Here is a 57671-nt window from a genome sequence, read left to right as displayed (position 1 = left end):
ATATCGCTATCACGAAGCGTTAATACACCCCGCCATGCAGGGTCAGCCCAACGCACACAGAGTGTTAGTGCTCGGCGGTGGCGACGGACTGGCAGTAAGGGAGCTGTTGAAGTACCCTCAGCTCACATCAATAAAGTTGGTAGACCTGGACCCCGGCATGACCAATATCTTTAAGAAGAATGAAATGCTGTTGCAACTCAATAAGCGATCGCTGCTATCGCCAAGAGTAAATGTCATTAATACAGACGCATACAATTACGTGCGCAATGATAGTGGCAGTTACAATGTCATCATCATCGATTTCCCCGATCCTTCAAACTATTCCGTTGGTAAGCTATATACCAATGCGTTCTACAAAGAGATATACAGGTTGCTGGCAGATAACGGAGTAGTGGTGGTACAATCTACATCGCCCTACATAGGCCGCCGTTCTTTCTGGTGTATAGATCATACTGTTGCATCAGTCGGCTTTCATACTATACCCTATCATGTATATGTGCCATCGTTTGGTGAGTGGGGTTATATACTGGCTACAAAGAACTATAGCTGGAAAAATGAAGGACAATTGCCTGCCGGATTGCGCTACATCAACACCGCTACCATTAATGATATGATGTTCTTCCCACCCGATATGCAGGAAGAAGAAACAGAGATCAACAAGCTGAATAACCAGGTATTGGTGCACTACTTTGAAAAAGACTGGGGGCCATATGCACACTAACGAAGGCAACAGCAGGCGCACATTTTTTAAACAGGTAATAACAGGTTCTTCTGTATTACTTGCGGGAATGTATGCAGCATGCCGCCCTCGTCCGCCATTGGCACATATAAAGGGCGCCATTGTGGGTGCTAATTTTTCGACCGGCCACTTACTGCATAATATAGAGGCGCTACCTGCGCCTGTAAGGGTGGTAGAGACAGATGTACTGATCATAGGCGGTGGCATATCCGGATTGTCAGCAAAACGATGGCTGCAGCAACAAGGGCATACCAATGTTATGCTCATTGAGATGGACGACCATTTCGGAGGTAATTCCACTCACGGTAAAAATGCTACATCGGCCTACCCATGGGCTGCACATTACCTGCCAATACCGGATGTGCGTAACAAAGAGATACTGGATTTCTTACAGGAGATAGGCACCATCACAGGGTATGACGATAAAGGCCTGCCTGTTTATAACGACTATCACTTACTGCATGATCCTGAAGAGCGGTTGCTGATAAACGGTTACTGGCAGGAGGGCCTGGTGCCAGAGATGGGCGTGCCCGTGGTAGAGAAAGAACAGATAAGGAGATTTTTCAAAACGGTCAATGATTATAAGTTGGCAGTTGGCAGTGATGGTAAAGATGCATTTGCCATACCCGTAGATACTTCGTCGGCCGATGCACAATACAGGCAATTGGACCAACTATCATTCCACGATTATCTGCAACGGGAAGGCTACACATCCAAATACCTGCTGTGGTACCTGGAGTATGGCTGCAAAGATGATTACGGAAGCATACTGAAAACCACCTCAGCATGGGCGGGGCTGCACTACTTTGCATCACGCAAGGGTGGGGCATCAAATACAAACTCATCGGGCGTATTGACCTGGCCGGAAGGCAATGGCTTTTTGATGGAGCAGATACGCAAACAGGTAGCTGACACTGGTATGTATAAGGGACAGCTGGCGTGTAAGGTTGACGAGGCAGGAGAACGAACTAACGTCATGGTCTATGATGTAGCGAAGAAAGAGAGCTATACCATAAGTGCCAAAAAGGTAATAATGGCGACACCGCAATTTATCAATCTTCGGTTGCTAAAGAAGGTTGAAAGAATATTAGATGATTTTAACCCGAGGATCGAGTTTAAATATGCACCCTGGGTAGTGGCTAATATCACAGTTAACAATATGCCCGATGGTAAAGGCACACCGTTATGCTGGGATAATGTAGTGTATGGTGCTGCGTCAGTTGGTTATGTAAATGCCAATCACCAGAACCTGGGTATTAAAAATAAGATCGTGCTTTCGCACTATTTGCCTCTTTCCTACGAATCGGCCGATTCGGCAAGAAAAAGTGCCCGTAACAAAACTTACGAGCAGTGGCTTAAAGTATTTATAGACGAATTGGAATATGCACATCCCGGCGTCACAGATCGCATAGAGGCTGCAGACATATGGGTGTGGGGCCATGGCATGATAGCACCTTCACCAGGCTTTATTTGGGGCAGGGCACGCACCTTAGCTGCACAGCCAATTAGTAACAAGATCTTCTTTGCTCATTCCGACCTCAGCGGTATCTCCATATTTGAAGAGGCATTCTACCAGGGTATCAAAGCCGCCAAACAAGTAATAGCCAATGTATGAGTAAGACAAGCTATACGCAGCCATGGATAAACAAGCCACTATATGATGTGGCATTTATTTTGCTGCCTCCTTTTCTTGCACTGTTGGTTGTAGCATTACTTCCTGCACATTTTAAAAACAGCGGCGATATGCCGGTAATGGTATGGGTAATGCTGGTTTTATTTGTAGACGTAGCACATGTATATAGCACACTATACAATACCTATCTCGATAAAGACCGCCTTCGGCGGCACAGCCGGTTGTTTATTTTCATACCAATAGTATGTTATATAGCAGGTGTTGCACTGCATATATGGAGCGGGTCGTTGTTTTGGAGTGTATTGGCTTATCTGGCGGTTTTCCATTTCATCAGGCAGCAATATGGATTTATGCGGTTGTATGCACGCAGAGATGATCAGCCAGATTGGGAAAAAATTATAGATGGCCTGGCCATTTATAGCGCTACCATTTACCCGCTTATATACTGGCATTGCACCCCCGGCCGCAATTTTAATTGGTTTATAGATGGCGATTTTATTATCGGCAACTCATCTCTTATTAAGGAGTTCAGCGGGGTGATATATTTAATGATAGCGTGTGCATATATTGTTAAGGAGGGAATATTATTATTAAGAGACGAAAAAATAAACATACCAAAGAATGGTGTCATCATCGGGACGTACCTGTCATGGTATTTCGGCATCATATATTTTAATGGTGATATGGCCTTTACATTGCTCAATGTAGTTGCGCATGGCATTCCCTATATGGCCTTGATCTGGTCCGAAATGAATAGAACGGAAAAGAAAAAAACACCGGCTGCGCAGGGCATTAAGGTAAAAGGGTATGGTCTGGCAGTTTTTGTGGGGTCATTGATATTACTCGCATACCTTGAAGAAGGCCTGTGGGATGGCTTTATCTGGCAGGACCACAAATCGGTTTTCGGTTTGTTCCGATTTCTGCCCCACATCAGCAGCGATTTTGTTCTGGCACTTCTCGTGCCCCTGCTGTCTCTACCCCAATCCACACATTATGTTTTAGATGGTTTTATCTGGCGGAAGAAGTATGCGTGAGGGGGGCAGTCTGACTTCCCTGTCACATAAATTCAGCACACCTTTGCGCTCTCTGCGTGAACCCCCAAAACCCAAAACAGAGCAAAAATTATGCATCTATAAATATTTGTCGTATTTTTCTCCGCTGTAAGCTATAGGACCATCATTTTTTTCGATCTTTGGCTATACGGTTATTCCCTTTAATAGATTGTTTATGACACGCATAAGTGTAAAAAATATTCCATCGATCGCCAGGCGTTTCGCTCTGCTACCCGTGGCATTACTGTTCGTTTCTGTTGCCGCTAAAGCACAGATGCCCGACACGGCCAAAATGACCCGGGTAATGGCTAAGTACAAAAATGAGAACGCGGTATTTACCAACTACAGCGAAAGGCTGGAGATAAAATATGAAGGCGGCGAACTTACAGCTACCAGCAAAATAAAGAATGAGCGTTTGCTTACCGGCGACCTCTCTGCGACCAACGACCATTACGATCACGTAGCGGAAAACTATTTCGATCAACTGACAGGTCTTGACGCCGTTGCTTATGTGCCTCAAAAGGGTGGTAACTACCGTCAGCAGACCAAGCACTTTACCTTCGGGCAGGGTGCCGGCGGCGGTGAGATCACTGATGCATCCTACTACATCACTTCATTTACAGGGTTGACCAAAGGGTCGGTTATCCGCCTTACCGCAACTCAGGACCATCCGGATATCACCGCCTTGCCATTGTTTTTGATGGCAGACAACTATCCCATCCTCCATGCAGAGTTTGAGGTTGTCGTTCCTAACTATGTCAATATGAAATTTGTATTGAAAGGTGAGAACACCGGTATCATTAAGCAGACAACAGAAGAGAAGAACGGCAATACCATCTACAGGTTCACTGCCGATAACATTCCGGGTTACAAATCTTTCGAGAATGTACCATCTGTATTATACTACATACCACATGTAGTACCGTATATCTCGTCTTTCCGCCTTCCGGGTCTCACCAAAGATTCTACTATTCTTGAGACTCCGGCAGATCTTTACCGCAGCCAGTTCAAATACGTTGGTTACATGAACGTAAAGCAGGACACAACTCTGAAGAATCTGGTGAACAAGATCACCATGGGTGATATTACTGATCGCCAGAAAGCGCAGCACCTTTATGAGTGGGTACAAAAAAACATGCACTACATAGCTTTCGAAATAGGCCTTGGTGGCTGGATCCCGCGTGAAGCAGATACTGTTTGTAAGAAAATGTATGGCGACTGTAAAGACATGAGTAGCCTGTTGGTACAGATGGGTCGTATGGCGGGCTTGAAGACCTACTTTACATGGATCGGTACAAGAGCAAAGCCATATACTTTTGAAGAAACACCAATACCGAATGTAAGCAACCACATGATCTGCGCGCTGAACCTGGATGGAGAGTGGATGTTCATGGACGGCACGCATGCCAACCTGCCATTCGGTGCCAATCGTAATGACATACAGGGTAAGGAAGCAATGATAGCTATAGACAGAGATCAGTTTAAGATCATCACCATTCCGACCGTAGATGCCGATAAAAATGTAACTACCGATAGTTCTTTCATCCGCATTTCCGCGATCAATGAAAACGACCTTGCAGGCCAGTTCAAAATGAAAATGGAAGGCTATGCTGCATGGAATCTTGGGTACTCATTATTATCTTATACCAAAGACAAAGAAGAAAGAGAAAAGATCGTAAGATCAATAGCAGCAAGAGGTTCAGATAAATTTCTGCTGGAGGATTATAAGCTGAAGACAAAAGAAGCCGGCAATAAGGACATTACCATGTCGGGCAATTTTACAGTTGGCAACTACATACACCACCTGAAGAAAGATGTGATTGTAAACATGAACATCCTGCGCACTTTCGAAGATGATTACATTGATACCGCCGATCGTAAGGCCGCCTGGTACCACGACTATAAAGAGATCCAGAAGGAAGTGGTGATATTGGAGATCCCTAAAAACTACAAAGTTAGCTACCTGCCTAAAAATGCATCGGGCAAGCTGGACGATAAATGGAGTTATAGCATCACTTATAAGAACGACGGAAAGAACGTAATACTTACCAAGGAATACAAGCTCAATACAATGATGGTCTCACCAAAAATGTTTGTGGAGAACAACAAAGCTATTGTAGCCCTCGAAAATCAATACAAGGAGTCTGTAGTGCTTACTGCCAAAAAATAAGATCGAAAATGAAAAAACTGTCCATATTTATATTTTCCCTGATGGTAGCTTCTTTTGCAGCTACAGCGCAGGAGCAGCCACCTAAGTTTGCAGACTGGGACCCAAAACCTAAGATGCACCCTATACCGGTAGAGTACTTTAAAGAACACGCGGTAGTAATACTGGAAAGCGAAAAGAGAGACTATATATTTGAAGGTAAGGGTACTACCATGTACAGTACCATTCACCGTATAGTAAAAGTGCTGGACAGAAAGGGTATTGAACAGTTCAATACCATTACCGTTCCTTACGAGCGCAATCAGTCTCGCATAGATTCTATCAAAGCACGTGTGATCTTGCCCGATGGTACTACCCGCGATGTGCGGTACAACATGCTTTATGCAGGTTCGGGTGGCATATTCTTTGCCTTCGATGGTATGGAGAAAAATGCGGAGATAGAGCTGGTGGTAAAGTATAAGGCGCTGTCGTCTAATTTCGGGAGCATCTACTTCCAGTACACAATTCCTGTGTTGAATACGTTCTTCGAACTGAACTATCCTAAAGAAATGACCTTCAACACCAAGGGATACCACGGTTTCCCATCGGGTCATGAAGAAATGGTAGGCAATCACAAACAGATAAAGATCTACCAGGCAGATATACCGGCATTGGAAAGGCAGCCGTACAGTTTTTATGATCTGTACACCATGCGTCTGGAATATGGTATAGACCATTATGTAAGCCGTGGTGGTTACCAGCGTGGAGAACAGTATACTTACGATAAGCTGGCGCAGAACCTCTACACCCGCTTTTATGACAAGAACATGGTAGACAGGATGCTCCCTAACAGGAAGAACATCCGCATGGACCAGGTGGGTCTTAAAGAATCTGAAAGACTGGCGGTAAACAGGTTCCTTACTAATACAGTAGGGATCAGAGGAACTGAAAGTGATGAGAAGAAGATAAAGATGATCGAAGACGGCATCAAGACCAATATCATGCAATATTGGGAGCTGTCTCCAAGAGAAGGCGATAACCTCGATACCGTTCTTGCTAAGAAATCAGCCACAGATGCGGGTATTGTAAGGTTATTCGCAATGTGCTTCAGGGTATCCGGTATCAATCATGAACTGGGTAAGGTATCTGATCGTAGAGAACACCTGATGGATAAGCAGTTCATTAACTGGGCGCCGCTTGATGATTATATTTTTTACTTCCCCGATTTTGATGCTTACCTGGCACCAACCGAGCAATACTACAGGTATCCTGAATTGCCTTATACCATGATCAACAATAAAGGTATATTCACAAAGACCAACCCCGAACAGGGATATGTAGTTGGTGGTGATGTGGCCGCTGCAGATGCGATACAAAGAACTATAGCACCGCGCGAAACGCATGCTACTACTTTTAAAATGACTACGGAGATCAGCATTAACCCTGATATGAATACCAGTGCCGATGTCACTTGCGTTTATACCGGTTACAATGCCGCTGATCTGCGCCTGGAGCTGGCTAAAACACCGAAGGAAAAAATAAAGGAGCTGATAAAAGATGAGGTTAAAATAGCAGAACGCCAGGAAGACCTTATCAGGTATTCAACATCCAATGAATCTTTCAGTACTGTTTATGAGAACAAGCCGCTGATCATAAACGCAATAGTAAGAGTGCCGGATATGATAGAAAAGGCCGGTAACAGGTATATCATTAATGCCGGTAATGCCATAGGCAGCCAGCCACACCTGTATGACGAAAAAGACAGAGTACTACCTGTTGACCTTGAATATGCGTTTTCCAATTCCTACACCATCAATGTAAACATTCCTGAAGGATACAAGGTAGTAGACGTAGAAAACATGACCCTTAACGTAGAGCAGACCGATAGAGACAATGGCAACACCATTGCCTACTTCCGCTCTAACTGGACCCTGAAAGGCAATAAAATGGTAATAAGCATAGATGAGTCTTATCCTAAAACCCACTACTCTGTAAGAGACTATGGTGAGTTCAGGAAGATAATGAACGCAGGTGCCGACTTCAATAGGGGGATTATAGTATTGGAAAAACTGCCTGTAAAAAGGAAGCCGATGAAGGCAAAGAAACCTGCAACAGCAACCACTACAGTAACAGTAGCCAACACAACCACCAAGACTACAACCAAACCTACTGTAACTAAGACGGTAACAAAAACAACAACTGTAACAACAACCAAGCCTGCGGCCGCAAAGCCTGCAACCGTAGTAACCAAGCCGGAACCGCCAAAGCCTGCTGCAAAACCAACAACACCACCACAGAATGGTGGCCAGATATTGCACAGAGAAGGCGAAGAGCAGCAAAACAGGCCGGTAAGCCTGCCACCTGCAAAAGCCACCAAACCAACCCCAACAAAAAGAACCAACAAAGCATAACTAACAACAACCCAATATTTCCCCACCCGCAGCCAAAAACTGCGGGTGTTTTTATTTGCTATTATATGCAAAAAAGACTGCTGGGCGTTAGTCTCTGACTACGCCCTTGGCGGTTGCAGGTCTCCCGATCGGCTCTTCGGGCCGGTTCTCTTGAGATGCGATAAGCAAACACCACCTCTGCCGCTGTTGTGTCTCCTGACCAACAGCCATCGGGGCTGTTCTGCTTTAGATGTGCAATTCAGAACAACCAACACGGTCATATACCAACCAAACCTTTCGTATATTTATTGAGACAACTCAAAGCAATGATGATCCGTTACGTTCTTCTGATTCTTCTGATTTCTTTACCGTGTAGAGCATTGGGTCAGGATTGGAACAAATATGAATATAGGAGACGGCTGACACCAGTGCCGTCATCTTACACAAAGGAGATTGTCAAAGAGTATTTAGACGCGCAATCAAAACTTGTAACGATTACTTTAGATGTTAAAGGCGATTCTTTATCGGTGTCAAGCATAATAAAGAAAAAGAAGTCAATGCGCAAAGTGCTCTTAAATTTCGACGGCATTGACTCCGCTATATTTCCGGCAGGACGTTATAAAATATCATTTCACTCGTCTTTTACTCCAGTGAGACCAAACAGGGTACGCTTAAAACCAAACACCAAAACGATTTTTAAAATGACTCTTGGCCAGTCACACAGCTTGAGTATCATTCATATCAAGAGCAAGCGAAAATTAAAAAGAAGAGAAATAAAACAAATAGTAGAAGACTGTAGTAATAGCAGGAAAGAGGAAAACAAACTAATTAAAGATAAAGTCTGTTTGATCTTGTATGAGATTTAATGAAATAAAATACTAAGTCTATATATTAAACCGTTTACGTAAAAGCCCATTCTCCTTATTCTAAAATTCTGGCCATTCTGATTCAGACAAAAAATAACATACACAAATAAAGCCAGCGGTAGAAACCGCCGGCTACACCTATGAAAAACTAAATTTACTTGGCTGCCTCGAAAGATAACGCAAAGCCATTCATACAATACCTTAGGCCGGTAGGCTTAGGGCCATCATCAAATACATGGCCCAAATGCCCGCCGCACCTTTCACACACCACTTCAGTTCTCACAACACCGAGGCTCTCGTCTCTATTCTCGATCACACTATTTTTATTCAATACCTGATAAAAACTTGGCCAGCCGGTACCGCTATCAAATTTGGTAGCCGAGCTGAATAACGCATGCCCGCATGCCGCACAATGATAGGTTCCCTTTTTAGGATTATGCACAAAAGGACCTGTATTGGGTGCCTCTGTGCCTGCCTCTCTCAATATATGATATACATTGCCTGGTAGTATCTTTTTCCACTCCGCATCTGCCACCCTCAGTTTACCATTGTCGGCATGCGAGTAATATGGATTTTTGGTTTGCTGTGAATAGCTTGGACCTACTCCGAAGACCAGTATAAGAAAGCTTAATAATACGCCTGCATTTTTCATAAAGAGATCGTTTGCCTTTATATAAACGAACAGACGACCATTATGGTTTTGATTGAAAAACCTTTGGCATTTCCTTCACAATGGTCGAACACCCTTCACTCTTGTAGAGACGCATAATTGCGTCTCCACCCAACATGGGCCTCGCAACACGGGCACAAAAACAAAAAAGTGAAACAGCTTTCGCCATTTCACTTTCAAATATCTGGTTACAATGTTGTCTAGAAATTGTCGGTAATCGGACGTTCGCCCTTCTTTGGCGCAACACCTGCACCTATGAGCGAGAAGATAACACCCATGACCAAAGTGCCGAACAACGCACCTGATATGATGATAGTAGTATACCCCTTGCGGAATATATTGATGCCCATATCCATAGCCTCATCGGTCATGTTCGGTTTTTTAGCCATTTCCGCGCGAGCCATTTCTATAGCCTTTTCCTTCATTTCGGGGAAGGCGTAAATATAAATAACCGACCATACGATCATCAGTAGGGTAACGATCATAGAAGCCTTAAATCCGCTGCCAAACACATTCTTGAATGTAACAAACCCATCATTAGCTTTTGAAAATGCCATGGCATTAAGTATAATGCCCACTACAAAAGGCAAATAGGCCAGCCACCCAAGAAAGCTCTTTTGGTCAAGGCCGCCAAGTTGTAACGCAATGGTTATACCGACCATCAATACGCCTGATATCAGGCCCCATTTAACGTGTGTATTCTTTTGTTCCATGTTCTATTTGTTTAAGTGGAGTTTATTATTGTTAAAGATACCTAATATTCTGCCGGATAATTGCTTGTCCAAAAACGGACTATTCATAGCCACAGATTTCTTGTTTGCTGTGGTAGTTGTATAACTATCTGTGGTGCTGAACAAAGTAAGTGATGCATTGCCACCCTTTTCTATTGGGTTATGCTCTATGCCAAATATATTGCGGGGTTGCACCGCCAGTGCGTCTACAAGGCGTTCTGTGCTTATGTATTCTTTCAGCGTATCCCAGATAATGTTGAAACTGCTTTCCTGCACCGCCATACCATCTGCGGCATATTCAAATTCTTTTGTTTTGGCATCCCATTCGTGCGGACGGTGATGAGAAGCAATGCAATCTATTGTGCCATCAGCCATTGCTGCTACAAGCGCCAGCCTGTCGGCTTCAGTACGTAATGGCGGCGATACTTTATAAGCGCTGTCATAAGAAGTCAGCATATCATCTGTAAGCGCCAGGTGATATGGCGTTACCGAGCAGGTCACCGCTATACCATCGGCCTTTGCCTTGCGGATCATGGCTACACTTTCTGCCGACGATACGCCAGTAATGTGCAGTTTAGATCCTGTATATCTTACCAGTTCTATATCTCTGTATATGGCCAGTGTTTCGGCCAGCAGCGGAATACCCGGCATACCCAAAGCGGTAGAATTAATGCCCTCGTGCATCAACCCGCCACTCGCCAGAGCAGCATCTATAGGCATCTGCACAATAGTTCCCTCTAGCGCCTTCACATATTCCAGTGCTTTCAGCATCAGGTTGGCATTTTGTATAGGCTTCCAGCCATCTGTAAATGCTACGGCGCCATTGGCACTCATATCCATCATTTCAGCAAGCTCCTTACCTTCAGCGTTTTGTGTAGCTGCACCCATTGGGTGCAAAGTCACAGCGTGGCCCGAAGCTTTTTGTAGTATAAACTGAATAACAGATTTCGAACTGATGGCAGGTTGCGTGTTAGGCGCTACCAGCACATGCGCAAAACCACCGGCTGCTGCTGCATTCAAACCACTTTCAATAGTTTCCTTATGTTCCAGGCCCGGCTCGCGGTAGTCTGCAAATACATCTACCCAGCCGTTAGAGATCATTATTTCTGCACCTGCTGTACCCTTCCAGCTTTCAACACCATCTACGGTAATGGAAGGGAAAGATCTTGCTGCAGGTTTTTTAATGGCTTTTATTTCGGTGATGATACCGTTTTCTATAGAAAGATCAACAAGCTGATCATGAAACGCAGACCGCGTATCTATTACTCTTGCTTTGTTTATTTTCACTTGCATCTTGAGTGGTTGCGGCTATTTATTTGCTGGCTCAAAATTACACAAACTTTCAACACTAATCCTATGTACCCGGCAGACGTGAAAATCACCCCATGTTTTTACCGGGAAATTGAGTCTCTGCGGCGGCAGCACTTGAAATAATCCGACTTGTAGCAGCAGTGTATTCTGCGTTATGCTCACAATACACAGCAGGGATAACAGTGATAATATTAATCTGTACGAATAAATCTAAAAATGAGGTTATTTTTGTCGGCGAAGGCCAATACAACCATATAATGCAGCACAACAAAGAGCGATTGCTCTTACTGACTCTGGTACACCCCGATTTTTTGCCCCCGGTGTATGCTACAGCACAGTCTTTAAGAGATCTGAATTATGATATTACTATCGTTACGTTCGATTCTTTTGTGCCAGCACCGGTAGAATTGGGTGAAAATATTTCAGTGGAGACCCTGGGGAAACATCACAATGTACCACTGAAGCAGCGAATGGCTTTACGTAGCAAATTCAAGAAACATGCACAGCAAAAGCTGGCTGAAGGCGGATTTAAGGCCATCATAGCATTCTGCCCGTTTTCTTTTAATACCGGGGTGCAGATCAAAGGCGGTATTCCGCTTATGTATTACGCTATGGAGACCGCCAATTTTACTATTGCAGATCTAAAGCGGTCTCCGCTTACTGCTATTTCTGCCTATAAAACGCTGCATTCACTTACGGAGGCAAGTTTTGTAGCTACACCTTCTTTTCAGCGGTCGGCATGGCTGGCTGGCAGATGCGGTCTCAATTTTATGCCCGAAACAATATTGAACACAGCTTACATAACCAACCATGTAAAGAAAGCGGATGATCGGGAAGTACTAAAAGCGATTCTTCCCGACTGGGTTTTCGACAAAAAAATGGTGTTGTATACCGGTGCGGTAAACGACCGGCTTTGCGTGAAAGAACTGGTAGAAGCCTACGACCAGCTAAATGACACGACAAGCATATTGATAGTTACAGGCTTTAAGGATAATGCTTACTGCAAAAGCATAAAAGACTACGTGGCCGGCAGTAAAAACAAAGAAAGCATATTCCTTCTTCCATATGTTACAAGGGAGGAAATGCTGGCCCTGCAGGGTGTAGCGGATATTGGTGCCTGCCTGATGAAGGAAATACCCGGTATGATAGCCTCGCAAATGCTGGCGCCAAATAAGACGGGAGAGTATTTGAGCAAGGGTTTGTATGTGCTGGGAGTAAAAAATTTCTATATGAATATGTTCGAAGCCGCAGGTGTTGGTTCGCTGGCGGCTACCGCGTCTGTTCCTGACATTTCCGCGGCACTTCGCGAGGCTATGAAAGCAATAGGTCGTGCAGGTTACAAAGATCGCATCAGCAATTACGTGCAAGAATATTTTTGCATGCAAAAGCAAGCGGCCCCTATGGCGGATGCCCTGAAAAAAATGCCATAGTTGCAAGCAAAAAAGCTTGCTGCTATAGCCACTAACTAAAGAATTGTTGGTAAAATGTTGAAAAGTTTTTGCGTTGAAAAACAATACGGTGTCAAATATGATAAAATAAATACACGGTATTGTTAAGAAAATTACAAAGAATGCTTTGTTAATTCGTAATCTTGTAATAAATTCACCCCCTAATCGTAACCTTACTTTGCCCTAAATGGCAAAATGGGGTGGTTAGACGTTGATTAACACACACATAAAGGGCCATTTTTTAAAGAAAAACAAACAGTATGAAAAGACCTTTGTTACTATTTGTACTACTGATCTCGGTTTGCATGAGCGCTTTCGCTCAAACGCATAACGTAACAGGTAAAGTATTGGACGAGACCGGCCAGGGTTATCCGGGCGCCGGTATATTGGTAAAGGGTACCGCAGTGGGAACCGTTACTGATGTTGATGGTAATTTTAACCTGGATATTCCGGATGGTAAGAAGAATAAGCTTATCGTTCAGGCGTTGGGTTATGTTGCAATAACTGTGTCCGATACCGGTCAGTCTGAATTCATCATCCGCCTTACGCGCACATCAACTACACTGGAAGGTGCGGTTGTAACAGCATTGGGTATTAAGAGGGAAAAAAGAGAAGTAGGTTACAACTCTACTACCGTAGGTGCCGACGATTTGACTGCGGGTAATAATACCAGCGCATTGTCCAGCCTTCAGGGTAAAGTAGCCGGTGCTAATATCACCAGCTCTACCGGTGGTCCTGGTGGTTCTACCCGTGTTATCCTTCGTGGTGAAAAATCTATCCTTAAGAATAACAACGCATTGATCGTAATAGATGGTGTGATCACTAATAACTACGACCGTACTACAAGCAATGTATTGACACAGACGGATTTTGGTAATAGTGCCAACGATCTTGATCCGGACGAAATAGAATCAATTTCTGTTTTGCCGGGTGCTGCTGCTGCCGCTCTTTATGGTAGCGCGGGTTCTAACGGTGCATTGATGATCACTACCAAAAAAGGTAAGAGACATGCAGGTGAAAGCGGCAACTCAAAAGTTGACATCACTTACAAGGCTACTTACACGCAGTCTGATATCCTGAAGTATGCGGAACAGCAACATCAGTTTGGTCAGGGTAACCTATATGGTGGTATCTATGACGACCGTCGTGAGAATTTTAGCTGGGGTGCTCAGTTCGACAACAAGCTTCGTCCTTGGGGTCAGATCATAGATGGCAAGCAGTTGGTTAAGCCTTATTCTGATCAGCCAAATAACATTAAGGATTTCTTTAACCGTGGTCAGGCGTTGAACAACTTTGTTTCTTTGTCAGGCGGGAGCGATAAGACTACTTATTACCTTTCTCTGAATGCTTTGAACAGTAATGGTGTTACTCCAAACACTTTCTACAACAAATACAGTGTTCGTTTCAATGCAAGCACTCAGTTGAGCAACAATTTCTATTCTACTATCAACGTTAACTACCTCAACTCTTATTCAAGAGCAGAAAGTGGTGGACAGGCTGCAGGTTCAGTTTTGGACAATTTGTACCAGAGCGCACGCGACATTCCGATTTCAGAATTGAAAGACCTGAGCAACAAGTACTATTCTCAGCAATATATTGATACTGCAGGTATCGAGCGTTATGGTTATTATGGTGCTTATGCAAAAAATCCATATTGGGTTGCGCAGAACTACGATAACCGTAACAAAACTGACAGGATCATTGGTGATTTCGTGGTAGGTTTCAAAAAGGGAGAATTCAATGTATCTAATCGCTTAGGTATAGATGGTTCTAACGACAGATCTTTCTACAAAGTTCCAAACCTGAACGCTAAGCCTGCTGATGAGTCTGGTCTGTACGATCCGATCTCTAACAGCTACTTGTCAAGCGGTGGTTACTCTCAGTCTAACAACACTTACTTTACATTGAACAATGACCTGATGGTTAACTTCACTCACGATTTCGATAAGGATTTCGGTGTGAATGCATTGGCAGGCGATAATATTTCAATGGTACAGTCTGAAGGTCTTTCAGGTGTTATCGATCCGGGTACAAACGGATTGGTTATCCCTAACTTCTACAACTTTACTAACAACAATGGCCCGGTAACTACAAGCAATTTCATTAACAGAAGAAGAGAGCATAGCCTTTATGCTGATGTTAAGTTCAACTTCCAGAGAGAATTGTTCCTTGAAGTTACTGCACGTAATACATGGTCTTCAACTTTGGTATTCAGCAACAACTCTTATTTCTACCCTGGTGCTAACTTGTCATGGGTATTCACTGAAAGGTTGAATGGTACTAAGTTCAAGAAAAATGTAATGAACTACGGTAAGTTCCGCTTCGGTGCTGCAGGTGTTGGTGCTGGTGGTATACCTTACTCTAACAATCCGGCAGGTTACACGCAGAGTGCTATCTCTTCAGCGTTTGGTTCTGTTATTCCTCCATTCAATAGCCAGCCTGCTTACCAGGTTCAGTCTACTTTCGGTACTTCTGATCTGAAGCCTGAGCGCACTCGTGAGTATGAAATAGGTGTTGACCTTTCATTCCTTAACGATCGCATAAGCGGTAGCTTTACTTACTACAATAGTCTTACACTTGATCTGATCACTCAGGCGCCTTTGGCTGCTTCAACAGGCTTCTTGTCTTACTATACTAACGTAGGTGATATCAGCAACAAGGGTATTGAAGCTACACTTCGTGGTACACCTATCCAGACCAAGTGGGGTTTGAAGTGGGAACTGTTCGGTACTTACACTCGTAACAAGAATAACGTAGAAAGCCTGAACAAGGGTCTTGAGAATGTAACACTGGGTGGTTATAGCGGTTTGGCTATAGTTGCCGCAGTGGGTCATCCGCTGGGAACGTTCTATGGTAATGATATCCAGTATTGGAATGGTCATGCAGTTGTAAACGATAAGGGTTTACCTGTTGCAACTACAAAGCCGGTTTACAAGGGTTCATACCAGCCTAAATGGGTTGCCTCATGGGGAACTGACCTTAGCTGGAAAGGCCTTAAGTTGCACGTAGTATTCGTTACTAAGCAGGGTGGTTTGGTATACAATCGTACAAAATCTATCATGGACTTCACAGGTGTGTCTCAGGAAACTACTGTTAATGGCCGTAACCCTTATGTTTGGAACAATTCAGTTTATCAGGTGGGTACTACTAACAACTACCTTAAGAACACTACTAAGTTCTCTCCATACGATTACTATACTAACGTAGAAAATAACGTGCCTATGCAGAACCTGGTTAACGCTAGTTTTGTAAGATTACAGGAAGCTGCTATAACCTACAGAATACCTACTAAATACTACGCAAAACGCACTCCGTTTGGTGGTCTTGAAGCTGGTTTGTTTGGTACTAACCTGTTGTTATGGACTGCTAAGAGCAACCAGTACAACGATCCTGAAGAAACTTCAGCTGGTGCTACAAGCAATGGACAGGGCTTTAACTACAGTGCTCGTCCTTCTTTGAGGAACTACGGTATCTACATTAAAGCAACTTTCTAAACCTTAACTGTTAAAATACACATTATGTCTATTAATAAAAAGATCATTATAACTGTAGCAGCAGGTTTGGTATTAAGCGTATCATCATGCAGGAAATTCCTGGATGTGAATACCAATCCGAACATTGCTCAAACTGCAACAGTTCAAACTTTACTACCTGCGGGTCAGTTATATATAACGTCATCATTGGGTGTAGACCTGCAGATCACCGGTTCTATGTGGGCAGGTTTCTGGACACAGAGCCCTAACTCAAGCCAGTACCGCGCTATTGAGCAGTACGCTCCGGGTCAGGATCAGTTTGTTAACGGATGGGAGAACCTCTATGCGGCAAACACGAATTTCTACCAGATGTACAAATTGGCCGATTCACAGAAGAAAAAGCACTACAAGGGGCTTTCTCTGATGTTGCAGGCATATACATTCCAGTTGCTTACTGATGGATGGGGAGATGTTCCATTTAAACAGGCGTTAAAGGGTCTGCCTTCAGATGGTGGTTTCCTTAACCCAAAGTATGATTCACAAGCAGTAGTATACTCGGGTATCATGGCTTACATCGATTCTGCTGAAGCATTGTTTGCACAGACAGATGCTGCGGGTCCAGGTTCAGACGACTTGATCTACGGTGGTGACATTACGAAATGGCAGAAATTTGGTTATACCCTTAAGTTGCGTATGTTATTGCGCTTAAGCGAAAGGGCGCCATTGGTTGCACAGGCAGGAATTGCTGCTTTGTATGCTACACCTGGTGTTCAGTTCCTGGGTATAGGCGACGATGCCAAGATCATTTTCGGCTACTCTTCTACAAATAAAAATCCTTTGTACGCCGAAATGACTTCAACTCAGTTGGCAAGCACACAGAATATCGTAGCTTCTTCTACTGCCGTTGATAGTTTTAACAGCAATTTGGATGACAGAGCTTACATCTTCTACACTTACCTGTCTAATGGTTCTGTAGTAGGTATTCCACAGGGCGCTTACAATTTGAATGTTGCTGGCGGCACCTATTCTATTCCTAGTGAATACACCGGTGGTAATGCACAGGCTGCAAACTCTTCAAAAGCTCCGGTTAATTTGCTTACAAGTTCTGAAAGCTATTTCCTTCAGGCTGAAGTTGAAGCGCGCGGTTGGGCAGTAACGGGTAGCTCTGATGCTGCCTGGTTCTACGCAGGTATCAATGCCAGCTTCAACCAATACAACGATGCGATGTTGGCTATAAACGGCTACACTGCAGATAGCTCTTACAATCGTTACATCGATGCTGCCGGTACTGGTACAGGCGGTGGTTACTGGACACTTTATCCTGCAGGTGGTACACAGGCAGATAAGCTGCGTTACATCATCACTCAGAAGTGGTTTGCAATGTGTGGTAACCAGGGTTTTGAAGCTTGGAATGAATTACGTCGTACAGGTTACCCTGATTTCTTTGTACGTTCTTCAAATAGCCAGATCGGCGCTCAGGATCCGGTTCGTCTGCTTTATCCAACATCTGAAAGCACAAGAAATTCTGCTTTCCCGGGTGTACAGACTGTAACTACCAAGATGTGGTGGGATTTATTCTAAACTTTGAACAAAACGAATTGATATGAAAAAATTATTAGTTATACCTTTTTTGGCAGTTTTGATGTTAGGTGCTTGCAAGAAGAATGATAATTCAGTTTCTACGCTTGTAACTTACTCCACTCCTACCATTACCCTTACCGGCCAAAGCTATTACAGTATCAATGTTGGTGGTTCATTGCCTTCAATATCTGCTACTGCATATGATTCTTTCTACAAAGAGTCTTACCCTGTAGTTATCGACCAGAGTACACTCGATAACACAGTACCCGGCCTGAACATCGTTTATGTAAAATCTGCCAACAAGTATGGTATGATCGCTACACAGGGTGTGTACGTTGCGGTTACCGACATAAGCCCACTGATTGACATTTCTGGTAACTACAAGCGTGTTTCCAATAATGCACCTGTTGTGGTTACTAAGTTGGCAAACGGCTTGTACCTTACAGATAACGTAAGTGGTGCACTTTCAGGTGGTACTTCTGGCGTGTTTGTTCAGACAGATGATACAACAATAGTTCTGCCGATGCAGACCACAGGTTTCGGTGATACCTATGGTACTAATGCTAAGATCCATATGCTGGTTGGCGATACTGCTTACCAGTATGTATTGAATCCTTCTTCTACTTTCGCGCCGTCGGTGCGTGTATTCCAGAAGCAGTAGTCAGCACTTATATTATTTTAAAAGCCTCCTGAAATTTTCAGGAGGCTTTTGTGTTTAGGGGACGAATTACAGGTCGTGACGCCAGACGTATCAGATGTCTAATTATGCAAATATTTACATTGATACGAAAGTAGTACCAGCTATGGTAAGATAAACTGGTCCGCATCATTCAAAAACGGAAAGCTGGTACGTGCGCTTTCCAGAACGACTTTATCCAGCGTTACGGTATAGGTTGCAGCTTCACCGGTTTGCTGCCAGATTGTTTCGCCAAGTGGTCCAAACACGCTGCTATCTCCGCTGTAGTTATTTCCCTTGGGATCACTGCCTACTCTGTTCACACCCACTACATAACTCATGTTCTCTATTGCTCGCGCCTGCAGTAGTGTTTTCCACGCCAAACTCCGCTGTTGTGGCCAGTTGGCTACGTACAACAGCACATCATACTCGGCGCCCTTGTTTCTAGCCCATACAGGAAACCGTAGATCATAACACACCTGTAGATTTATCCGCCAGCCGTTTACCGAAACTATCTGGCGTGTATCTCCGGCTGTATAATGTTTATCCTCCGATCCGTAGGCAAACAGATGTCGCTTATCATAAAAACCAATTCTTCCATCTGGTTGCACCCATAACATGCGATTACGGTATTTCCCATCATCTTCTACCATAATGCTGCCGGTAAGTATGCAACGGTATTTCACTGCTATGTCTGCCATCCAGCGCACTGTTGGTCCGTCCATAGGCTCTGCCAGGCGTTCGGGTGCCATACTAAAGCCTGTGCTGAACATCTCTGGCAGCACTACCACATGCTTAGATTCCTTTATGCCGGCGATCACTTTGTCATAATGTGCCAGGTTAGCTTCTTTGTCTTCCCATACTATATCCGATTGGATTAGCGTTATATTCAGGTATTGCGAGGCCATTGGGTTAATAATTTATGGTAGGAGGGTAGCATTGTGAAGAGCCGGTACAAATTTCACAGAAATTTCGACATTAGCCACCACCTGATTCCCTATTACTTTTGTAATTTTAAAATTCATGAGAAAGGTACTTATTTTATTGATATTGTTGTTGCCCGCACTGGTGCAGGCAAAGGATAAAAAGAAGCCGCCACCCAAGCATTTTTTGCCGGGCAAGTGGGTGGAAGTAAAACGGACGACGCTCGATTCTGTACAGTTTGCTTTTACAGATACCTTGTTCATGACTTTTCAGATAAGAGATACATTTACCTACCGCGAAAGAAATGGTTTTGTTTATCGGGGTAAATACACCGTTGATGATGATGGCCATCTCGACTTTGGCACAGTGTCTTATGATATTGCTTTACGCAGACCTAAGAGTATTATCCTTACCAATCCCAAAGGTATATATTACTACGAGCCCGATACGTCTGCCGATCTGGGGCAGGTGACATTAGAAAAAGAAGAGAAGATACTGCCCGTTACCAATATAGACCAGATGATAGGCCACTGGACCGTTTATAAAAAGCTGGCGGACAAAGATGGTAACTTCCCCGATTTTAGTGTGCAGATAAAAGCTGCATATATCACCGGCCCATCCAGCGGAACAGATGTGGGTACGCTATACTGCGGTAACGATATGGACGATAACCCGGGTTGGGTCATCAAAGCCCTCGGTGCCGATCAGTCTTTAGAATGCAACGGCAAAACTCAGCGCTTCCTCAAAGTAGTAAAATGCCAGAAAGGCGAAATGGTATTGGAAGAGGCTGGAATGACCTATTATTTTAAGCAGTTTAGATAGCGGGTGTTACCTTACAATTCCTTCAGCATCACCTTATTCTCATACTTATTTACTTCCATCTGGAACGATGCGTCGCCTATACATCTGTAGCCTTCTTTTTCATAAAAAGCTATGGCGCGTGTATTAGATTCCAGTACCCATAGCCACATTTGCTGTTCGCCCTTAGCTACTACTGCTTTTTCGGCCAGCTGCATCAATGCATGGCCTATACCCATGCCGCAAAACCATTCCAGTATGTATAGTTTATTGAGCTCCGGTGCCACAATATTGCCCACCGGGCATTGCTTCGCATATTCTATTTCCGCTACCCCTACAAGGTTATTATTGTATGTGGCTACAATGATATGGCCAGGATGTTCCAGTATGGTTTGCGTTAGCTTTTCTACTGCAAATTTTTTGACTATAAAGTTGGCAAACTCATCAGATACACCATCTACACCGTAGGTTTGGATGTACACCTGTTTATACAAAATAGACAGCTTTATAGCATCTGCTGCGATGGCATCTCTATACTGTATTTCTTTCTTCATAACAGGATACAAGTTAGCAAATTTTACTTTTTTCCGAATTACCCTAAGCTCCCAGTTTTACTGCTGTCAACTGTATACCTATCACCAGTGGGTGCATTGACGTGCCACTCATCCCCGACATGTTATTAATGCCATAGCTGATGAACGGGCCAATGAAATTTTTCACCTTCTGCCCGGCAAACATCCCACGTCTTATATCTGAATCAAAGGCTATGCCAATACCTGCAAAAGGTGCGATGTTAATAGTGCTGAAATCGCTCTTTATAGATGTGCGGCTGCTTTCCTTTTTTTGCATCGAAAAGGTAGCTGATGTTAACCCCTGCCCGCCAGTAAAAGCCTATATTGTTATTGCTGTTATAAAGGCTGTTGAACGATATCGGGATACCAATGTGTTGTATGATGTAGCGCTCGTCTTTATCGGCTCCGGCTACATCTTTGTAGCGCTCCTTGATATCAAATTGGTGGTACCCGAGCGAAATTAACAGGAAGGTATTATCCTTACTGCGGTTACCTATTCTTATAGGCACGGCTGCTCCCATATCAATAAACCAACCAAAGCCTTTACCATTCATAGACACGCTGCCGGCCGTCTTTTGCGTCATGTCATATTCCCCGCCGAAGTTGGTCACAAAACACACATGATCTACATCTGTTGCTGCGCCCTGGTAGTATGATGGAAGGGTATAGTTGGTGAGTGTTACATCTTTGGCTGTGGCACATACGCCTGTCAGCATCAATAGTGATAGTAGTGAACAACGGATCATAGTATTGGTTTTGCAGCCAAATATAATGCCAATTGTTTGTAAATGTGCACGTTACCGATGGTTGTTATTGGAAATTACTTGTTAACCTCGATGCAAAAGATTGCACCGCCGCGCTACTGGCTGTCTGGTCATTTTCAATATACCAATGATATGCTACGCCACCAGATACAGTGCGTACATCCATATAACCTGCATCAGGCAATTGCGTGCCAATGTGCTGATTATTCCTGCTCAATAATTCTGCAGGTATGGAAGTCTGCAGGTCTGCAACGGCCGCATAATTTGCAGCGGGCATTAAAACCGTAAATCTGAACTGGCCAATGTCGGTAGGTGGGGCCTGGTTCAACTGAGTTGAGTCTTTCCTCAGTTCACCACCACTCACAATGTAGTAATTGGTCTTTGCTCCTGCTATGGTAAACGACATGGCACGCCCTGCTATCAGATAATCTCCGGTTATAGTATAAGAAGTCGTTTTGTCTTTTTTACAAGAACCTAAACTAATGATCAGCAGTGCTGTAAATAGAAAATGAAGACAGGTTTTCATTGTCGGAAATTTTTAGGAATGAATATAGTTAATTGCAAATATCATGCCGAATATACTTTGTTGATGCGATGGTTTAAGCTCCGTTAATACAATAAGAAAGCACCACATTTGCTTACCTTAGTTAAAAATCAGTGGTATGCGCAGAGCAGCGCTTCTTATTCTTCTTATCATGCCAATGGTCACCTACGCACAAAACGTAAAACTCATCAATTCATCGAGCACCGATTGGAGCGGTGGAGTAGCGGGTCATGCCGGCACCCGGTATACTTTCACAATAGAATGTTCCGGAATCGATAAAACAGCCTTTTCATTAGATACCATCTGGATAGGTAATGACCCCACCAGGTTATTGGTAAAGATTGATGACAAAACAGCCTTCAATACAGTTTGTAAAGCAGGAAAGAAGAGTATAGTATACACCATAAACGTAGCAGTAGATCGGTCTTTTCACTCCTCAGTAGAAGACCCCTATAGCAGTGGCAACAAGACCATAAAGACCGCAAAGCCGCCCGTAAAATATAAAGGGGTTGCCTTATTGGTCTATCATTACAAAGGCCAGCCATGTTATTATGCAATAGACAAGATCACAACAAAATATCCATCCATCAGCTATCCCTAATAGGCCTGAAAATCGGGATATTAGCCCTTACCCGAATCCTTAGTATCTTCGCGCAAAATTTCAACTGTATAATGAACCGTACCATACAATCTGCGCTGATATCTGTTTTTTATAAAGACGGACTGGAACCAGTAGTAAGAAAGCTGCATGAACTGGGAGTAACAATGTACTCTACAAGCGGCACGCAAACTTTTATTGAGCAGCTGGGCCTGCCATGCACTTCGGTAGAAAGTGTTACGGGCTATCCATCAATTCTTGGTGGACGCGTAAAGACCCTGCACCCAAAGGTGTTTGGTGGTATCCTGGCCCGCCGCGATTTTGAGGGCGACCGCAACCACATAGCAGAGTACGAGATCCCATTGCTTGATCTTGTTATTGTTGATCTTTATCCTTTCGAAGAAACAGTAAAGTCTACAACCGACGATAAGGCAATAACTGAAAAGGTAGATATAGGTGGTGTGTCACTGATACGCGCTGCAGGTAAGAACCATGCCGATGTTTGTATAATATCTTCGCGCACACAATATGAAGGTCTGGTAAGCCTGTTGAACGAGCAGGTTGGCGTTACCTCTCTTGCTGACAGAAAGCGTTATGCTGCGGCTGCCTTTGCGGAGTGTGCGCATTATGATGTAGCTATTGCAGATTACTTCAATCGCGAGGCAGATAATAGTCCGTTCCAGTTGTCTTATGGCAACAAGCAATCATTGCGTTACGGAGAAAACCCTCATCAAAAGGCTGCATTCTATGGCGACCTCGATGAGTTGTTTACCAAACTGAACGGTAAAGAACTTTCTTACAACAACCTGGTAGATGTAGATGCTGCCACACAGATAATAGCAGAATTTCAGAAGCCTGCTTTTGCCATCATCAAGCATACCAACGTTTGCGGCATTGCTGAACGCGATACTGTAGAACATGCATGGGAAGCAGCTTTGGCCGGCGACAGGGAAAGCGCCTTTGGCGGTGTGCTCATCACCAACCAGCCTATTACCATGAGCGCAGCACAAAAGATCAATGAACTATTCTTTGAGATTTTGATCGCTCCATCATTCGATGCCGATGCTTTAGAATTGCTGAAGACAAAGAAGAACCGCAACCTCCTCCAGCAGAAGAAAACCTTCTTCCCTGCGCGCGAATACAAGCGTATACTAAATGGTGTATTAGTTCAGGATGGTGATACACAGAACTATGCTGAGTGGACAGAAGCCGGTGCACGTCCGTCAACAGAAGCGGAGAAGCAGGATCTGTTGTTTGCCAACATTGTTTGCAAGCACCTTAAGTCAAACGCCATAGCCATAGTAAAAGACAAACAACTAATAGGTAAGGGTTGCGGACAAACCAGCCGCATAGATGCCCTGCGCCAGGCACTCGACAAAGCCAACCAATTTGGCTTCAGTCTTACCGGTGCAGTTATGGCATCCGATGCTTTCTTCCCATTCGACGATTGCGTGAAGATGGCACACGCTGCCGGTATCAATGCGGTGATACAGCCCGGAGGTTCAGTACGCGACAAAGACAGCGTTGCCTACTGCCAGGAAAACGGCATGGTAATGGTAATGACCGGCACCAGGCATTTCAAACACTAAGCGTTACCAACTATAATTATTCACAGCTCCATACAACCCCAACTGTATGGAGCTTTTGTTTTACTGCATCACACACGCTTCTCCTTTTGGAGAAGGTCGGCGAATGAGGCTTTCAGAACATACAATGCCCAGTTTGCACAAGAAACAAATAGTGAATACCTTAGCAACTATCGTTTGCTCTATAATCTACTGTTATGAAATTTTCTTCCCGGCTACTTTGTGTCATCTGTTTTCTATGCCTGTTTTCCGTCACCAGTTCACGCGCATCACACGTTTACTCAAGCGAGATCTTTTATAACCATGTAAGTGATAGCACATACAATGTGTCTGTAACGCTCTACATAGATTGTGTTACCGGCGTCCCCGACTTATACACAACATTACCCGACAATAGAATTTTTATATGCGCTTATGACGCGCATACGCTTGTTGATACCTTTGTACTCACCCGTGGTATAGCAGATACGCCGGTAGATATGCCCAACCCCTGCGGAATAGACGCGCCCACACAGTGCCGCAGCCTTACCTCTATCATTCCCGGAGTTCGTAAATACACATTCAGCGGAACATATACCTTGCCGCACCGATCTGCCACATGGCGGTTTATCTGCACCGGCAGCACCAATCAGTTATTAGGCAGAACAGGCACTACAAACCTTAGCGATAATGGCTACCTGATAGCGTTGGAAGCTGATCTGAACAGTCTGTATCATAATTCAAGCCCTGCTCTGGGCAGTTTCATGCCTTCATATTTCTGCATTAACAGCAGCAGTAGCTACCACCCTAATGCTACCGATCCGGAGAACGACAACCTTACATTTGATCTTGTTGCCCCGGTTACAATTGGTAATGATTCCGCTTATTTCCTCAGTGATTATACCAGTCCATTAGCATATAAGCCACCTTATACAGCTACATCACCCTTAGCTACAGCGGCAGGTTCTTTTACTTTTAGTAATGCTACCGGTGGTATGTCTTTCACTCCTAACAAGCAGCAGCGCTCAATAGTAGTGTATAACATAGAAGAGAGAAGAGGTGGTGTGCTTGTGGGCACATCGCAGCACGAGATGATAGTGTTGGCAGAAGTCTGCTCCGACCCTTATAACATAGATAGCGCTGCAACTATATACCCTGTACCGGCCAATGACAAGGTATTTATATCGCTCCCTACCATGCAGTACAGTAAAGTATCTGTCAGGAACATGCTTGGCCAGTTTATCTGGGAGCAGCCGATTACCTATAATGTAACCCAACTCAACACCTCTGGATTCCCGGCAGGTATCTACTTTTTAATACTCGAAGGAAAGACAACAAGAAGAGTACAAAAAATAGTGATCAGCAGGTAGTAACCAACAGTGCGAGCCGGCACTGCACTAAACAACAAATGTTTAATTAATTGTGAACACGTTTACAATAAACATAAATGCACCAACTTTGTGTGAAATAAAATATTGATTCTTTTTTAAAAACCTACGTTATGAAACGAATTCTCCTTTTGACATTTTGCTTACTCTTTACCTCACTTTTTTCGTCTTACGCAACACATGTTATTGGCGGGAGAATTGGCTATACGCACTTGAGTGACAGTACATATAAGGTCACACTTGTTATTTATACCGACTGTACAGGTGATAGCTTACTACTTAGTTACATGCAGGGAATGTCACCCAATGTATGGGCCTCAACCGATACGGTCAAGCGCCTTGTTCCGCTTACCATAGACACGGCTCTGTCAGGTGTGCCGCTAATGCCTCCCTGTCCACAACCTCTGGTCGATCAATGTACCAGCCTCACCTCTTTGATACCAGGCTTTAGGAAGTATGTTTACAGTGCAAATTTTACTTTGCTGTCAGCAGCAAAAACATGGCTTTTTCTTTACGACGGCACAAATGCCTCCTCCTTCGCGCCCCCCGTCTCTTCCGGAAGGTCTTTACAGGTAACAAACCTTTTATCTTCCGGCTCTACCATGCAACTGATGGCAACTGTAAGTGGACGGTTTCCCGGGTCAAGTCCGGTCATTACTAATGCCATTTCAACCTATTTTTGCATGGGTTTTCCCGGTGCCTATAATCCAGGAATAATAGATCCCGATGGTGACAGTATTACAGTGTCCTTAGTTGCGCCAATGAATGGCAATACAGGAATTTTTGCACCATACGTTTCTCCTTATACTGCCACCGCGCCTTTAGCCATTGTTCCTGGTTCTTTCTTGTTCAGTCCGGCAACCGGTAACATGTCTTTTATGCCCAACCAGTTCCAGAGATCAGTTGTGGTATATAAAATTGACAAAAGTAGGGCCGGCATTCTTATTGGCTCATCTGAATACGAAATGACAGTTCTGGTTGAAGGTTGCTCAGACCCCTGCACGCTTGATATTGCAGCAACCAATAAAGACGAACAAACCACCATTTACCCCGATCCGGCAATCGACCAGATGAATATTTCATCGGCCACATTTGACTACAGTAGTGTAACAATAAGCAATGCACTAGGCCAGGCAGTACTCACGCAAAAACTGGTTACCAAAGAAACTACGGTTAATATAAGCCACCTTCCGTGTGGCGTGTATTACCTCTTGCTTGAAGGCAACAACACCCGCAAAATGCATAAAGTGGTTATCAGTAGATAGCAAATGAAAACACGATCACTCCGTCGGTTACAGGCCTGATGTGGAATATTGAACGTCTGTTTAAATACACATTCCAATGTCAAAAACAAAAACCAACGAATAATTTGGTTTTATAAAAACATTCAATACCTTTGCCGTCCCAAATGCGGGCGTGGCGAAATTGGTAGACGCGCTAGACTTAGGATCTAGTGCTTTGCGGCTTGGGGGTTCGAGTCCCTCCGCCCGCACTCAAAAAGAGGCAATCAGTGTAAACTGTTTGCCTCTTTTGCTTTAGAGGTATCCTCTCTTCTTTGATCCCCTACCCGGCCTGGTGAGCTTTCGCCAAACTATTGGTTCAGGCAAACTAACACTACACCCACTACCCGCTAAATTAATAATCCATACTTTTGAATTACTTCAGAACATAGTTGCTCAAATGCGTATCTGTATAACCATCTTTTTTATTGTTTTATGTTGCTCGGTAAGTGCACAAGACACCGTCAAACCGAGAGGTGGCAAACTTGGGTCGCGGCTGAAGAGTATGTACGGCAAATTAGATAGTTCCAGAGCAACCCATAAATACATACAGCAGATCAACGAGTTTTCAAAGGACGTAAAAGGGCGATATAAAAAGGCAGATAGTATGGCCCGTAACGATTCCGGCGGTGTAGGTCTGGTATACCATACAGTCTCTGTTGCCAGGAAAGCGGTCATAGCAAAAAGAAACAATTCCGTCGCCACTTCGAGAGAAAAGCAGCAATCGCATAGCGATGCGCCTCCTGTTGTTATCGCAAGAGCTTCCGCAAAAAATGAAACAGCTACAAATCCATACTTAGATAAAGGCGACTATTACCTGAAGGCAAATAACCCCGGCGAGGCAGTACGCTATTACGAAAAAGGACTTGCGGAAGCAAAAGAGACACACAATCCTTCTGTTCAACAAACAGCACTAAAGGGCCTTTCCGACGCATACGATCAGAAGAAAGATGTGAAGAACGCCTTATTCTATTTCAAGCAATACACTGCCATAAAGGATTCTTTACTGCAGGTACAGACAGAAAAGCAGATAAGCGAACTGCAAGCCAGGTACGAACTGGCAAAGCAACAAGGAGAAATAGAAACCCTGACAATAGACGGGGAAAAGAAGGGCGACGAGATACAAAAGAGTAATGTTTTTATTCGTAAGCAACAGCAATATCTTTTGCTTATCGGCATCTCGCTGGTGCTGGCAATCGTTTTAGCAATAACCCTCTTCCGGCAATATAGGACTAAGAAGAAAGTAAATGAACAACTGCTTGTACAGAACAATAAAATAGAAGAACAGAAGCACAACCTGGAAGAGAATCTCGCATATACACACCAACTGCAGGAAGCACTGAAAGAGGATCTGGACAGGTATATGCAGATGGCCTTGCGCAAGCAAATGAACCCGCATTTTATATTCAACTCACTCAACTCTATTCAGAGCTTTATTCTTCAGAATGATAAGCTGTCCGCAAATATATACCTGTCTAAGTTTGCCGGGCTGATGCGCAAGGTGCTTGAAAACTCACAACATGAATATGTTACAGTGGAAGAAGAAATAGAAGTGCTGAAATTGTATGTTGAACTGGAGCAGCAAAGGTTTGACGATAGTTTTACCTGTATCTGGAAATTACCTGAAGACGAGGAGACAATGGATAGTCGCATACCCCCGCTTATCTTACAGCCCTATGTAGAAAATGCCATCTGGCACGGACTACTCCATAAAAGTGCCGATCGGGCATTAACTATAGAGGTTCGTAAAGAGCAGGAATTACTTGTTTGCATCATAGCAGATAATGGAATAGGCCGGGCTGCAGCAGCGGAATTTAGAAAGCATAGAGAGAAGGGAAAGTCACTCGGTACCAGGATCACGCAAAAGAGAATAGATATACTGAACTCACTGAATAATTCAGATATCGGGGTAACTTACACCGACCTTTCTAACGACGACGGAACGCCTTGCGGGACAAGTGTAGCTGTTTCAATACCAGTAAATGAAATGATCTGATACAATGATAAAAGTTGTTATTATAGATGATGAAAAGAGTGCGGTAACTTCTATAGAGTTATCGCTTAAGGAGTATTGTCATGGAGTAGAGGTAGTAGGTAAAGCATATACCGCCGCAGATGGCATCAGCCAGATTGAAGCACACAAACCCGATCTTGTTTTTCTGGATATTGAGATGCCACATATGACTGGTATAGAGCTCCTGGAGCATATGGGAGACCGCAGTTTCGAGGTAATATTTGTTACGGCTTATAATGAATATGCGGTAAAGGCCTTTAAGCTCAATGCCATAGACTACCTGCTGAAGCCGGTAAGCATTCCCGAACTTATTAAGGCAGTGAACAAGGTGCGCGAAAAGACGCACACCGAAGGCTCAACTGATGATAAAATAAAGCGCCTTCGTGAAACGCTCTCAGGCAAAATAGGAATACCATTTTCCACAGGTACCGAGTTTGTGAAGATCACTGACATCATTCGTATCGAAGCGGAAGGCAGCTATAGCAAGGTCATTACCAACGATGGTAAAACAAGGCTTATATCGCGCAGCCTTAAAGAAATGCAGACCGCCCTGCACGACGAGCGCTTCTTCCGCACACATAAGTCGCACCTCATCAATATTGAATACATCAAAAAATACTCCCCCCTCAAAGATGGTGGAGATGTGGAAATGGCTGATGGTGCGCACATAGAGATAGCCCGTGCCTGCAAACAAGAGTTTGCCCTCCTGCTCAATAATATATTCCGTTAATAGAAGTGCATCAATTATAAACACCTCTTTCTGCAATTGCCAAAGTACTGTGGTCCGTCCCGTCCTCGCGCCCTTTTACGCACTTCATAAACCCAAAGCCGCACTTTGTAAACTGCCCCCTTTCCCGCTCCGGGTTTATGTATTCCTTTGTCCTGTACTAATAAAAATGCTTACAGATGAAATCCATACATACCCTCGTAATAGCAGGTGTCGCTGCTTTATCAATGACCGCCTGCGGCAAGATCAAACAAGCTAAAAACATGCTCAGCAATGCCGATGTGGTTACACACTTCGGCTTCCACGAAAAAAGCTACTGGGTCTACAGCGATGATCTCACTGGCAGGGTAGACAGCTTTGTGATTGTGGGCTACAAAAACAAGATCAACGTCAGCAACATTACAGATGGTACAGACATAGATGATGTGAGTTTATGTATTGCCGACTACAACAGTGAGGCCAATGCTGTAGATACATTTAACTGGAGAGTGGCCCTCGGTGTCAATACCGTATCGCTCTTCATTGACGACCCTAAAGTTGGAGACCATGGCTATTCAGGTAAGCTATTCTGCTACCCCTTTAAAAAAGGTTTTTATGAAACCCTCCTGGGCGGTAACGATGTAGCCCATAGCACCATCACCAATGTCTATTCGTCCTATGTGGTCAATGGCACCACCTATTACAATGTAGCCGAGATCAATCTGTACGCAGGAAACACAATCGCCGGCTATCCTTACGCCAAAAACGACTTCATCTACATCAGTGCCGATGCCGGTGTCATCAAAATGAACATAGACCACCCGCAGGCCACACTTAAAAAAAACTGGGAAGTGCTCCGCTACAAACTTGTATTCTGATAACCAATTACGCAGCGTTCTTCCATCACTTCAATAAATCATTGTTATGTCAAACAGAGCTTTAAGTTATCGGTCATTACTTTTTATCGCTTCATTCATTATACTGATTGTTACAATGCCTGCACAAGCAGCATTCCCTATTCACATTGTTGCCGACAGTATGAGTGCAAGAACCATGGTCGCACAGCATATCGCTACAGATTCTGTTCTGCCTACACATCGTTCATTACTAACAAAACGTATCGATAAGATAATGTCTGCAAACCGGAGTGACAATAACGATGAACAAAAGGAGGTGCACCCTGCTCATGCGAAGCGCAGTGGTATATTTGGTAGGTTATCTCTTTATCTTGGCTTACTTTCTGTAGCGGCGTTTATACTAGCCATGTGCACTTTATTCTCTCCCTTTTTAGTAACGGCTGTAGTTATCTGGCTCTACTCAGATCTGTTTGCTGTTATATTTGGCAGCATTGGCCTTGTGCGGCGAAAGAAGAAAGGAATGGCCATTGCCGGCATAGTATTGGGCGTATCTATGATAGCGCTCTTTTTTGCTATAATGTCATTTCTTAGTGCGGTCGCATCCGCTTTGCCGGCTATTATGGCTACAATTATAATACTCGGCCACGCATGATGATCATAGACAGGTTGATTGAACCACTTCTCGAGCAACCAAAAGAACTTCTACTAAAGAAATCAGAACCCCTGATCCACCATTACTTTTTTTGCCTGCCAAGGCCAGAAAGCCTTCTCAGTAAGTAGGCCACGAGCTTGCCTGCGCTCAACGAAATGGAACAGCAGCATAGCAAAGAACAGTGCCAGCGGTATACCTATCAGACGTGTGAGTAATGCGTATGTACTGTTTCTATCCGGAGTTATGTGCGATACTATGAAGTTAGTAAAGTAGAATACTGAAAAATGTATTAGAAACAGTGAATAAGAACGCTCTCCAAGCCATATCATAATAGGATTACTCAGCACTTTTTTTATACTTACCGTGTTGAAGGCCATCATTATAAAGCCACCATAAATTAGTCCGTATGCACTTGAGACCAAGGGAACATAAAAGTAAGAAACAATCAATGTTGCCAATCCAAGTAACATCAGAATGCGAGCAGTATTGTTATTCTCATTTTTGCATGCCAGGTAGGTACCCATCATAAAGCAAACAGGGTAGTCAATAAACTTATATATGTTTGCGCTTACATGATAGATAGTGTATTGGCCGGGCAAATAGTTAGTAAAAAACATCTGCAATCCTACGACTGCAGCAATAGAAAATGGGATTAGAAAAAACAATTTTTTTGCATTCCATCTTTCTGGCTTAGATGAAAAATAAATGACGGCAGGAACAAAAATATAAAAAAGGAGTTCAATTTGCAGGCTCCACCATGCGAGATTGTAATAACCCCCTCTAGGTGAAAATATAGCAATCTGTCGCACTGTATTAGTGAACGAAAACGGAATGAGTATACGTGAGTACCATGTAGGATAGGTTGTATTTAAGTAAACGACCAATGTACCAAAAGCCAATGCGCCCCAAAAAGGAGGATAAATACGCCTTGCTCTCCTGTAAAAATATTTGCCAACTTCGAATTTACGCTCTTGCCTGAGGTAGGGCCTGAGTAAGACTACACCACTCAATACAAAAAACAACTCCACCCCCGACTGCGTAAAATTTCTATACAAAAACGAAAGAACACCAAGGTGATGCGCATCAAGAAATTTTCCAATATTAGAGGTGAAGGCATGATGTATAACTATCATGCTGGCCGCAATACCACGTAGTCCGTCTAAAAAATGAAATCTTTCCTTTTGTTGTACTGTGTTACTCATAACTTATCAGGCGCTAAACTAAACAAATTTCTACTCAATTGCAGAAAAAATGCCTTTCGAGGTTGAGCTTAATTTATAGTTAACATCGGAAGAGGGGTAACGTAACTAGCTAATAATCAATTGTATAAACGATTTTACCGCTATAGTAACATTACTTTTTAGCGTTTAGCCTTTATAAAAATGGGCCGGCCAATATGGCCGGCCCCGTAAAAAAAATTACTCAATACTATAACTTACTGTGCCGTCTTTCTCATCTTTCAACAACACACCGTTTTCGGCCAGCTTGTTGCGTATCTGATCGCTGGTAGCGAAGTCTTTACGCTTTTTAGCATCTGCACGAATCTCTATCAACAGTGATAATACCTGGTCCATTTTGTTGTTCTGAGCTACCTGCAGCGCCTGCATACCCAGTATATCCTCCAGAAATACCTTGAATGTTACTTTAAGTAATGCAAATGTTGCCGCCGACAGGGCGCCAGCTTTCACCTGACCACCTTTAATGCCGTTAATAACCGGAGTTAACTCAAATAAGTTAGCTATGACCTTGGCGGTATTAAAGTCGTCGTTCATGAATTCTGTGCACTCTCTCATCCAGGTATTTACCTGTTCGTCAAGTTTAGGATCACCGGCGGTATCATTACCCGGGTGTACCATCTTCTGCACCAACTCATGTGCTTCCCACAGTCTGCGTGCTGCTTTTTCAGAAGCTTGTAGTGCTTCATTACTGAAGTCGAGCGTACTGCGGTAATGGGTTTGCAGTATATAGAAACGCACCACCATTGGGTGGTAGGCCTGCTCCAACACGGGATGATCACCACTGAACAATTGAGACAGGGTGATGAAGTTATTATAACTCTTCCCCATCTTCTTACCGTTGATGGTGATCATGTTATTATGCATCCAATAACGCACGGGTGCGTGACCATGAGCAATAGTGCTTTGTGCTATCTCGCTCTCATGGTGAGGAAACTGCAGGTCCATACCGCCACCGTGTATATCAAACACTTCGCCCAGATACTTACTGCTCATTGCCGAGCACTCAATATGCCAACCCGGGAAACCTTCACCCCACGGGCTTTTCCAGCGCATAAGGTGTTCCGGCGGGGCTTTCTTCCACAGTGCGAAATCCGCTTTATTGCGCTTCTCGTCCTGTCCGTCCAGTTCACGTGTAGTTTCCAGCTGGTCTTCCAGTATGCGGCCCGAAAGCTTTCCGTAAGGATAGCCTTCAGCATATTTATTCACATCAAAGTAAACAGAACCATTCACCTCATAGGCATAACCGCGCTCTATGATGGTTTCTATCATGCTTATCTGCTCTATAATATGGCCGGTGGCTGTTGGCTCAATTGCAGGATCGTCGTTATTGAACAAACGCATGCCGTGGTGGAACAGGTTGGTGTATTTGTGCACCATTTCCATTGGCTCCATCTTTTCCAGCTTGGCTTTCTCATTCACCTTGTCTATCGCGTCGCGACCTTCCTCTTCAAAGTGGCCGGCATCGGTGATGTTACGCACGTAGCGTACTTTATAGCCCAGGTGGCGCAGGTAGCGCTGTACCACATCAAAAGTGATGTAGGGACGAGCGTGGCCCAGGTGAGACTCACCAGATACTGTTGGTCCGCACACATACAAGCCTACATGGCCGGGGGTTATAGATTCAAACTTCTCTTTTTGTCTGGTATATGAATTGTAAAAATGTAGATCGTGTGTCATTATTTATGATATAGTCAGTAGCCTGCAACAGGCCACAAATGGTAAACAATAAGCAATGCCGCCTTTGGCAAAAGCAGTGCAAAAATAGCTATGTTTCTTATTAAAAGATTGAGGGGAGGAGGAAATGATATAGCCCTAAAGGCATAGTAAACCCACTCCCGCTATACATCGTGCTATAGGAGTTGGAAAGAAAATATGAATATTCTTGCTGTTCATCTGAGCACAAAGATATATAATAATAGTATTCCAAAAATGTCCGCACAACCTAAGGCCCTTATATATAATCGGAATTAACTGAGATTCCCGTATTTATCACTAAATTGACGTCATAATTATCTGAGCTAAATGGCCATACACAACAGCATATGGTGGGGAGCGCCTAAAAAATTTACCACCCGTGCAGCTGAGCGAAAGATTAGCTGGCTGGAGTTGTTTTATGACCTGGTGTATGTGATTGTGATCTCGCGCACTACTCAGTTGTTGGTGCAGCACACCTCTGTTGTGGGGTTTATTGACTACCTCTACATGTTCGCTATCATCTTCTGGGGTTGGTATAATGGCAGCCAGTATTATGATCTGCATGGCACACCCGGCGTGCGAACAAGGTTTATGACACTGTGGCAAATGGTGGCCGTAGCTGCACTGGCAGTAACGCTTGGCAGCCAGCCAGACAAACTGATATTCAGATCTACCATAAGCCTTGCCTTTCTACAGCTGTTCATTACCTACCTGTGGTGGAGTGTTGGTATCTATGATAAAGAGCACCGCAAGCTGAATGTGCCTTACACCGTTTGCTACCTGATATCTCTTGCTTTGATCATTTGCTCCTTGTTTGCGCCGGCCACAGAGAAGCGTGTTATACTTTGGTTAGCGCTTCTTCTTAATTATCTACCTCCATTTTTGGCATTTCGTAGATACCCGGAAAGAGCCAATGACTTCTCTTTATCATCGAGCATGGTAGAGCGGCTGGGGTTAATGGTGATCATAGTGTTTGGTGAGGCAATATTGGGTGTCATCAATTGCATTGGACCGTTAGATGAGATTTCACCACAGGTGTGGTTGTGCTTCGGGCTGGGGATCTTGATAACCTTTGCCCTCTGGTGGATATTCTTTGCACTAATAGCAGACAGGGAAAGCAAGCCGGGGTATGCAGCAGGGATGACGATGTCTGTCATCTATATACCGTTGATTGCCAGCCTGGGCATAGCGGGGGCTTATTTCCCCGGAGTAATGCATCAGCCGGCCAGTGCGCTGAACGTGCCACGCGGTATGTATGCTACAGGCATATCGTTCTTCTTGCTGAGTACCTCAGCACTCAGTTGTTTTTTAGAATATCCTGCTGAGTACCATGGCGCCAGGAAACTTTTAAGAGTGTTACTCTTTATAACGGGCGCCATTATATTGGGCATAACGCTGCTGTTACCGTGGTTGCCTTTGATAGCTTACCTTTTGGGCATTTTTGTTGCTCTGTTATTTGTTATCGTCATTATTACCAATACTTGGGTAAGAGTGGAGAAAAATAAAGCCGATGAAAATGGGTGAAGATAGGTGTCAGGAAAAGGTTAAGAGTCCTATTGTAGCAAAAGTAATCGGGACACTTCTGTTGTTACAGGGCATTGCCTGTTTCGAATTTCTCCTCACACTTGCTGCGTGTACGCAGGTGAGCATTATCATCCTTTACATAATGGCTATTGTTTCAACCGTGATCGCAGTATTCGTTATGCCCCGCACTGGCGTATTCAAAATTCTTTCAGGAAACGAAAAAACCAGTCATCTGACAATAGTAGTATTGGCTATATTATGCTTTGCCGCAACGTTGCCGTGTCTGGCTCTCGCAATCAATAAATGGTTTGCAAAAGCGGCTCAAAAACAACATGTACAGGTTATGCAAAAACGATATCGTAGAGGAACCTATCGGCATGGAGGCGACTATAAGGTGTATTATGCCGGGTATCTTTTCAGGAATGAACCACGTGAAGCCAGCTTCAATGAAAAGCAAAAAGACAGGTATGATTCCTCGGCCTCACTGAGCATATATTACCGAAAAGGTTTACTGAGTTTGTATATTATTGATAGTGTGGAACTTGCTGGCAGATAGATGTGCCCGTTAACCCTCCGGCATAGGCGCTGCCAAAAACTCCTCAACCATGGCCACAAACAAAGCCGGCATCTTGCTACCTGTGTCCGGAGTCATGATCTCGCCTAAATAGCTGCCATGGTTCGCGGGAAGAATGGCTAACCGTCCGTGCGGCAGCAGGCGATACATTTCTATTGTATGTTCAACTGTTATTATATCCTGGTCACCTGCTACCACCAATGAGGGCTGCTGTATAGATCTTATAGAATCAACACTCCAGTCTACAAATGTCTGCATACGGTAGGCGTCCCTGTCGTGCATAGCGTTCAAACCTTTATGGTCATCGGGGTTTATCTTCAGGTATTCATCTTTGTACACTTGCGGCATACTGTCAAGACCACCACTGTTCATCATGAAATCCCAGAACCATGGCGGCATTCCAGACCTTTTGTATAAAGCTGATGCCAGTACCAGCTTACGTACCCGGTCAGGATGCCTTATGGCCAGTGCCATAGCGGTAGTGCCGCCATTGCTGAACCCGATCACATTAGCACCTGTTACATTCAGTTGCTTAAGTAGTTCTGCCACATCATCAGCATCCTGTTCGAAACTGCTGTGCGTATCTCTATCCTGCGTATGGCCGTGCGCCTGTAGTTCTACACCTATTATCTGGTGCGTTTGCGCCAGCATGGGCATTATTCTGCCAAATGTTGTATAAAGAGTTGATCCGCCGCCATGTATGAGTACCAGCGGGCTGCCCGAGCCATGAATCTCGTAATACATTTTTATGCCGTTTACATGGGCATAGTTTCCGGTTGCAGTTGTTGCTGACATGAGGGTGGATTTAATACACAAATTTAATACTACATGTGCATTTACGAGAGTGTATAAACGACAATTTGGGTGGGGTATTATGACGAAATTTCGCAATCTACCAAGCCTGTATGTTCTGTTTAAAACTTTAAGCCTTTCGGATCTTGCCGGGTGTTCCAGAAGAAAAGTAATGTTACCTTTTTTTTGAGTGGCTTGTAGTCATAAATAAGTATTACCCTCTTATGAATAACTGTTCGAAAGGTGTTTTTCCTATTTGGTACTGTAGTGCCGGAATACGGAAAAGAATATAACAGATCCAGCTTGGAATGAACAAGGTCAATGAAATTTAATATTTCTTTTTCTGTCCATTCCTTTAATAGGTACTCAATAATGTCATTAAATGTTTTCTGAGATTTTTCTGACCAAACTATTTTGTTGTCCACTTGCTATATTTTTTCCACACTTCTTCATGTGGTGTAACCCTCCCTTCTTCCATGTCTTTTATACCTTCATCAATGCCTGCTTTCACGGCGTCAGGTAAAGTATCCCACCAGTCATCTTCCTGCTCATTTTCAAGCATCGCACGGATGGCTTTTACCATTTCTTCATCCGCGTCATCGATAAGATTCTTTACTTCTTTTTTCAGTTCGTTTAAAGCTACTAACGTCATACCCACAATATTTATAATTCAAATTTACAAAAAGAAAGTAAAATCGGAGCCCTAAAATGCTAACCCTTTGGTAGTCATAATGTCATTTAAGAAAGCATTAGGGAGGCGGGAATGAAAATATTTCTACCTTTAATTTTCGAAATATATCTTTTGCCCATATTTTAATTTTCCGGGGCAGCAGATCACAAAAACACAGAATGAAAAAAATATCAAGGCTGCTCACTTACCTTGCCGATTATAAAGGTAAGATAGCACTTTACTTTGGCGCCAACCTGCTGAGTATTTTATTTGGGTTGCTTTCCTTCAACATGCTGATTCCTGTGATACAGTTGCTGTTTGGCGATGCAAGCATCAATGCCACGCCAGCAAAAGCACCCGGCATTGCACCCAAAGGGTTTATTGAGCCTGCCATAGCCTATTTTAAGAATCTTATCGCGTCTCAGGACAAGCTCACTGCCCTGGCATATGTATGTGTAATAGTAGTGGTGTTCACTATCCTTAAAAACCTGTTCCTTTACATAGGTCTTTATATTCTCAACCCATTGCGTAATGCGGTTTTGCGCAGGCTGCGCAACGATCTTTTTGCAAAAACACTGTCATTGCCAATAGGCTTCTTTACCGAAGAACGTAAGGGTGACCTGATCTCTAAGATGACCAACGACATTAATGAAGTGGAATTGTCGGTAATGAGTGTCTTGGAGGTGTTTATACGAGAGCCGCTGACCATCATTGCCTACCTCGGCACAATGATCTACATCAACTATCAACTTACTTTAATTCTTCTTTTATTTTTGCCAGTAGCCGGACTGATCATTGGCAGGATCAGTAAATCGCTCAGAAAATCGAGTAATCTTGCCCAGGAGCAATTGGGTAGTATGCTGGGCGTAATAGATGAAACGCTGGTAGGTATGCGGGTATTGAAAGCGTTTAACGCAGAGAAGCACCAGCATCTTAAATTCATGAAACTAAATAACACACTGTTTCATACCCGCAACAAAATAGCAGCCCGCAGAGAGTTGGCTTCGCCAATGTCTGAAACAATGGGGATAATAGTTGTGTGCATGATCCTTTGGTTTGGCGGCAGAATGGTGTTTTCAGGTACCGGCTTTAACGGCGCTACTTTTATTGGTTACATTGTATTGTTTACCCAGATCATTAATCCATTCAAGAATCTGTCATCAGCATTTACCAATGTGCAAAAGGGTACCAGTGCACTGGACAGGATAGAAGGCCTGCTGATGGCTGAGAATGCAATAACCGAACTGCCCAATGCCACACCGGTACACGACTTTAAGGACAGCATTGAATTCAGGAATGTATCATTTGCCTATGGTGACAAACAGATACTGCGTAATCTGAACATGATCATACCGAAGGGAAAAGTGATAGCATTGGTAGGTGCATCGGGAGCAGGTAAGAGTACTCTGGTAGACCTTGTGCCGAGGTTTCATGATGTGACCAGCGGGGAGATACTGATAGATGGAATAAACATAAAGGAGTATAAAATAGATGACCTGCGCAGGTTGATGGGCGTGGTAGGACAGGACCCTATACTGTTTAATGATACCATCTATAACAATATAACACTCGGTACCGGTGGTGCTACGTTGGAGCGTGCTGAGGAAGCAGCAAGAGTAGCTAATGCACATACATTTATACAGAACAAGCCCGAAGGATACGAAACCATGGCGGGTGACAGGGGCGTAAGGCTGAGTGGCGGTGAACGCCAGCGAGTGACCATAGCCCGTGCGGTATTGAAGAACCCGCCCATAATGATACTCGACGAAGCAACCTCATCATTAGACACAGAGAGCGAGCGTACAGTGCAGGAAGCTATAAATACATTGATGAAGAACCGCACCTGCATAGTAATAGCACACCGCCTGAGCACCGTGCAACATGCCGATGAGATCATAGTAATGGATAAGGGCTCAATAGCAGAGCGCGGCACTCATAAAGACCTGCTGGCAAAAGACGGTATCTACAGAAAGCTGGTAGAGATGCAGCAGGTGAGATAAAAACTAAACAATACCTATTGACGTATAATAAAGCCGGACAATGCTCCGGCTTTTATATTTTGTAAATAATCATAAATAATTATTTACGATATAATGATTAACTTGCAAGGTTGAGGCTAAGAATGTAATTATGAAAAAAATACTACCTATACTATTTATTCTTTTGTTCCTGCTGGGCTTTAGTGAGTCTTTCGGGCAATGCTACTATCAGGATACTTCTGTACTCTACTGGGTAAAAATGAATAAGGCTTATGGAATGGCTATAAGTAATAGCGGGAAAGTAGCAGTGAGTTCTGTAAAAGCGGGGGATACTGCAGTAAAGTCGGTAGTGAAGATATGGAACAATGTTACCGATTTTATGGGTGGGCTTGATAATGACGATAGTTTAAAACTTATATCACCGCAAGGACTAGTGTACGACAATGATGACAATTTGTATGTTGTACAAACCGGTAAAACAGACAGTAACATACAAGTATTTAATTCCGGGTTGGCATTAATAAAGACGATTAGCAATTCTACAGGGGCACTTGCCTGGAACAAACCAAGAGGGATAGCAGTTGACGATTTACAGAACGTATACGTTGTTAGTGCTGACTCTATGAATGGCATTACACATCTTCCTATTCGCGGCACCGGTAAGCTCATCAAAATATCATCACCTCTAACCACAGCTACCAAAACATTATTGCTATCACACTTATATTCGCCTAAAGCAGTAGCCATTAACGGCGGGAAATTATACCTGACCGAAAATGACAGTAATAGGATAGACGTGTATAACCTCACAACCATGAGTAAGGTAGATAGCATGGTGACTATGAACCCATGGGATCTTACGGTAAAAGACTGCAGGGCATATTGTATAGATCATTCAATGAACGGTGTAAATATTATGCGGGCCGATAGTCTTGCTGATAGTACAGTTGTTGATACAATTATCAACCCATATAGCAATCAGGGCAAGTATGCTATGCAGCTAAATGCTGACAGAGACCTGTTTATTGCTGATAATGATAGTGGCAGGGTACTTTATTTTTCCGGGACGATACCTCCGGGTGGAGGTGGTAGTAGTGGAGGCTCGGGAATGCCGGGGGCTAGGTTTTGCGTGGGCTCACACCGTTTATATACAGCAGTAGGACCTGGTTGGTGGAGTTCACAAGATACCAATGTTGTGCAAGTTGACTCTTTTGGTAATGCATTCGCCGTAAATCAGGGGCTGACTCATCTATACTTTACTCATGACACCGTAGTAACCACCTATTTTGCTTTTATAGATGCACCATTACTTCCATTATCACCTATTTATGCGAAATTGAATGGGGGGATGATTCAATTTGATTCGGTAACAATATGTGCAACGCATATACGAGGCCTTTATAATGCAAACGGCGGATATTGGAGCAGTAGTGTTCCATCTGTGGCTATTATAAAACCTTCCGGAGTGGTTTGGCCGAAAGGAATTGGGACAACGATAATAACATTTGGCAATGGTAACACCTGCAATAGCGTCAGCACCACATATAAGGTTACAGTTATACCTACGCCTAACGCAGGAATCATTTCTGGAATTTCGACCATTTGTAATGGCTCAGCTACGTCATTGACAGACGCTGTGTCAGGAGGGGCCTGGTCAAGTGGTGATAACTTAGTAGCAATGGTAAATGCATCGGGTGTTGTAACAGGAATAGGTGCCGGCGAAACCATTATCAGCTATACTGTAAATCCAGCATGCTCTGAAGGCATAGCAATGGTTGCACTAAAAGTTGACTCTATGCCAGTAGCCGGAACTATATCAGGTGTAGACAGTATTTGTAAAACGGAGATAACACTTTTGACTAAAATTGGCGCAACTGATGGCGGCACATGGACTAGCAGCAATACCACGATAGCAAGCGTAGACGATGCGGGTAGCGTCACCGGCATAAATAGCGGCAGTGTAGTTATTACCTACAAAGTAAGCAACAGCTGCGATACAGTATCTGCTACTAAAACATTGACCGTAAGGTCAGACCCTGATGCAGGATCGATAACAGGAACAGATTCTGTCTGTGTGAACGAAAATATCAACTTATTAAATACATCAGCAAGCGCAGTTGGTACGTGGAGTAGCAGCCACCCCGCTATAGCCATTGTAGATGCCGGTGGCTCTGTAACGGGTATTGATGCGGGTGGTGCTACCATAAGTTATATTGTAACTGATGCTTGCACGTCAGACACTACTACACTCAATATTAATGTACGCGCATTACCGCAGGCAGGGGCAATCATTGGACCAGACATGGTGTGTGAAGGTTTTACCGTGTGGTTGGGGCATGGTACATCGGTAGGTGCAGACGCTTGGACGACAGAGGATGCCGCAATAGCCGCAATAGATGCTGCAGGTACAGTAACGGGCATCAATACCGGCGGCACTGTAGTTAGATATATAGCATCTAATTCCTGCGGTGCAGATACCGCAGTACTTGCATTTACGGTAAATCCTGCGCCACATGCCGGTATTATTTATGGGCCTACAAACGGATGTGTCGGCTACAACTATCCGCTTTCTTTATCAGGTGCATCAGGTACCAGTACATGGATCAGCAGTGACCCTTCTATAGCTGATGTCGATGCATCGGGCATGTTGTATGCGAGTTTGTATGGTACTGTTACTATTACACACATTTCCAGTACCACGTGTGGCAGCGACTCTACAACATTCACCTTTACAGTAGACCCCGATGCATACTCAGGCCCGATAGATGGCATCTATGATCCTGTTTGTATGGGTAGCGGACCAGATTGGTTGTATGCCAATTATGCTGTAGGCAGCGGATATTGGTACAGCGAAGACCCGAGCATAGCAGATATTGATGGCAGCGGTATGGTTACTTATTATAGCCCGGGTACTGTTAATATCCATTATCAGACAAGCACTGCATGTACTACCGACGACAGCTACATGACCTTAACTGTTAATCCGCTTCCTGCTGCCGGTGGTATTACCGGGGCGGATAGCGTATGTTATAACGCAAGCATTAATCTGATAAGTTTTGGAGCAAGTAGCGTGGGTACCTGGGCAAGCGGTAACCCGGCGGTTGCTACAGTGTCGCCAACAGGTGTGGTAACCGGGGCTACTCCTTTTCCAGCTTCTGCAGCTATTAAATATATTGTCACATCAACAGTAGGATGTGGACAGGATTCAGCAATTCACACTGTGTACGTCAAGCGTTCTCCAATAGTAAGCCCAATAACCGGCCCTATTAATGTTTGTAATGGAAGCACTATTTCTTTATCAACAGTTTTTCCCGGAGGAATATGGCAGAGTTCCAATAATTCCATTGCGCCAGTATCGGCAACCGGCGTAGTAAGTGGGGCAGCATTTCTTGGGGGAACTGCAACAATATCATATACCATTAATACTTTCAGTTGCGGTAGTACCTTGTCAACCCATGTTGTAAATGTATTGACACTACCCCAGCATGGCACCATAACCGGAGCTGATACTGTATGCCAGAATTCATTTGATACGTTACGCAATCATTCTGCAACACCGGGTGGAACATGGCGCAGCAGACGGGGTTATGTGTTGTTCCTCTCTGCGGTAAGTGGTATTGATACTATTATGTTCAAAGGTACAATAGCGGGCATTGATACTATCGTTTATACCGTGTCTACATCTTGCGGCGTTGACTCTACTACATTCAGCGTAACGATAAATTCACTGCCACTCGATGGTGATGTAACAGGTCCTACCGATGTGTGTGTAGGATCGACAATAGTACTGACAGACGTAGGCGGAACCCCACTGGGGCACTGGAGTTCATCCGACCCATCAACTGCCGATGTTGATCCTTTGACAGGGGTGGTGATCGGTAATTCTGACGGCTCGGTAGTTATTACTTATTCTGGGTCTACCGCATGTGGTTCTATACCAGATCCATACACCATTACAGTAAATGCCGTTGCCAATGCAGTAATAGCACCCTCTCCTTCGGATGTATGTATGGGTAGCAGTGTAACGCTTGATAATACAGGGTCTTTTGGTGCCGGCACTTGGAGCAGCGACAATACCTTTATAGCCACTGTTGATGATGCCACCGGAGAAGCGGGCGGGAATAATTATGGCACCACAACAATAAGTTATACAACAACTACTCCTACCTGCGGTACGGCTACGGCTACCCTATCCTTCACTGTACATCCATTGCCGGTACCGGGCCTTATTTTTGGTGACGATACCGTTTGTTCGGGCGCAACAACAACGTTGATAGATGTAACACCAAGCGGTGTATGGAGCAGCCTGAATCCGGCTGTAGCTATAGTATCAACAACAGGGGTGGTAACAGGGGTGGCTACAACACTTGCCACAACTACAATTAGATACACTGTAACCAGCGCCACGTGCGGAACAGTTTATACATCTCACGACATTACCGTAAAGCCACTGCCCGTTGCAGGCGTGATCACGGGTACAAGTACAGTGTGCAGCGGCTCTGTTATCACATTGACCACTACCATTCCGGGCACATGGAGCACTACGTCTCCTTTGGTGACAGTGGATGCAACCACCGGTGCAGTAACTGGTGTTAATGTAGGTACTGCAACAATAACCAGTACAGTTACTAATTTGTGCGGAACGGTCTATTCAACGTTCCCCGTTAATGTTATAGACACACCTGTAATGACGGCAATTACCAGTCTCGATTCGTTGTGCCAGGGTGGTACATTTGTGGCCACCGCAGGACCTGCTTCAGGATCATGGGGCATTCACTTCGGGTATGTATTACCAACAACAGCTACGCCAACTACAGCAAACGTATATGCAGCGGCAGGTGGTATTGATACGCTTACTTATACAGCAACAAATAGTTGCGGAACAGCATCTGTATGGAAAACCATTAAGGTACTAACACTGCCTAACCCGGGTTATGTGACAGGAACAGACAGCCTCTGCCCAGGCAGTACGGCATACATGTATAATACTACCGGTACACCAGGCGGAACGTGGAACCATACCGGCAGCCATGTGACTATATCTGCCTCGGCACTGGTTACCGCAGTAACACCAGGTACAGATACTGTTTATTATGCGATAACCGGCTATTGTGGCACATCTATAGCCACACACAGGCTTACTGTCAATCCGCTGCCAGTAGCAGGTGCTATAACGGGCGCTGCTGCGGTGTGTGTCGGCTCATCTATAACACTTACTAACCCCACTGGCACACCTGGCGGCATATGGTCCTGTGGCACCGGTGGTACTATAACGCCTGGTGGTATATTTACGGGCACAGTAGCCGGTAATGTCACTGTGTACTATGAGGCAACAACCCTTTGCGGATCGCTGTTTGCCCTCTATACGGTAACTGTAAATCCATTACCAACGGTGAGTGCAATAAGCGGTACAACTACGATTTGTGCCGGCACATCGGCTACACTTACCGATGCTACTATCTCAGGAATATGGAGTTGCTCACCTGCCAGCGTGGCAACTATAGATGCGACTACCGGCGTGTACAATGGTGTAGCAACAGGCAGCGCCATTGTAAGCTATGCGGTAGCTAACCTATGCGGCACAACTACGGTAACGCTTACAGTGAACATAACCACAGTGCCGGTAGTAGCCGCTATATTGGGCACTGCCACCGTGTGCCCCGGCGGAACAACCACATTACATGATGGTACACCGGGCGGTGTATGGAGTGTAAGTAATACGCATGCAACTATTTCTACATCGGGCATGGTAACCGGTGTGACCCCGGGCACAGACACGGTATATTATACCGTTACGAATGCTTGTGGTGCGGTAAGCGTAAGCAGACTGGTAACAGTATATGGCGTGCCGGGAGCAGATACTATTGCAGGTCCGTCAGTAGCGTGCATAGGTATGGCCATAACATTAACCACTGTAGTGCCTGGTGGCACATGGACAGTCAGCAATGCTCATGCAACGGTGACAGGCGGTGTAGTGACTGGTATTACTGCCGGCGTAGATACTATCTATTATGCTGTAACTAATGCTTGCGGATCTGCCACTACATCGAAAATAGTAACGGTGCATGTAAGTGTAGTGCCAATGGTTACCGCTGCTGTAAGCCCTAATGACACGCTTTGTGGTGCCGCGCCGGCAACCTATACTGCTACCCCTGTAAATGGCGGAACAGCGCCGTACATAGAATGGAGAAGAAATGGAGTAAATATTGGTGCCGGACTAACGCTGGGCGACTCACCTGCAGATGGTGATGTAATTAGTTGCCGAATGGCCAGCAATGCCACCTGCCCTACAATTGACACAGTGTATAGCAACAATATTACCATGCACGTATATCCCAATGTTATACCGGTTGTAACGGTAACCGTATCGCCAGGCGATACCATAGGTTATATAGGCCAGCCTGTAACATTTACTGCAACATTGACCAATTGCGGATCTTCGCCAATATACCAATGGTATGAAAACGGCACTGCTATTGCAGGCGCCACATCAGCTACTTACAGCACAACAGCGGTTGGTAATGATGCCTTCTACTGCATAGCAGATTGTAATATACCATGTGCTGTTGCCGTATCTAACCATAGCAATGTGGTAACCTTGTATACAGGGCATGTAGGTATCAATACCCTTCATCCGTCAGGTGTGTCGTTCTCTCTTTATCCGAACCCGAACAATGGCAATTTCACGCTGATCGGTAAAACAGAAGGAAGCAATGAACCGGTCACCTATGAGATCATTGATATGATGGGGCGCATACTGCATAGCGGTAGTACCCAGCCAATGCACAGCATTATACACGAACAGGTGGTAACTGACAGCCATATTGCTCCGGGGCAGTATATATTGCGCGTAATAACAGGCAGCGGTGCTGAATGGATACATTTTACAGTGAGCAAATAGCCGACACCTGACAAATTACAAGAGGTATCACTGCGTGATGCCTCTTTCTTTTTTTAACCAAAAGTACATATGCCTTAGTCTATCAATCAGATATACAATTAATTACCCTTGATGGATTAGGGTCTATAAATCATGCCCCAATGCATTTAAAATAATAAAAATGTGGAAAATTTTCCCCAACAATTTCCCCACATTGGGTTGCCAACAAGAAATCAATAACATATACTATTCGAAATCATTATAAAGTAATAGTTAAATAGCATTTAATCAGTTTTATAAAGTATTGATTTATTAGTTATTGAAACGTTATAAATATTTGGTTTATAGGTGATTATCTATCAAAAACGTAAATTCGTAAATTATTTAAAATTTGGTTCAATTATTGAATACTAAGGATGTGAAATAGCCATCCAGCTAGTATAATTTATCATTACAATACTTATTAAACATGAGAAAGGCAGATATCGTTGGAAGCATAGCAGAGAAGACAGGAATACCTAAAGTAGATATCCTGGTGGCATTGGAAACATTCTTTAAGGAAGTGAAGACTTCCCTTATAGAAGGAGAGCCTGTTTATGTACGTGGATTTGGTAGTTTTATTTTGAAGAAGCGCGCTGCTAAGATCGGCCGTAACATCAAGAAAAACGTAGCGGTAGAGATACCTGAGCATTTTATCCCTGCATTTAAACCTGCCAAGGAGTTTTCTATGGCGGTAAAAGACAGCAAGCACGAACTTGTTGAGAGCAGTGAGAAAGATGCAATAGAACTGTAAGTAAAATAAAACAAGCGTGATTTCGCTACCTTTGCGGAAACAAGAAAAAAATTCCATTGAAGGCAGTACATTATATCACACTTGGGTCAGCATCAATACTAATTGCTCTTTTATACTGGGGAGGTAACACCATACCGCCGCTGAAGAAACATGATCACGATCATCAACCTCAGCAAGGTGGCATGGCCCAGGGTCCTAACACCATGAAGCCCGCCTCTTTCGACTCTTTATTAGCCGCATCAAAGAAGTTGCTCCCGAAAACGGCAGCTGATACGGTGAAGACCATTGAAAATGAACTTACGGCCATACGTGACTCTTCACGTATGGCTGCTGTTTTTGTACGCCTTTCCGGTGTATATGAACGCAATAAACAATTTCCCATTGCAGCCTATTTTTCGGGAAAAGCAGGAAAGTTGGAGAAGTCAGCAAAAGATCTTACTTTTGCAGGCCAAATATTTTTGCAGCTAATGCAAGACGAACATTCACCGTCTGTGCAGTTGTGGGAAGCGGGAGAGGCAGTGAGTTGCCTGGAGCAGTCTGCGCAGATAGATCCTAATAATGAAGATACTAAACTGGCATTGGCTACAGCATACATAGAGGGCTCGGGAGAACCAATGAAGGGAGTTGCTATATTAAGAGCAGTAACCGCAGAGAAGCCAGATGATATTCCTGCTAACATGTTGTTGGGAAGAATGTCGATACAGTCGGGCCAATTTGATAAGGCTGTAAAACGCTTTGAAACAGTATTGAAAGTAGAACCGAGTAATTCTGAGGCTATGTATTTCCTGGCGCAGGCATATGAGGGGTTAGGTAATAAAGAGAAAACAATTGAGTTGCTGGAGCGTTGTAAAACATTGGTGAATAAACCTGATTTCAGTAAGGAGATTGACAGAAAGATAAATTCATTGAAGTAAACTTAAAATCATACAATTATGCCTTGCGGTAAAAAAAGAAAAAGACATAAAATAGCTACCCACAAACGTAAGAAACGCTTGAGAAAAAACCGTCATAAGAAGAACAAGTAGTATTCACTACCAAATCATCTTCCCAAAGCCTTTAATTGCATTCACACGCCTTGCAGCTGCACTATGTGCATAAGTAAGGTGTGTGAGTGTATTATTGCAGGATTTACAAGAGGTCTCCACATATTCTATTTGCGGCTGTCCCATCCCTCCCCCATGCAAATGAGGGTGCTAACGGGATGATATTTGGTTAAACGACGGCAGAATGAACAAAGAATTAATTATTAATGCATCTGGTGAGGGTGTAGAGATAGCCTTGTTGGAAGACAAGAAGCTGGTCGAACTTCACTATGAGCGTGGAACTAATCAGTTTGCCGTAGGAGATCTATACCTGGGCAGGATAAAAAAACTGATGCCACAGCTTAATGCGGTGTTTGTAGATGTTGGGTACGAAAAAGACGCATTTCTCTCTTATACTGATCTGAGTCCATACCTGCGCTCTCTCATAAAATTCAGTAAGCAATCGGTAGACGGCAATCCTAGCTGGGGTGAACACTTCGGCAGTTTCAAGAACGAGGCTGAAATACTGAAGAACGGTAAAATAACTGAAGTATTTAACGGGAAACCAGAAGTGCTTGTACAGGTATTTAAAGAGCCGATCTCTTCTAAAGGTCCGAGATTGAGCTGCGAAATATCACTCCCCGGAAGGTTTGTGGTGGTTACGCCATTTAATGATGTGGTAGCTATATCGAGAAAGATACATTCGGCAGATGAGCGTAAGCGCCTGCAGCGTATAGTAGAAAGCATAAAGCCCAAAAATTTTGGTGTAATAGTGCGTACAGCAGCTGAAGGAAAGAACACAGCTGAGCTACATGCGGATATACTGGAACTGGAGAAAATGTGGAAGACGATACAGCGGAATCTGAAAGGAGCGAAAGCGCCGCAGATGATACTGAGCGAACAGGATAAGACCACGTCTATATTAAGAGATCTGTTGAGTGTGAGTTTTCAGAAAGTAGTGATCAACGATAAGAAGATCATGACCGAGATGAAGGACTACATATCGCGTATTGCTCCTGAGCAGGCCGAGATAGTAAGTCTGCATACAGCACAGCAACCCATATTTGAGACCTACGGTATAAGCAAGCAGGTAAAGGCGGCATTCGGTAAAACGGTGAACCTGAGCAGCGGCGCCTACCTGATCATAGAGCATACTGAAGCACTACACGTTATTGACGTGAACAGTGGTACCCGCCATGCGGAAGCAGGACAGGAACAGAATGCTATAATGACCAACCTTGAAGCAGCGGCAGAAATAGCCCGGCAGATGAGGTTGAGGGATCTTGGCGGTATCATTATCATTGACTTTATAGACATGAAGCTACCCGAGCATAAAAAGCAACTGGTAGAGGCTATGGAAGAGCTGATGGTGACTGACAGGGCAAAGCATACGGTACTGCCTATCTCTAAATTCGGGTTGATGCAGATAACACGCCAGCGCCTGCGTCCCGAGCTGAACATATCTACAGCCGAGAATTGCCCTACCTGCAAGGGTACAGGTAAAATAGGCCCGTCGATATTGCTGGCAGATGATATAGAGAAAGACTTCAAGTACCTGGTAACACAGGGACATAAAGATCTGGCACTACACGTGCACCCGATAGTTGAAGGCTACCTTACCAAGGGTACTCTACTGAAACCATCAATAGTGAAGAAGTGGGCCAAGGCCGCCAAAGTAAAAATGAAGGTAGTGATAGACAATGCTTCTCCACTTACCGAATACAATTTTTACGATGCGCATACCAATGACATGATCAAGCTCTAAATGATCTGTAATTGACAAGAAATTTATAAGGCCCGTTGCTGTTGCAACGGGCCTTTGTGTTTGGGTAGGGGGTACAAAACGAATACGTCCTGATGGATGTTGGTCATAAGACCAACATCGCCGGAAATTTTAATCAATTAATTATGTTGGCAAATTATGAAAGACACAGATTTAGTAGGTTAATGGTAGAACGTGGGCAGCTTTTTGCATTTAGACCAATTGCCTTTAGCCAATCAATTTAGCCAATCTTCGATTCTCTTAAATTTAGCTATTTGCTCTTTTGTCATACCCATAAGGGTTAGTTCAATTTTATAGTGGGTATATAGTGGGTCTGAGACTTTAATAACTATTTCCCCTTGTACAATTTCCCTAAATATTATGCTGTATGGATTATAAATTCTGATGTAGTCAAACATGCGTTCAGCATTTATTTTATTGGAAGTAATTAGAATAGGAGCAAATGAAAAAGTATAGATAAAGTGCTCTCTACGAGTTACAGCGAGGCAGTTGTCAAATAAATAGAGATCGCAGCGACTATTCAGGCTTATAGTACTCTTTCCTCCATTTGTTGTCCAATAGCGTAATTTGACGTTAGAGACTACAGTAGGGTGTAGGAGATGAACAAGTGAAGTGAATTTTTTTATCGTGCGTTGTGTCTGCCGATTGCAAACAGCCACAAAAATAGAAAGCCCTACCAAAATGAAAAAAACGATAGTGAAAAAGAATATGGATACGCTAATTATAGGCATCTTTCAGTATTTAAAATTGGGTCATTTATTTGACTTGCATGTGGTTATTCATCAGAAGAAGGATATAGACGAACATGGTTAACTGAATCAATAACACAAACTATTCAACGTTTGCACCGACGTATCATTGTTGTTTTTCAGCCGGAAAACATCCCATGAGTCCAAACAGACTACATAGGTACTTTTGATATCAGAGGGGATGGCTACGGTTTTGATCAGCAGGCAGTTGTTGTGCCAGGTTACGTCTGTAACCGTTGGCCAGCGCAGCTTTTCGCTACCAATACCAAAGGTGTTTTTATCATTGATAAATACCCATGCATAGAGGTCTCCCTTCTTTAGCAGTACTCCATGCCTTGTGGTGATCACCTGGTAGCCGGGTATATCGAATGTTCTGATGACAGCGTTATGGTTGTTGCCTATGTAACCTAGTATTAGGCTTTTGGCCTTGATAGCAGGTGTACTGTAGCTGTGCCCCATACAGAGCGGAAAATCGGCCGGCACCTTGGTAAACGAAGGTCGTTTAATATCGGGCATACCCTGGTGCCAGTGAATGGTGAATGAACTCTTGAAATTGACAGCCGGGGGCATTTTAGCCTTGTTGCTGCTGTTCATACACACTTGCGTTATCCACCTGAAGCCGTTGGAGTCTAAAGGTGTTTTAGCGGCCGGGATCATTACACGCGCCAACTTATCGGTAAATGCATCTTCATGGGTAACCACAGAAGGTATCGGGCACACAAAAAGAAAGTCGGAATAATAGTAGGTGCAATCAAAAATGATGGGGGCGGATAGAGTAGAAAAGTTGCAGGTGATATGAAATGAGGAAGATGCTCTGCTATCCTCGTCTTCTACCGTGATCTTATCGGGCAACAGGTCTTTGTCGAAGAAGCCATCAATAGTTGTGGGTTGTGCCCGGCAGGCAAAAATAAAGAACAGGATGCAGGCCCAAAAGAGCAATAACTTGTTCATAGCTTTGAAGATGTGATGTAAAGAAAAACTCCCGCATCTGGCAAAGATGCGGGAGTATAAATATTTAATGACTATTACTTCGCATAACCATTCTTATACAACCAATAAACCGGCAACTTGCGTTTTATTGCATCTCTTTCCAGGTCGCTGGTGGCGCGGGCCAGATATTCGCGCAGGGCAAATTCCTTTACTGTTTTCCCTTTAACTATGGTCAGCGTTATGTCGGTAGCTTTTCTTCCTACCGTATAAGTAGCTATCAGGCTTTTGCCATCGGCATTGTATATCTGATATGTCTTCGCTAAGTGTAGATGCTGTTTTCTCTACAAAAATTGGTCCCTCTTTGTGGTCATCTGCCATCACCAGCATTTTTCCACCTGTCATTTTATAGCTGATGTTAAGAACGGCTTCCCTTGGGCTAATATCAAGACTCTGGCTCTGTGCGGCTTCTTGCTTAGCTAGCGAAACGCCACCTTGTTGAAGAGTGGTCGCTGTCTGCGCAAAAGAATAGGTGCAAGATATAGCTAGCAAAACGCCTAATGATAAAATTGTCTTTTTCATTGTAGTGTATATTTAGATCAGTAAGTCAATATTATACAATATTATTCTAAAACCCGTGATTATCATAATTAATATGACAATTTGTAGTTTGTGCACGCATTAGTGTCTATGAAGCTCTAATGGCGTTACGCTATAGTCATAACAACAAGGTGTTCAAATAAATTACTAATTTTAGTGCTTCACAAGCTCTCTATGCGGCAACTTCTTACTGCTTTATTTACAATACTTTGTATTCCCGTTCTTGCACAAAATTCTATCAGCTGGCTGGCTACTGCACCTGTGGCACATAAGATATATGGCAACCTGCACCCGCGCATAAAACTGGATAAATACAACAACCCTATGGTGGTGTGGGGAGATGATGGCGGTAAGGCCTATTTTGCCAAGTGGGGAGGAGAATCATTCTCTACACCTATCGTTATTAGTCAGTCGGGAGTAAATGTATTTGCCACCTCATGGGCAGGTCCCGACATAGCAGCACATGGCGATACTGTATATGTTACCTACAAGCAGATACCCGAAGAAAAGAACCATATTTACATCAAGCACTCTTATGATGGTGGCGTGAATTTTTCCGCAGCTGCACAGGTAGATTCTGAATATAATTACATCACCCGTTTCCCTACTGTTACTACCGATGAGAATGGCAATCCGTTTGTTACCTATATGAAGGTGGACAAGGGCTATGATAATGCTCACTATGTGGTAGCACGATCTGATGATATGGGAGAGTCTTTCTTCAAAGACACTTTAGCCAGCATTAACTCAGGCGACAAGGTGTGCGATTGCAGCCCCGCCGCACTGGTGGCTTCCGGCTCAGCAGGTGTGTTGCTGTATAGGAATAACCTTGGTGGCCTGCGCAACATATGGGGTGGTGTTTCTAACAATGGCTGCAAGACCTTTAATAATGCCCTGCGCATAGACTCTACAGACTATGTGCCATCTACATGCCCCGCCAGTGGCCCCGATGGTGTAATAGTTGGCGATACATTGTACTCGGTATATATGAGCGGATCTAATGATAATTCACTGGTGTATCTGAGCAAGTTGTCGCTGTCTTATCCTTCATTGACCACATCTGAAGTGACAGGCGCTATCACCGGTGTGCCTAAACAAAACTACCCGCGTATATCGGGCATAGGTAGTGCTGCCGGTATTGTGTGGACGCAAAGCTCCGGTGGTAATAACATAGTTTGCCTTGCTGTAACAGATGACCTCACCAGGGGATTTCCTAAAGTGTATGATACCGTTGCCGAAGGTGTGATGCTGAATGCGGATGTGGCTATTGGCGGTGGCTTTATCTATGTAGTATGGGAAGACCAGGTAACCCGCAGTGTTATGTATCGCAGGGGCGTATATTACAAGAAGAATAAGGTGGTAGATAATACTTCTATACTTATTGGTTCGCAGAACCCAACGATGAAGTACTTCACCATCAACATGCCTGATATCCTTAGTTGTGTGATGATCGACTCTACCGGCAGAGAATATGAAATGGATATTTCGTACCCTAAGAACGTAAACATATGCCAGGTGAATACTGACGAAATGGAAGAAGGGGAGTACGGTGTAAAAGTATGGGACAAAGATGGTCGTATATACAATGCCCGCATTCGCCTGAAAGGTGTAAAAAGAAATAAGGATAAGGAAGATTAACGAAGACGTAAATTACTTCTTGTGGGTGTACTCATAAAGATCCTTAACAGTAACCCTTCCTTCAAACAGGTGCACGATCATTTTGTTCTCATCATAGAGTGCTAGGTCGGGGAAGGAATTCACGTTGTAATAGTCTATAAAGAAAAACTCATAGTCACGGCCAATGCCAACTATGTTGGCATAATCGGCAAGGTGCATATCTGATGCAAACTTACGCATAGCCGTAAAATCAGGATTAGGCGTAGTAAAGTAAAACTGGATGTTTTTCAGCGAATCCATACCGCGTGTCAGCTCTGCAGTAATATCGTGGCAATGACTGCAGCCGGGGTCGAAGAAGAAGATGGCCGTATATTTTCCTTTAGCAATATTAAATGTATTGAAGATGGTTGTACTGTCCATTAACCTTATGTTGTATGCCGGCAACTCCGGCGACTTCATATAGGGCAGGCTATCTACGGGCATTCGCTTATAACGTCCGCGGCTCTGTGCATCTGCATTGATGCCGCAAATTGCAAGGAGGATGATCAGGAGTAGCTTTTTCATATTTACTGGCCTTACGGCACACTAAATTTATGCATTACTATTTTATAGTATCGCCGTTTGGTGCAATAGTGCTATCTAAAGTATTGTTAACAGGAACCGGCTCATTGCCGTGTTTAGAACGGTATTTCAGTTCATTGGTCACCAGGTATAGCACTGGCAACACAATAAGAGTGGCAATGACGATCACAAATATTTTCGACTTCATGTCAACGCTTTTTTTGCAGCAGCGAAATTACACCTTCTTTCTGCAATATACGATACCCAATGCGGTCGTTAGATATGCCGGGTTTTAGTTTATAGGTGAACCTGTAGCTGCTATCCTTGTCTAGCTCCGTCTCGAAGTAGGAGAATAGGATCTCTTTGTTTTCGGCAAATTGGTGCGCCACTTCATAGAGGTGGGTAGACAGTATCATCAGGTGATTGTTATGATTGAGCAAACCATCCATTACTGCCTTGGTACACTCATATGCGTCATGTACGTTAGTGCCTTTAAAGAGTTCATCCATCAGTACCAGGTGGGGTTGATGTTGTTGTAGCTTTTCGGCGGTCTGCTTCATGCGTTGCACTTCGGCAAAGAAATAACTTTCTCCTTTCAGTATGTTGTCTTCTACATGCATGTTGGTGATGATGCCCTGCAGAAAGCTGATACGAAGTGCTTTTGCGGGTACGCCCATGCCCAGATGAGCCATAAGAGCACCAACACCCAGTGAGCGCATAAAGGTGGTCTTGCCCGACATGTTGGCCCCCGTAAGCACCAGGAAGTTGCGGCTATTATCAAATGTTATATCGTATCCAATTGGCTGCTGTATCAAAGGGTGATATAGTTGCTCCATTTCGAAGCGAATAGGCAATGCCGGCAGTATTTCAGGAAATACCCACTTATGTTCATTGGTTGCCCGTGCCATAGATTGCCATGCATCTAGCCGCGCATAGTGGTTGATGAGGCGATAGACCATACTCTTCATTTCGCGGCGAGCCTGGTAGTTGAGCTGCGCCAGTTCAGAGTATTGGGCATCCGGATTCACGTTCATCATCTTATTTGCCAACCTGTGTTCCAGTTCCTTGTTTATAGCATCCAGTTCATGTCTCAATGCTGATGGAACAACTTCGTTGTCGGCTATTTCTGCCAGTTGTTGGCAACCCTTCAAAAAATCTGAAAGATGGGAAAGCGAGAATTTGGTTAAAAAGTACTCCTGCTTATTGAACACCTTTTGCATCATTGTTCCCATCATCAGGGTAATACCTGTTGGTGGTGCACTTACATTATCTGCCGACTCAAAGAATTTTTCCAGCATCACTATTGTGCCGTTAGAAATGATCTTTGGCCATAGCTGCAGGTGTTTGCTCCAGAATTTAATAGCTTCCTGCGTAGCTATCAGATTCTCAGCCGTGTCGGGCGGATGATGCAGGTGCTTGCGCAGCATATCCTTCCCGGCCAGTGAAGTGGTACGGTCTATAAGGTCGAAGACACCTCCACTGCCGTCTGAAGTAAAGATAGAGAGGTCTTTAAGTGTGATCTTGTCGTTTTGCATCAGTGAGGATGGCGAAAATAAATGCCATCAAGTTTAATGATTATATTTCTTTTGTGCAAGGCGCAAAATCTGCGAATAGTGACCTATTTAAAGACTTTTGCAACGAAGCAGAAATGGAATAGAATTAGTGAAATGGTGGTATTTATTTTTGCCATCTTCACTTTATCTGTCAAACAATATTCTTTGTCCTCTGTATAGATCCAAAACTTTGCCGTTTTCATAAACGATATTTCCGTTAACTATAGTATTCACGATCTTTGCCGGAAACGTATGTCCTTCAAACGGCGACCAGCCACATTTATAAAGGATATTCTCCTTGCTCACGGTGTATGTTTCGTTCATATTCACCAACACCAGGTCGGCATGGTAACCCTCGCGTATATAACCTCTTTTAGCTATCTGGAAGCATTGAGCCGGCGCGTGACACATTTTCTCTACCACCTTTTCAATGCTCAACTTGCCCTGCTTTGCATATTGCAGCATAAGGACTAGCGAATGCTGCACCAATGGCACACCTGCAGGTGCTTGTTGGTAAGGCTGTTGCTTTTCTTCCCAGGTGTGGGGAGCGTGATCGGTAGCTATTATATCCAATCTGTCGTCAAGCAGTGCTTCCCACAGAGCATCCCTGTTCTCTTTGGCTTTAATCGCCGGATTGCATTTTATGAGATTGCCGTATTGCGGATAATCATCGGCAGTAAAATGCAGGTGATGTACACACACCTCTGATGTTATGCGCTTGTCGGTCAGCGGGAACATGTTGGTGAACAACTGTAGCTCACGGGCAGTAGATATATGCAGTATATGCAGGCGGGTCTTGTGGATCATGGCCAGCTGTACCGCTGAAAATGAACTGGCAAAACATGCTTCTGTATCGCGGATCAGCGGATGGTAAGAAGCATTATCAGCATCAGGGTATTTGGCCTTGTTTTCTGTGATCACGCGCTCATCTTCGCAATGGGTGGCAATAAGCAACTCTGATTCTGAAAAGATCTTGTTCAGGGTAAGGTAGTTGTCTACCAGCATATCGCCTGTACTCGATCCCATAAATATCTTCACACCGCATACTTCGTTCTTTTTGTCGTTGGTGCGCAGTACCTCATCGGCATTGCTGTTAGATACGCCCATAAAGAAGGAGTAATTGGCTACAGAGGTAGCCGCCGCAATATCATACTTGTCTTGCAGCAATTGCTGGGTGATAGCGGGCGGGTTGGTATTGGGCATCTCCATAAAAGTGGTAGTGCCACCGGCCACAGCTGCTGCCGCTTCAGTATGAATATTGGCTTTATGGGTAAGACCCGGCTCGCGGAAGTGTACCTGGTCGTCAATAACACCCGGTAGCAAGTGCAGCCCTTCG

Annotated in this window: 47 protein-coding genes and 1 tRNA gene (2 of these 48 only partly in view); 29 read left to right on the top strand and 19 right to left on the bottom strand. The window is 44.0% G+C overall.

The window, feature by feature from the left end:
* The 6 genes from CJD36_RS09955 to CJD36_RS09930 form a co-directional block, all read left to right on the top strand.
* A protein-coding gene (locus CJD36_RS09955; RefSeq protein ID WP_205685582.1) for a spermine/spermidine synthase domain-containing protein crosses the window boundary here: on the top strand, positions 1-721 show its 3' portion. 263 nt of this gene lie to the left of the window's left edge; only the last 721 of its 984 coding nucleotides appear in the window; its start codon lies off the left edge, out of view; the stop codon is at positions 719-721.
* Entirely contained in the window at positions 711-2354 is a 1644-nt protein-coding gene (locus tag CJD36_RS09950) for an FAD-dependent oxidoreductase (RefSeq protein WP_105038980.1), read from the top strand. Before CJD36_RS09955 ends, CJD36_RS09950 begins: the two co-directional genes overlap by 11 nt.
* Positions 2351-3406, top strand: coding sequence for a hypothetical protein (locus CJD36_RS09945; RefSeq protein WP_105038979.1), 1056 nt, complete (start codon positions 2351-2353; stop codon positions 3404-3406). The genes CJD36_RS09950 and CJD36_RS09945 overlap by 4 nt, the downstream gene beginning before the upstream one ends.
* 193 nt (positions 3407-3599) lie before the next feature.
* Positions 3600-5594 (top strand): transglutaminase-like domain-containing protein, encoded by a 1995-nt coding sequence (locus CJD36_RS09940; protein ID WP_105038978.1) that lies wholly within the window; start codon positions 3600-3602, stop codon positions 5592-5594.
* An 8-nt stretch (positions 5595-5602) separates the two neighbouring features.
* Positions 5603-7981 carry a DUF3857 domain-containing protein gene (locus CJD36_RS09935; RefSeq protein WP_105038977.1) on the top strand — a complete coding sequence of 793 codons (2379 nt, stop codon included), beginning with the start codon at positions 5603-5605 and terminating at the stop codon, positions 7979-7981.
* A 305-nt stretch (positions 7982-8286) separates the two neighbouring features.
* Positions 8287-8826, top strand: coding sequence for a hypothetical protein (locus CJD36_RS09930; RefSeq protein ID WP_105038976.1), 540 nt, complete (start codon positions 8287-8289; stop codon positions 8824-8826).
* Positions 8827-8980: 154 nt separating this feature from the next.
* Here CJD36_RS09930 and msrB read toward each other — a convergent pair whose 3' ends face one another.
* The 3 genes from msrB to CJD36_RS09915 form a co-directional block, all read right to left on the bottom strand.
* Positions 8981-9478 carry a peptide-methionine (R)-S-oxide reductase MsrB gene (msrB, locus tag CJD36_RS09925; RefSeq protein ID WP_105038975.1) on the bottom strand — a complete coding sequence of 166 codons (498 nt, stop codon included), beginning with the start codon at positions 9476-9478 and terminating at the stop codon, positions 8981-8983.
* A 218-nt stretch (positions 9479-9696) separates the two neighbouring features.
* Positions 9697-10209 carry a DUF4199 domain-containing protein gene (locus CJD36_RS09920; RefSeq protein ID WP_105038974.1) on the bottom strand — a complete coding sequence of 171 codons (513 nt, stop codon included), beginning with the start codon at positions 10207-10209 and terminating at the stop codon, positions 9697-9699.
* 3 nt (positions 10210-10212) lie between these two features.
* Positions 10213-11520, bottom strand: a complete 1308-nt coding sequence (locus tag CJD36_RS09915) for a dihydroorotase (RefSeq protein ID WP_105038973.1) — start codon at positions 11518-11520, stop codon at positions 10213-10215.
* Between the two features lie 275 nt (positions 11521-11795).
* On the opposite strand from CJD36_RS09915, the gene CJD36_RS09910 reads away from it, so the two are divergent.
* The 4 genes from CJD36_RS09910 to CJD36_RS09895 all read left to right on the top strand — a co-directional run bounded on the left by CJD36_RS09910 (position 11796) and on the right by CJD36_RS09895 (position 18701).
* Entirely contained in the window at positions 11796-12968 is a 1173-nt protein-coding gene (locus tag CJD36_RS09910; protein ID WP_105038972.1) for a glycosyltransferase family protein, read from the top strand.
* A 278-nt stretch (positions 12969-13246) separates the two neighbouring features.
* Positions 13247-16480: a SusC/RagA family TonB-linked outer membrane protein gene (locus CJD36_RS09905; protein WP_105038971.1), complete on the top strand. Its 3234-nt coding sequence runs from the start codon at positions 13247-13249 to the stop codon at positions 16478-16480.
* A 24-nt stretch (positions 16481-16504) separates the two neighbouring features.
* Positions 16505-18040, top strand: coding sequence for a SusD/RagB family nutrient-binding outer membrane lipoprotein (locus CJD36_RS09900; RefSeq protein WP_105038970.1), 1536 nt, complete (start codon positions 16505-16507; stop codon positions 18038-18040).
* A 22-nt stretch (positions 18041-18062) separates the two neighbouring features.
* Positions 18063-18701 (top strand): hypothetical protein, encoded by a 639-nt coding sequence (locus CJD36_RS09895; RefSeq protein ID WP_105038969.1) that lies wholly within the window; start codon positions 18063-18065, stop codon positions 18699-18701.
* A gap of 140 nt (positions 18702-18841) precedes the next feature.
* Here the strand turns inward: CJD36_RS09895 and CJD36_RS09890 are convergent, their stop codons facing one another.
* Positions 18842-19624 carry an amidohydrolase gene (locus CJD36_RS09890; protein WP_105038968.1) on the bottom strand — a complete coding sequence of 261 codons (783 nt, stop codon included), beginning with the start codon at positions 19622-19624 and terminating at the stop codon, positions 18842-18844.
* A 115-nt stretch (positions 19625-19739) separates the two neighbouring features.
* Between CJD36_RS09890 and CJD36_RS09885 the strand changes: the two genes are divergently transcribed.
* A complete protein-coding gene (locus CJD36_RS09885) occupies positions 19740-20462 on the top strand; it encodes a hypothetical protein (protein WP_105038967.1) in 723 nt (240 codons plus the stop codon).
* An 11-nt stretch (positions 20463-20473) separates the two neighbouring features.
* Here the strand turns inward: CJD36_RS09885 and CJD36_RS09880 are convergent, their stop codons facing one another.
* The 4 genes from CJD36_RS09880 to CJD36_RS09865 all read right to left on the bottom strand — a co-directional run bounded on the left by CJD36_RS09880 (position 20474) and on the right by CJD36_RS09865 (position 22300).
* Complete coding sequence (locus tag CJD36_RS09880) at positions 20474-20992, bottom strand: GNAT family N-acetyltransferase (RefSeq protein WP_105038966.1); 519 nt, start codon at positions 20990-20992, stop codon at positions 20474-20476.
* A gap of 43 nt (positions 20993-21035) precedes the next feature.
* On the bottom strand, positions 21036-21287 hold the full coding sequence (locus tag CJD36_RS09875; protein ID WP_105038965.1) for a hypothetical protein: 252 nt from the start codon (positions 21285-21287) through the stop codon (positions 21036-21038).
* A complete protein-coding gene (locus tag CJD36_RS09870; protein WP_133162583.1) occupies positions 21232-21756 on the bottom strand; it encodes a hypothetical protein in 525 nt (174 codons plus the stop codon). Before CJD36_RS09870 ends, CJD36_RS09875 begins: the two co-directional genes overlap by 56 nt.
* A gap of 64 nt (positions 21757-21820) precedes the next feature.
* Positions 21821-22300, bottom strand: a complete 480-nt coding sequence (locus CJD36_RS09865; RefSeq protein WP_105038963.1) for a hypothetical protein — start codon at positions 22298-22300, stop codon at positions 21821-21823.
* 136 nt (positions 22301-22436) lie between these two features.
* On the opposite strand from CJD36_RS09865, the gene CJD36_RS09860 reads away from it, so the two are divergent.
* The 9 genes from CJD36_RS09860 to CJD36_RS09820 all read left to right on the top strand — a co-directional run bounded on the left by CJD36_RS09860 (position 22437) and on the right by CJD36_RS09820 (position 31378).
* Positions 22437-22919, top strand: a complete 483-nt coding sequence (locus tag CJD36_RS09860; protein WP_105038962.1) for a hypothetical protein — start codon at positions 22437-22439, stop codon at positions 22917-22919.
* A gap of 71 nt (positions 22920-22990) precedes the next feature.
* Positions 22991-24505, top strand: coding sequence for a bifunctional phosphoribosylaminoimidazolecarboxamide formyltransferase/IMP cyclohydrolase (gene purH / locus CJD36_RS09855; protein WP_105038961.1), 1515 nt, complete (start codon positions 22991-22993; stop codon positions 24503-24505).
* Between the two features lie 194 nt (positions 24506-24699).
* The gene (locus tag CJD36_RS09850) at positions 24700-25851 is read left to right on the top strand and encodes a T9SS type A sorting domain-containing protein (RefSeq protein ID WP_105038960.1); all 1152 of its coding nucleotides are present in this window, start codon (positions 24700-24702) and stop codon (positions 25849-25851) included.
* Positions 25852-25982: 131 nt separating this feature from the next.
* Positions 25983-27134 (top strand): T9SS type A sorting domain-containing protein, encoded by a 1152-nt coding sequence (locus tag CJD36_RS09845; RefSeq protein WP_105038959.1) that lies wholly within the window; start codon positions 25983-25985, stop codon positions 27132-27134.
* Between the two features lie 145 nt (positions 27135-27279).
* Positions 27280-27361, top strand: a tRNA-Leu gene (locus CJD36_RS09840).
* 188 nt (positions 27362-27549) lie between these two features.
* Positions 27550-29145, top strand: a complete 1596-nt coding sequence (locus CJD36_RS09835; protein WP_105038958.1) for a histidine kinase — start codon at positions 27550-27552, stop codon at positions 29143-29145.
* Positions 29146-29149: 4 nt separating this feature from the next.
* Positions 29150-29893 (top strand): LytR/AlgR family response regulator transcription factor, encoded by a 744-nt coding sequence (locus tag CJD36_RS09830; protein ID WP_105038957.1) that lies wholly within the window; start codon positions 29150-29152, stop codon positions 29891-29893.
* A gap of 176 nt (positions 29894-30069) precedes the next feature.
* On the top strand, positions 30070-30747 hold the full coding sequence (locus CJD36_RS09825) for a hypothetical protein (protein ID WP_105038956.1): 678 nt from the start codon (positions 30070-30072) through the stop codon (positions 30745-30747).
* Positions 30748-30793: 46 nt separating this feature from the next.
* Entirely contained in the window at positions 30794-31378 is a 585-nt protein-coding gene (locus CJD36_RS09820; RefSeq protein ID WP_133162582.1) for a DUF4190 domain-containing protein, read from the top strand.
* A gap of 62 nt (positions 31379-31440) precedes the next feature.
* Here the strand turns inward: CJD36_RS09820 and CJD36_RS09815 are convergent, their stop codons facing one another.
* Both CJD36_RS09815 and cysS read right to left on the bottom strand, forming a co-directional pair.
* The gene (locus tag CJD36_RS09815) at positions 31441-32580 is read right to left on the bottom strand and encodes an acyltransferase family protein (RefSeq protein ID WP_105038954.1); all 1140 of its coding nucleotides are present in this window, start codon (positions 32578-32580) and stop codon (positions 31441-31443) included.
* Between the two features lie 216 nt (positions 32581-32796).
* The gene (cysS, locus tag CJD36_RS09810) at positions 32797-34293 is read right to left on the bottom strand and encodes a cysteine--tRNA ligase (protein WP_205685581.1); all 1497 of its coding nucleotides are present in this window, start codon (positions 34291-34293) and stop codon (positions 32797-32799) included.
* A gap of 345 nt (positions 34294-34638) precedes the next feature.
* On the opposite strand from cysS, the gene CJD36_RS09805 reads away from it, so the two are divergent.
* Together CJD36_RS09805 and CJD36_RS09800 are read left to right on the top strand one after the other, a co-directional pair.
* A complete protein-coding gene (locus tag CJD36_RS09805) occupies positions 34639-35835 on the top strand; it encodes a low temperature requirement protein A (protein ID WP_105038952.1) in 1197 nt (398 codons plus the stop codon).
* The gene (locus CJD36_RS09800; protein WP_161499265.1) at positions 35828-36391 is read left to right on the top strand and encodes a hypothetical protein; all 564 of its coding nucleotides are present in this window, start codon (positions 35828-35830) and stop codon (positions 36389-36391) included. The genes CJD36_RS09805 and CJD36_RS09800 overlap by 8 nt, the downstream gene beginning before the upstream one ends.
* A gap of 9 nt (positions 36392-36400) precedes the next feature.
* On the opposite strand, the gene CJD36_RS09795 is transcribed toward CJD36_RS09800, so the two are convergent.
* The 3 genes from CJD36_RS09795 to CJD36_RS09785 form a co-directional block, all read right to left on the bottom strand.
* Positions 36401-37204, bottom strand: a complete 804-nt coding sequence (locus tag CJD36_RS09795; protein ID WP_105038950.1) for an alpha/beta fold hydrolase — start codon at positions 37202-37204, stop codon at positions 36401-36403.
* Between the two features lie 119 nt (positions 37205-37323).
* Complete coding sequence (locus CJD36_RS23965) at positions 37324-37626, bottom strand: type II toxin-antitoxin system RelE/ParE family toxin (protein WP_105038949.1); 303 nt, start codon at positions 37624-37626, stop codon at positions 37324-37326.
* Positions 37611-37853 (bottom strand): hypothetical protein, encoded by a 243-nt coding sequence (locus tag CJD36_RS09785; protein WP_105038948.1) that lies wholly within the window; start codon positions 37851-37853, stop codon positions 37611-37613. The genes CJD36_RS23965 and CJD36_RS09785 overlap by 16 nt, the downstream gene beginning before the upstream one ends.
* A gap of 197 nt (positions 37854-38050) precedes the next feature.
* Here CJD36_RS09785 and CJD36_RS09780 point away from each other — a divergent pair, with 197 nt between their 5' ends.
* The 6 genes from CJD36_RS09780 to CJD36_RS23830 all read left to right on the top strand — a co-directional run bounded on the left by CJD36_RS09780 (position 38051) and on the right by CJD36_RS23830 (position 51141).
* The gene (locus CJD36_RS09780; RefSeq protein WP_105038947.1) at positions 38051-39871 is read left to right on the top strand and encodes an ABC transporter ATP-binding protein; all 1821 of its coding nucleotides are present in this window, start codon (positions 38051-38053) and stop codon (positions 39869-39871) included.
* A 130-nt stretch (positions 39872-40001) separates the two neighbouring features.
* On the top strand, positions 40002-46751 hold the full coding sequence (locus CJD36_RS09775) for a T9SS type A sorting domain-containing protein (protein ID WP_105038946.1): 6750 nt from the start codon (positions 40002-40004) through the stop codon (positions 46749-46751).
* 448 nt (positions 46752-47199) lie between these two features.
* On the top strand, positions 47200-47523 hold the full coding sequence (locus tag CJD36_RS09770; RefSeq protein WP_105038945.1) for an HU family DNA-binding protein: 324 nt from the start codon (positions 47200-47202) through the stop codon (positions 47521-47523).
* Positions 47524-47579: 56 nt separating this feature from the next.
* Positions 47580-48437 carry a tetratricopeptide repeat protein gene (locus CJD36_RS09765; RefSeq protein WP_105038944.1) on the top strand — a complete coding sequence of 286 codons (858 nt, stop codon included), beginning with the start codon at positions 47580-47582 and terminating at the stop codon, positions 48435-48437.
* A gap of 313 nt (positions 48438-48750) precedes the next feature.
* Complete coding sequence (locus CJD36_RS09760; protein ID WP_105038943.1) at positions 48751-50310, top strand: Rne/Rng family ribonuclease; 1560 nt, start codon at positions 48751-48753, stop codon at positions 50308-50310.
* A 699-nt stretch (positions 50311-51009) separates the two neighbouring features.
* On the top strand, positions 51010-51141 hold the full coding sequence (locus tag CJD36_RS23830; protein WP_262497504.1) for a hypothetical protein: 132 nt from the start codon (positions 51010-51012) through the stop codon (positions 51139-51141).
* 5 nt (positions 51142-51146) lie between these two features.
* Here the strand turns inward: CJD36_RS23830 and CJD36_RS09750 are convergent, their stop codons facing one another.
* Together CJD36_RS09750 and CJD36_RS09745 are read right to left on the bottom strand one after the other, a co-directional pair.
* A complete protein-coding gene (locus CJD36_RS09750; RefSeq protein ID WP_105038941.1) occupies positions 51147-52028 on the bottom strand; it encodes a hypothetical protein in 882 nt (293 codons plus the stop codon).
* Positions 52029-52229: 201 nt separating this feature from the next.
* Positions 52230-52586, bottom strand: coding sequence for a hypothetical protein (locus CJD36_RS09745; RefSeq protein ID WP_105038940.1), 357 nt, complete (start codon positions 52584-52586; stop codon positions 52230-52232).
* Positions 52587-52778: 192 nt separating this feature from the next.
* Between CJD36_RS09745 and CJD36_RS09740 the strand changes: the two genes are divergently transcribed.
* The gene (locus tag CJD36_RS09740) at positions 52779-54242 is read left to right on the top strand and encodes a hypothetical protein (RefSeq protein ID WP_105038939.1); all 1464 of its coding nucleotides are present in this window, start codon (positions 52779-52781) and stop codon (positions 54240-54242) included.
* Positions 54243-54254: 12 nt separating this feature from the next.
* Here the strand turns inward: CJD36_RS09740 and CJD36_RS09735 are convergent, their stop codons facing one another.
* From CJD36_RS09735 to CJD36_RS09725, 4 genes are all read right to left on the bottom strand, one after another.
* Complete coding sequence (locus CJD36_RS09735) at positions 54255-54785, bottom strand: TlpA family protein disulfide reductase (RefSeq protein ID WP_105038938.1); 531 nt, start codon at positions 54783-54785, stop codon at positions 54255-54257.
* A gap of 37 nt (positions 54786-54822) precedes the next feature.
* Positions 54823-54990 carry a hypothetical protein gene (locus CJD36_RS23235; RefSeq protein ID WP_161499264.1) on the bottom strand — a complete coding sequence of 56 codons (168 nt, stop codon included), beginning with the start codon at positions 54988-54990 and terminating at the stop codon, positions 54823-54825.
* Between the two features lies 1 nt (position 54991).
* A complete protein-coding gene (locus CJD36_RS09730; RefSeq protein ID WP_105038937.1) occupies positions 54992-56317 on the bottom strand; it encodes a MutS-related protein in 1326 nt (441 codons plus the stop codon).
* Between the two features lie 162 nt (positions 56318-56479).
* Positions 56480-57671 carry the 3' portion of a dihydroorotase gene (locus CJD36_RS09725; protein WP_105038936.1) on the bottom strand. It continues 140 nt past the right edge of the window, so the window shows 1192 of its 1332 coding nt (coding positions 141-1332); its start codon lies off the right edge, out of view; its stop codon occupies positions 56480-56482.

The sequence above is a fragment of the Flavipsychrobacter stenotrophus genome, from assembly GCF_002954265.1.
Taxonomy (GTDB): Bacteria; Bacteroidota; Bacteroidia; order Chitinophagales; family Chitinophagaceae; genus Flavipsychrobacter; species Flavipsychrobacter stenotrophus.
The sequence above is the reverse complement of the archived record's forward strand: the minus strand, read 5'-3'. Positions and strand labels throughout refer to the sequence as shown.

Bases quoted from the DNA above. Each gene is read 5' to 3' on its own strand.
- CJD36_RS09750 (WP_105038941.1), bottom strand. From the start codon at position 52,028: ATGAACAAGTTATTGCTCTTTTGGGCCTGCATCCTGTTCTTTATTTTT.
- purH (WP_105038961.1), top strand. From the start codon at position 22,991: ATGAACCGTACCATACAATCTGCGCTGATATCTGTTTTTTATAAAGAC.
- CJD36_RS09730 (WP_105038937.1), bottom strand. From the start codon at position 56,317: ATGCAAAACGACAAGATCACACTTAAAGACCTCTCTATCTTTACTTCA.
- CJD36_RS09845 (WP_105038959.1), top strand. From the start codon at position 25,983: ATGAAACGAATTCTCCTTTTGACATTTTGCTTACTCTTTACCTCACTT.
- CJD36_RS09940 (WP_105038978.1), top strand. From the start codon at position 3,600: ATGACACGCATAAGTGTAAAAAATATTCCATCGATCGCCAGGCGTTTC.
- CJD36_RS09740 (WP_105038939.1), top strand. From the start codon at position 52,779: ATGCGGCAACTTCTTACTGCTTTATTTACAATACTTTGTATTCCCGTT.
- CJD36_RS09920 (WP_105038974.1), bottom strand. From the start codon at position 10,209: ATGGAACAAAAGAATACACACGTTAAATGGGGCCTGATATCAGGCGTA.
- CJD36_RS09930 (WP_105038976.1), top strand. From the start codon at position 8,287: ATGATGATCCGTTACGTTCTTCTGATTCTTCTGATTTCTTTACCGTGT.
- CJD36_RS09825 (WP_105038956.1), top strand. From the start codon at position 30,070: ATGAAATCCATACATACCCTCGTAATAGCAGGTGTCGCTGCTTTATCA.
- CJD36_RS09890 (WP_105038968.1), bottom strand. From the start codon at position 19,624: ATGGCCTCGCAATACCTGAATATAACGCTAATCCAATCGGATATAGTA.
- cysS (WP_205685581.1), bottom strand. From the start codon at position 34,293: ATGACACACGATCTACATTTTTACAATTCATATACCAGACAAAAAGAG.
- CJD36_RS09950 (WP_105038980.1), top strand. From the start codon at position 711: ATGCACACTAACGAAGGCAACAGCAGGCGCACATTTTTTAAACAGGTA.
- CJD36_RS09885 (WP_105038967.1), top strand. From the start codon at position 19,740: ATGAGAAAGGTACTTATTTTATTGATATTGTTGTTGCCCGCACTGGTG.
- CJD36_RS09860 (WP_105038962.1), top strand. From the start codon at position 22,437: ATGCGCAGAGCAGCGCTTCTTATTCTTCTTATCATGCCAATGGTCACC.
- CJD36_RS09775 (WP_105038946.1), top strand. From the start codon at position 40,002: ATGAAAAAAATACTACCTATACTATTTATTCTTTTGTTCCTGCTGGGC.
- CJD36_RS09880 (WP_105038966.1), bottom strand. From the start codon at position 20,992: ATGAAGAAAGAAATACAGTATAGAGATGCCATCGCAGCAGATGCTATA.
- CJD36_RS23830 (WP_262497504.1), top strand. From the start codon at position 51,010: ATGAAAAAAACGATAGTGAAAAAGAATATGGATACGCTAATTATAGGC.
- CJD36_RS09835 (WP_105038958.1), top strand. From the start codon at position 27,550: ATGCGTATCTGTATAACCATCTTTTTTATTGTTTTATGTTGCTCGGTA.
- CJD36_RS09915 (WP_105038973.1), bottom strand. From the start codon at position 11,520: ATGCAAGTGAAAATAAACAAAGCAAGAGTAATAGATACGCGGTCTGCG.
- CJD36_RS09815 (WP_105038954.1), bottom strand. From the start codon at position 32,580: ATGAGTAACACAGTACAACAAAAGGAAAGATTTCATTTTTTAGACGGA.
- CJD36_RS09905 (WP_105038971.1), top strand. From the start codon at position 13,247: ATGAAAAGACCTTTGTTACTATTTGTACTACTGATCTCGGTTTGCATG.
- CJD36_RS09875 (WP_105038965.1), bottom strand. From the start codon at position 21,287: ATGCAAAAAAAGGAAAGCAGCCGCACATCTATAAAGAGCGATTTCAGC.
- CJD36_RS09820 (WP_133162582.1), top strand. From the start codon at position 30,794: ATGTCAAACAGAGCTTTAAGTTATCGGTCATTACTTTTTATCGCTTCA.
- msrB (WP_105038975.1), bottom strand. From the start codon at position 9,478: ATGAAAAATGCAGGCGTATTATTAAGCTTTCTTATACTGGTCTTCGGA.
- CJD36_RS09850 (WP_105038960.1), top strand. From the start codon at position 24,700: ATGAAATTTTCTTCCCGGCTACTTTGTGTCATCTGTTTTCTATGCCTG.
- CJD36_RS09760 (WP_105038943.1), top strand. From the start codon at position 48,751: ATGAACAAAGAATTAATTATTAATGCATCTGGTGAGGGTGTAGAGATA.
- CJD36_RS09770 (WP_105038945.1), top strand. From the start codon at position 47,200: ATGAGAAAGGCAGATATCGTTGGAAGCATAGCAGAGAAGACAGGAATA.
- CJD36_RS09800 (WP_161499265.1), top strand. From the start codon at position 35,828: ATGGGTGAAGATAGGTGTCAGGAAAAGGTTAAGAGTCCTATTGTAGCA.
- CJD36_RS09785 (WP_105038948.1), bottom strand. From the start codon at position 37,853: ATGACGTTAGTAGCTTTAAACGAACTGAAAAAAGAAGTAAAGAATCTT.
- CJD36_RS09895 (WP_105038969.1), top strand. From the start codon at position 18,063: ATGAAAAAATTATTAGTTATACCTTTTTTGGCAGTTTTGATGTTAGGT.
- CJD36_RS09805 (WP_105038952.1), top strand. From the start codon at position 34,639: ATGGCCATACACAACAGCATATGGTGGGGAGCGCCTAAAAAATTTACC.
- CJD36_RS09745 (WP_105038940.1), bottom strand. From the start codon at position 52,586: ATGAAAAAGACAATTTTATCATTAGGCGTTTTGCTAGCTATATCTTGC.
- CJD36_RS09735 (WP_105038938.1), bottom strand. From the start codon at position 54,785: ATGAAAAAGCTACTCCTGATCATCCTCCTTGCAATTTGCGGCATCAAT.
- CJD36_RS09865 (WP_105038963.1), bottom strand. From the start codon at position 22,300: ATGAAAACCTGTCTTCATTTTCTATTTACAGCACTGCTGATCATTAGT.
- CJD36_RS09780 (WP_105038947.1), top strand. From the start codon at position 38,051: ATGAAAAAAATATCAAGGCTGCTCACTTACCTTGCCGATTATAAAGGT.
- CJD36_RS09910 (WP_105038972.1), top strand. From the start codon at position 11,796: ATGCAGCACAACAAAGAGCGATTGCTCTTACTGACTCTGGTACACCCC.
- CJD36_RS09900 (WP_105038970.1), top strand. From the start codon at position 16,505: ATGTCTATTAATAAAAAGATCATTATAACTGTAGCAGCAGGTTTGGTA.
- CJD36_RS09870 (WP_133162583.1), bottom strand. From the start codon at position 21,756: ATGATCCGTTGTTCACTACTATCACTATTGATGCTGACAGGCGTATGT.
- CJD36_RS09795 (WP_105038950.1), bottom strand. From the start codon at position 37,204: ATGTCAGCAACAACTGCAACCGGAAACTATGCCCATGTAAACGGCATA.
- CJD36_RS09945 (WP_105038979.1), top strand. From the start codon at position 2,351: ATGAGTAAGACAAGCTATACGCAGCCATGGATAAACAAGCCACTATAT.
- CJD36_RS23235 (WP_161499264.1), bottom strand. From the start codon at position 54,990: ATGAAGTCGAAAATATTTGTGATCGTCATTGCCACTCTTATTGTGTTG.
- CJD36_RS09935 (WP_105038977.1), top strand. From the start codon at position 5,603: ATGAAAAAACTGTCCATATTTATATTTTCCCTGATGGTAGCTTCTTTT.
- CJD36_RS09830 (WP_105038957.1), top strand. From the start codon at position 29,150: ATGATAAAAGTTGTTATTATAGATGATGAAAAGAGTGCGGTAACTTCT.